The sequence below is a fragment of the Streptomyces hyaluromycini genome (genome assembly GCF_002217755.1).
Lineage (GTDB): Bacteria > Actinomycetota > Actinomycetes > Streptomycetales > Streptomycetaceae > Streptomyces > Streptomyces hyaluromycini.
Genome location: NZ_BCFL01000032.1, coordinates 172,198 through 229,262 on the forward strand (window position 1 = coordinate 172,198; position 57,065 = coordinate 229,262).

Sequence of the window (57,065 nt, forward strand, 5' to 3'; positions counted from 1 at the left end):
GCCGCAGCGGACGGCCGCCGCATCGGCCACGACGCCCCCAGGGGCGTGCAGTTCGAGCTCGGAGCCCTCGTCGTCGACGGTGACGCGCACGGTGTCGCCGTCCCGGACGACCGGCCGGTCCGCCAGTTTGGCGATGCCCGCGTCCAGCCGCTTGCGCAGCCGGGGCGAGAGGCTCGCGACCAGCTCGGCGGTCACGGCCGGGGCGACAGCGGGCAGTTCCCGTTCCGTGCTCATGCGATCTTCTCCCCTACCCAGCGGGCGAGTTCGAGCGGGCTGAGGGCGGCGACCGGCATCCCGGCGGCGACCAACTGCCCCGCGATGCTGGTGGAGTAGCGGGGGCGCCCCGAGTCGTCGAGGCTCGCACAGCCCAGGACCTGACAGCCCGCCCCGACCAGCGCCCTGACCTCGGCGAGCAGTCCGCCGACCGGATAACCCTCCTCGAAGTCACTGACCACGACCACGAGCGTGCGGGACGGCACCTTCACCAGCTCGCGCGCGTGCCGCAGCCCGGCCGCGATATGGGTGCCGCCGCCGACGCTCACCTCCAGCAGCAGCGACAGCGGGTCGTCGACGTGCCCGGTGAGATCGACGACCTCGGTGGAGAACGCCAGGAAGTGAGTGGACAGGGTCGGCACCCCGGCCAGCACCGAGGCGGTGAGCGCCGCCCAGATCGTCGACGCCTCCATGGACCCGGACACGTCCGTGACCAGGATCAGCCGCCAGTCGGCGGCGCGCCGGGCCCGGGTCCGGAAGACCGGGCGCTCCGGGATCACCCGGACCGTGCCGTCGGCTGTCCGGCGCGCGGTGGCCAGGTTGGCCCGCAGCGTACGCGGCAGGTCCAGGCCGCCGCCCGGGCGGCGGCTGGGCCGTGGCAGCGCGGTGCCGTGCAGTGCGGGGCGCAGCCGGGTCGCCAGCTCCCGGGTCAGCGCGTCCACCAGACGCCGTACCAGCGGGCGCAGCGCGGCCAGCCGGGCCTCGGGCAGCCCGCCCGCGTGCCGCAGCACCGAGCGCAGCAGGTCCACGGAGGGCCGCACGCTCTCCGGATCCAGCTCGGCCAGCACGTCCGGCCGGCCCGTCGCGGCGGCCGCCGCCAGCACCTCCTCCCGGACACCCGGCCCGAACAGCGCCGCCAGTTCCTCCGACCACTCCCGCACCCCGGGATACGACGCCTCGCGCCCACCGCCCCTGCCGCCGAGGTCGCCCCGGCTGCCCTCGCCGCGTCCGCTGCCGTACAGCTCGTCCAGTGCGGTGGCCAAGGGCCGTGCCGACTTGGGGAGTTGATCTGTGCGGCGGCCGAGCAGCAGACGCCACCGGTCGGCGGGGGCCAGCCGGTGGTGGTCCGGCACGGCCACGGCGGCGCCGGCCGCCTCGGGCTCCCTGTGTGCCCGCGGCGGGGGCAGCAGTCCGAGCGTGCTCAGGGTTTCGCGGGCGGTGAGGTCCGCGCGGGTCCAGACGGCCAGCGCGGCCGGGTCGATCGCGCCGGTGTCGGCCACCCGGTCGACGCCGAGACGCCCCTCGACCCCGGTCAGCAGCCGCTCGCGGTCGGCCGGGCTCAGCGTGTCGAAACCGCCGCGCAGCGCCGGCAGCCGGTCGAGGAAGTCCCGGTCGGACAGCCCCGACACCCGGTCGACCAGGGGTTCCAACGCCGGTGCGGCCGCCTCCAGCAGCCGTCCGGCGGCCGTCAGCAGGCCCGTCAGCCGGGCGGTGAGCGCGGACCGGGACTCGGCGTCGACCGCCCCGTCCACCCAGGCGGCGACCCGGCCGCCGAACGCCCCCGGTTCCTCCTGGCCGAGCAGTACGCGAACGGCTCCGGCGGCGCCCCGCATCAACGGGGAGCCGTCGACGGCCAGCCGGGCCAGGGCGTCGGCGAGCCGGATACCGCCCGACAGATCGGCGCGGTGCGCGAGTTCGAGCAGGGCGTGGGCGTCGGCCTGGTCCTCGGAACCGGTCAGGCCGTCCACCTGGCGCACCGCGGCCGAGGTCAGCAGCTCGGCTACGGCGACGGCCCTGGCCGTACGGTCCTCGTCCGCGCCGAGACCCGCGATGTGACCGGTCCTGAGCCGGTCCAGCAGGGCCAGCCCGGCGAGGAGTTCGGGGAGGGTGCCGGCGTTCGGGAGTACCTCGGCGGCGTCACCGAGCCGCTCCGCCACGAGGCCGGGCAGACCGCAGTGCGCCGCCTGCTCCAGGCCGTCGAGCACCTGCGCCGCCGTCGGGCCACCGGCGTCCCGCTCCTTGCGGCTCCGCTCGCGCAGCAGGCCCTCGGCCGCCTGGGCGAGGGTGACCCCACGGACCCCGGCCGCCGTCAGCATCGCGGCGGTGGCCGGGGTCCAGCGCACCTCCCAGCGCGAGGTGAGGGCATCGGCACCGCCCGTGCCGGTCACCGGCCTGGGCTCGGCGTACGGTACGGAGCACAACGTCAGGCGGCGCAGCAGCAGTTCGCGACGCCGGTCGAGATCCGAGCGGAGGGGGTCGAGCCGAAGGTCCCGGGCGGCGCCGGGGCCGCTGTCCGCGGGGCCGGGAAGGCCGACGGCCGCGAGCTCCGCCTCGACGGCGGGGGCGAGACCACTGCGGGGCGCCTTCGGCGCGGGGCGGCCGACGCGGTTGCCGACCAGGACGTTCTCCATCGCCCGCGCCACCGCCCGGCCCCGGCCGTAGGGCTCGCCCTGTGTCAGCACGGTCTGGACGGCCTCGACCAACTCGCCGCGGCCCGCGGCGGGGAGGCTGCGGAGGCGGGCGAGGTCTCCGGCCAGGCGGGTGATCTCGCGGGCGTCGGCGGGGCCCGAGGGGTGGCCGAGACTGCGGAGCTCGGCGCAGATGCGGACGGCCGCGCGGGTCAACGCATCTTCCAGAGCTAGGGGATCTCCCGCTGTCTCCAGGACCATGTGCTGCCATTCGGGGTCGCGGATGCCGGCCGGGTAACCGGAGCGCTCGTCCAGGAGGGCATAGGTGTAGGGGATGAGGGAGGTTGTCCATTTGGATGCGGCTGGGTGGGGGCTGGTCGCGCCCACGCGGCGGTAGCCGCACATCGAATGCAGCCCCGCGCCCCTTAGGGGGCGCACCAGTGCCGGGGTGTGGAAGGCGCCGACCACTGCGGCTGCTCGCGCGCCGTTCGTAGTTGAGTCGGCCAGCCGAGATCGCATCCACTCCTCGCGCAGCAGATCCACCTCCGACACGGTCGACTCCTCCCGCAGCGCCCACCCCGTCAGCAGCGCCGCCCGCCGTAGCGCCTCCGGTGTCGAACCGGGCGCGGCGGCCTCGACCAGCCGGTCCCAGAGGTCGTCGCCCGGTCGGCCGGTGAGCCGGGAACGCAGGGCGTCCGACAGCCGACCCGGCCCCTGTGCAGCGCGCTCCCCTTCCCACCACCCCCGGTCCGCCAGCGGCAGATCGCAAGCCACCACCGGCACCCCGTTCCGCGCGGCCCAACGCACCGCGGTAAGTTCCGGGGAGAAGTCGGCGAACGGATAGAACACCGGGCCGCCGCTGCCGTCGGCCGGTGCGGCGGCGAGGGCGACCGGGGCCCGGGTCTCCTCGTGGGCCAGCCACGGCAGCCACTCCTGCAGTTCCGCGGGCAGTTCGACGAGGAGTACGTCCGGGTTCGCCGTGTCCAGGAGTGCCGGGACGGCGGCGGCCAGTGAGGGCGCGTGGTGCCGTACGCCGATCAGGTACGGCCCCGCCGGGTCGGTGAGAGCGGCGAGGGCCGCCTCGGGGGAGTCGGGCACCGCTCACGCCTCCAGGACCGTGCGCAGGTCCCACAGCATGCGCCAGGTCGCCGAGCCCTGTTCCGCGCGCCGCCGTACCGGACCGTCCCAGTAGCCGCGCAGCCGGGCCGCGTCGGCGGGGTCGTCCTTGCGCACGACCCCGAGCAGATGGCCCGGGAGCAACCCGAGGACGTCGCGGTCCCCGGGGAAGTAGGCCGCCGCCAGGGCCAGCGCGCCCGCCACCGCCACCGCCTCCGCCGTGCTCATCACCGTGGACGGGCGCTCCACCTCCCAGCCCTCCGCCGACCGCCCCTCGCGCAGATCACGGAACGCGGTGACCAGGACCTCGAGGACCGCGTCGTCGACCTGGAAGGGCGCTCCGGCCCGCTCCACCGACGCCCGGGCCTGGCCGCGCACCAGCGCCGTCTCGGCGTCCAGGTCCGGAATCGGGCCCACGGTCTCGAAGTTGAAGCGCCGCTTGAGCGCGGCGGACATCTCCGAGACGCCCTTGTCCCGCAGGTTGGCCGTGGCGATGAGGCTGAAACCGGGTGCCGCATGCGCCAACGCGTCGTCCGTGCCCGCCAGTTCGGGCACGGCGATGCGCCGCTCGGACAGCAACGAGACCAGGGAGTCCTGCACCTCGGGGAGACAGCGGGTGACCTCCTCCACCCGTGCGACGGCACCACGGGACATCGCGGTGAGGACCGGGGAGGGCACGAGCGCCTGGCGGCTCGGACCCTGGGCGAGCAACAGGGCGTAGTTCCAGCCGTACTTGAGCTGGTCCTCCGTCGTGCCCGCCGTGCCCTGCACGACCAGGCCGCTGGTGCCGCACACCGCGGCCGACAGCAGCTCGGACAGCATCGACTTGGCGGTGCCGGGCTCCCCGACCAGCAGCAGTCCCCGCTCACCGGCGAGGGTCACCACGCACCGCTCGACGAGGGCCCGGTCGCCGACGAACTTGCCTTCCACGACGAGCCGGCGCGGCACCCCCTCCGGTGCCTCGGCGTCGTCGGGCAGCCGCAGCGCCTGGCCGCCGCTGCCCATGACGAAGGTGACGACGGCCCGGGGCGTGAGCCGCCAGGCGGGCGGGCGCGGACCTGCGTCGTACGCGGCGAGGAAGGCCAGTTCGGTGGCGTAGAGGTCCTCGGGCGGGACGATCTGGCGGAGGGGCGCGGTGCTGGCGGTCATCGGTGGTCGTCCTTAGCGGCGCTACGAGTGGTGGTGCGCGTGGTGGTGCCGGTGATGGTGGCGGCGGTGGCGGTGGCGGTACGGATCGTGGTCATCGGCGGCGGCCGCCGCGGGTGGCTCGCGTGGTCAGCTGCTCGTACGCGGGGGCGTCCCCGGCGCGTATCCGCTCCCAGGCGCGGGTGAACAGCTCCGGCACCGGGACCAGCGGGAGGGTCCGGTTGCCGTCGGAGACCGGGTAGAGGGCCTCCTTCCAGGTCTCCACCGGCAGGGCCGGAGCCTTGAGGTCACGCCAGCCGCCGGGCAGGAAGAGAGTGCGGCCGGCGCGCGGCCGCTTCGCCTCGACGACCAGGTCGGTCGCCGCCAGTTCGGCACGCGCCTTCTTGATCCGGGCGGGATTCCAGCCGGTCCAGCGCGCGCAGTTGCGGTCGGTCGGGTCGGGCAGCGCCAGCAGCTGGAGGTAGAGCGCCGCCGCGTCCGCGCCGAGTCCGTGCGCCTCGGCGACCTCCGCGACCAGCGCGGGCACGCCGACCGTGGGGTCCTGGGCGTACCCGGCGGGCCCGTCGGCCGCGAGGGCACGGGCGAGGTCGTCGCCGAGCAGTGTCCGCACGGCACCGAGCCGGGGCGCACGTCCCGCGCCGAGCAGGCCCTCCAGGAGCCCGAAGACGGGGTCGTCGGCTCCGCCCAGGGCTCCCGGCCGGAGCAGCACATGCTCCGTGTCCGAGTACCAGGGGCGCAGCACCAGGGCGTCACCGGCCCTCGTCAGCCCGTTCGCGTCGGCGCCGCCGGTCTCCGGCAGGCCGAAGACCTTGCGCAGCTGCAGGCAGGTCGGGCCGCCCTTCTCCGTCCAGTCCAGGTGCAGGTCGATCAGCAGCTCGGGGTCGGCCAGCCGGCGGCGCAGTGCGCCCAGCCCGTCCGTCAGTCCGGCCCGCAGCGGATGGCCGTACGGCAGCACGTAAGCCAGTGCGGCCAGGCTCTCCACGGCCCCGGCCAGCACGTGCGGACCGGGCACCGCCGCCGGGTCGGCGGGCGCGAAGTCGCCGTCCTTGCCGGTCCGGAACACCGTGGTGCGCGCCAGCCAGGGCGTGCGCGCGGGGTTGAGCACGGCCTCGGCGTGACCGACGCCCATGCCGGCGAGATCGGTGCTCAGCTCCTCCGGCAGGCGTACCAGGGTGCCGAGGCGCTCGGCCCACAGGCGGCCGGCGGCCGTCGTGTCGGGTCCGGCCGTCCACAGCCCGGCCGGGTCGTCGGGCAGCAGCGCGCCGAGGAGCGCCCGCTGCTCGTCCTGGCCCAGCGAGTCCAGCAGCTGCGCGCCGAAGGTCCGCTGACGGGGCTTGAGGCCGACGGCGGCGAGCCCCTCGGCGGCGGGGGAGTGCGGGTGGCCGGCCAGCAGCACGGTGGCCTGGAGGGGGCCGAGCGCGCCGTCCGTCGCGGTCACCAGTGCTTCCGGGGCCTCGGGCCGCCAGGGTGCGGCGCCCTTCTCCCGGATCAGCCGGGTCAGTTCGGCCAGCCGGTCCGCTGGGATCCCGATGGTGTACCGGGTCTCCCTGACCAGCGTGAAGTGCCCGACGGCACCGAACGCACCGGACGGGTCGTGGTCCAGCGCCAGCCACTCGACGGCTCCCAGCCGGGCGTCGACGCTCTGGCAGCCGAGCACCACCACGGTCCGGCCGTCCCGGCGCAGCACCTGCCCCACCCGCTGCTGCTTGTCGTGCGGCTCGCTCAGCACGACCGCGCGCAGCGTGGTCCCCAGTCCGGGGAGCGGCCCCTCGGTGAGCGCCTCGAACAGCAGGAGCAGCGGCTCGCGCTGCACATCGGTGAGGGCCGGCGAGGCGGCGCGGTAGGCGAGCGGGCGCAGGGCGCCCAGGACGGGCGTCCATTCCGCGCCGATGCCGGGGACGGTGTGCTCCTCGCTCAGCCAGCCGTCGCCGACGGCGGCGAGCAGCTCGCCCTCCGGCAGCGGCTTGCCGTCGGCGGGCCTGCCGGACAGCACGTGGTTGACCGCGCGGATCTGGCGCAGCGCGGCCCACCCGCCGTGCCACGCGTTCTGCAGGGCCACGACTCCGGCCGCGGCGTCGTACAGCGTCCGGTCCCCGCCGTGGAGCGGGGAGTAGTCGGCGAACATCCCCTCGGTCCGCTGCCGGGGCTGCCGCGGCCGCTCCTGCGCGGGCCTGGCCAGCGACGCGGCCGCCTCGGCGACCCGCAGCGCCGCCAGGACGAGGGCGGCGACACCGGCCAGCAGCCGCCGGTCGGTCAGTTCGGGCAGCGCCCGCGCCAGCGCGGCCGAGGCGACCGCGTCGGTGGTCGGAACCGCGGCCCTGGCCCTGTCGTCCTTCCCGGCCGCGGCCAGCGCCTGCTGCCGTTCGTCCAGCGCCGTCGCCGTCACCCGCATCAGCTCACCGGCCGACGCGTCGGTCAGGGCGCGCAGTACGGCCGACCCGCGCTCGTCGCGGGGGCGCAGCGCGTGCCAGAACGGGACCGGCGGCACCAGCCGGGTACCGGCCGCGTACGCTCCGCCCGACTCGCCGAAGGACACCCGCCCGAGCTCCGTGCCGTCGTCCGCGTGCAGGGCGACGCTCTGGTACATCTGCGCGGCGATCGGCGCGGCCCCGCCCGGCAGCCGCAGCGCGCCCAGCGGCACCCCCGGCACCCGGCCGTTGCGGGCCGCCCGCAAGGCCGCCGTCCGCCCGTCCGGGGTACCGGCGGTCGTCCGCGCCTCCACACCCTCGCCCTCCGCGCGCACCCACCGCCCGAGAACTGTGCCGTCGGTGCCGAACGGGCTGTGCTCCAGACCGGGTTGCAGCGGCAGCACCTCGCAGGAGCCGTGCAGCAGTGAGGCGTCCTCGCGGACGGCCGACGCCAGCAGCGCGGGCAGCGAGGCACGCCCGTGCTCGCCGGTCGCCGGGTCGTACTCCAGCCACAGCGACTGCCGCCCCTGCCTGCCCTGACGCCAGTACGTGGTGCCGTCGCCGATGACCGGGCGGCTCGGCGGCAGGACCGTGTCCCCGGCGTGCAGGGTGCGGCCACCGGTGGCCCGGCCGCCACCGGGCAGCGGGATCGACGCGTTGGCCGCGTCCATGCCGGACCACCAGCCGGGAATCTGCTCGCCACCGAGCGGGACCACCTCGGACGGGCGGTTCGACCAGTAGCCGTGCTGCTTCGAACCGTCCCGCCACATCACCAGCAACTCGCCGTCGACGTACCGGAACCGGGGGCGCTGCCAGCGGTCCAGGTCCGTGGGCAGCCGCAGGTCGTGCGTGAGCAGGATCCCCTCGGGGCCGGCGACGACCGCCTTGTGACCCCGTGCGAGGATCAGCGCGGGCCACGCCTCGGTCACCGACAGCGTGTTGTCCCGGTCCTTGCGCACCTCGGTGTCGAGCAGTTCCAGCGCCTCCTCCAGCGCGGGCCAGCCCAGTTCGTCCAGGATCCCGGCGCGCAGCGTACGGCCGAGGACCGGGACGATGTCGTACCCGGTGAGCCGGCGGACGGCCTGGGGGCTCTCCTGCACCACCGCGCGGAACGGGCGCAGCCGTTCCAGCTTCGCGTCGACGCCGGGCAGTCCGGCGCCGGCGGCGAACTCCGCGGTCGCCTCCTGCAGCCACTCGCGCAGTACGTCGCCGAGCACCGGATGCGCGGCCACCTTGGGAAGCTCCGCCGGCCCCTGCCCCCGCCCGAGCCCTTCGACGGCCTCGGACAGCAGCGTCCGGTAACGGGAATCCGCGGCGACGGCCTTCAGGTCCCGCTCTCCGGGCCGCTGGTCGCGCAGCCAGATGGCCAGCGGCAGGTGCACCTGCGTGTCCGCGTCGGGTACGGCCAGCGCGATGCCCTCCGCCACGCACAGGTCCAGCAGATCGAGGTCCGCCCCCGGCTGCCAGCGCCCGCTGAAGAGATCGACGGGCCGTCCGCCCGCACGCAGCCGGGACGCCATCCGCTCGACCAGCGCCAGTGTCGCGGGGGAGCGGTGCGAGTACGCCGCCCCGTGCTTGCGGTGCAGGGCCCAACGGCTGAGCCAGTCCGCCGCGTCGGCCTCGCCGCCCTCCTCGGTGAGCAGCAGGTCCGCCCCGCACTCGGCCAGCAGCGCCAGCCAGAACTCGTCGTCCTCCACCTCCCGGCCCAGGCCGGCCGGCATGATCTCCAGCAGCCGTGCCCGGATCCCGGGCCGCCGCTCGGCGAGGACCGGCAGCACGCCCCGGAAGGCGTTCCAGAAGGAGGCGGGTGCCCGTACGGCGGCCGGGGACGCGAGCAGATCGGCGAGCAGGGCGCACTCCTCGGTGACCCGGTCGAGCCCCGCCGCCCTGATCAGCCCGCGCGCGTCCTGCGGCAGCGAGGCGTACGGCGGCATGCCGGCCGCACAGCGCTCCACCGTCAGCTGCCGGAACTGCGCCCAGGCGGTGGCCGGTTCGAGCCGCCGCGCGAGGTCCTTCACGTACTCCTTCAGCGCCTTGACGGTGAGCGCCCCGGCGAAGGCGAACTCCAGGAACACCGCCCGCTGCCGCTCCTCGTCCACGGCCAGCGCGTGCACCCGCTCGGCCTCGCGGGCCTTGCCGAAGAAGGCGGCCGCGTAGGTCGTGTTCTCGTGCTGGAGGAAGACCCGCGCGGCCTGCTCGTAGAAGGTCGGCAGGAAGTGCGGGACCGCGCGGCCGAGCCGTTCGCCGAGCGCCTCGAAGCCCTCCTTCGCGTTGCCCGGCTTGGACTTGGCCTGCCGGGCCAGCCGCTCGACGTCCTTGACCAGGGCGAGGGCGTGATGGCCGTTGGCGGGGTCGTGCACCAGTGCCCAGGCCGGGAAGCCCAGGGTCTCCCGGCGCACCTGACCGACCTCGGGCGCCGCCGGCTCCCGGGCCAGACCCAGGAACTCCAGCGCCAGGTCCTCGGCCTCGCCGAGGGTGCCCGGCACCAGGCGGACCACCGTCCGCCCGTCCAGGGCGGGGTGCGTGTACGTGCGTGCGGTCAGGACGTCGGCGTCCTCCCGCGCGGTCGTGCCCGAGGGCAGGATCGCGCCGGCGTCGAGCAGCGCGGCCGTGGTGTCGTCGTACGTGGTCATGCCGCCCGCTCCTCGTCCTCGATGTCCCGCCCGGCGTACAGCGCCGCCGCCATCCGCATCCCCTCCGACCAGGCGACCGGGCCGACCTGACCCAGCCTCAGCGTCCGGCCCGCCGGATCGGTCCACGCCAGCGGGCCGGTCTCGGTCTCGAAGTAGCTGTCGTAGTCGCCGATCCAGACCCGGGCCTCGACCCCGCGGCCCTCCTCAAGGACGGAGCACACCGCGTATCCGCCGCGCACGCGGTACCCCAACTGCGTGGCCCTGCCGTGCAGGAACCGCAGCTCCTTGAACACCCCGCCCGCGTACTCCTCGATCTGGGTGCCCTCCGCGTCCAGAGCGGCCGGGCGGTGCCAGACCTCCCGGAAGAGCTGCTGGGCCTTCTGCTCGACGCCGAGTTCGACGGCGAACTCCCGCAGTTCCTCCAGGTCTTCGAGGAGCACCGGGTGCGGCAGGCGGACCAGTTCGGGGGCGATGCGCACGGTGTCGCCGTCGAGGTCGACCAGGCCGAGCCCGCGCCCGGCGTCGGTGTCCCGCAGGAACCCGGCGACCTCGCCGTCGGCGCCGGTCACCACCAGGTCGCGCAGTGCCGCCTGCCAGGCGGGGTCCGGCCAGACCTGCGTCAGCACGGCGAGCGGCACCGGAAGGGACCGGGTCATCCACCGCTCCACGTCGGCCAGACACTGCCGCTCGTGCCGCTCCAGCCACTCGGTGAGCTGCCGCAGCCCCAGGACGGCCGGATCGTCCGCCAACTTCGCGGGCACGGACCTCAGCCGCCGCCCCGCCGCGTTGCGGCAGACCACCTTCCCGTCGTCCAGGGCCACCTCGTAGTCCCCGGCCGTCACCCACCCCATGAGTGCCTCCCCGCACCGCAGTGATCAAGTGATGGCGACTGTAGGCGAGACCACTGACAACGCCTCCCGCGGTCTGCGTCCGGATGGGGAAACCGCAGCTCGGCGAGGGGGAGGAGGCGGTGGGGACGGGGACGAGGCGGAGCCGCAGGGGACCGGTGAAGAGGTTTGGGGGGCGGGGGGAGTTGGGAGCGGGCGGTGGTGGGGATCGGGGACGGAGCGGCGGTGGAAGTGACGGGCCGGCGGGATCGGGGGTGAGGGAGTCGGCAGCGGGCGGTGGAGGGGATCGGGGACGGAGCGGTGGTGGAAGCGAACCGCCGACGGGACGGGGCTGGGTGGAATCGGCAGCGCACCAGGGCGGGGACCGGTGCCGGAGGGCGGTGGGAGAGGCCGGCGGACGGAGGGCGGGGTGGACGGTGACGGGAGCGGACGGCCGGCTGAAAACGCCGTGCGGGCCGTGCGGTCGGCGTCGAGGTCGGCAGGGCGGTGGCCGTCGTGGCCCGGCGGACCGGCAAAGGGGCCGCGGCCGGGACGGCAAAGGGGCGCGGCAGGTACGGCAACGGCCCCGGGGCGCAGGCGGAGGTGCCTGGACCGGGGCCGTCGGAAAGGCGCGGCGGGCGGGTGCTCAGCCCTGACCCGACTCCTTCTCCCGCTTCTGGTTCTTCAGCCGCACGGTCTCCTTGCGGACCTCGGCCTGCGTGGCGCGCTCCTTCTCCAGCCACTCGGGCAGCTCGCGCTTGAGGTCCTCGATCTGCTCGGTGGTGAGCGGCTCCGTCACCCCACCGCGCGCCAGCCCCGCGATGGACACGCCCAGCTTGGCCGCGACCACCGGACGCGGGTGCGGCCCGTTGGCCTGCAGCTCGCGCAGCCACTCGGGCGGATTCGCCTGGAGCTCGGCCAGCTCGGCGCGCGAGACGGCACCCTCCTGGAAGGCGGCGGGCGTGGCGGGCAGGTACACGCCCAGCTTCTTCGCCGCGGTCGCGGGCTTCATCGTCTGGGCGGTCTGGTGCGAACTCATGAGGTCAAGGGTATCGGCCGGGCGCCGGAGCCCCGACCACGACGGACGCCGGGCGGTCGGGCACGACGGACGCGGGGCGGTCGGGCACGACGGACGCGGGGCGGCCGGCCGCGGCCGGTGCCGAGCGGTCGGCCGGGGCCCGTTAACCTGGGCTGGTGACAGGCTCGGAGGAAACACCGTCGTTCCGGCTCGCGTACGTCCCCGGCGTGACGCCCGCCAAATGGGTTCGGATCTGGAACGAGCGCCGGCCCGACATCCCCCTCACCCTCCACCAGGTCCCCGCCGGCGAGGCGTCCGACCTGCTGCGCGCGGGTGACGCGGACGCCGGTCTGGTGCGGCTCCCGGTGGACCGTACGTTCTTCAGCGCGATCCCCCTCTACACCGAGACCACGGTGGTCGTCGTCCCCAAGGACCACCTGATCACGGCGGCCGAGGAGGTCACCGTGGCCGACCTCGTCGAAGAGGTCCTCTTCCACCCCCTCGACGACGTCTTCGACTGGGACGCCCCGCCCGGCGAGCCCGCCTTCGAGCGCCCCGCGACCACCGAGGACGCCGTGGAACTGGTCGCCGCCGGTGTGGGCCTCCTGGTCGTGCCGCAGTCCCTGGCCCGCCTGTACCACCGTCGGGACCTCACCTACCGGCCCCTCACCGACGGCCCCGAGTCGACCGTCGCCCTGTCCTGGCCCGAGGAGGCCACCACGGACATGGTCGACGACTTCATCGGCATCGTCCGCGGCCGCACGGTCAACAGCACGCGTGGCCGCCAGGCCGCACAGGCTTCGAAGCCGGCGAAGGCGGCAGGGGCCTCGCCGGAGAAGGCCAAGCGGGCGAAGAAGCCGGCCGGCGCGGCCAAGGCGACGCCGGCCGCTCGCGGCGCACGCGCCCGTGCCACCGGCGCGAAGCCGGCCAAGCCCGCCAAGCCCGCGAAGCGTGGCAAGCCCCGCCGCAGCTCGTAGACCACGGCCGGCCCCCCACCCGTTCCCACTTGGCTTTCGCCCGCTCCCGATCTGCTCCCGCGCGCCCCGATCGTCTTCCGCGATCCCGGGCCCGCGCAATGTCACGATGCCTCCGGACATCCCGGACATCCACCGCTGGAGGCGCCCGTGTGCCCAGAAGCAGCCCCGGACGAAGCCGTCGACCCCCGTGCCTCGTCCGCGTTCCTCGTCAACGAATCGCTCGGCTACCTGTTCCCGGCCGCCCTGCGCGCCGCCGCGGTCGTCGGCGTCGCCGACCACCTGGCCCACGGCCCCCGCACCCCGGCGCAACTGGCCGAGGCCACCGGCACCGATCCGCAGAACCTCTACCGGGTGCTCCGGCTGCTCGCCACCCGCGGCGTCTTCGAGGAGGACGCCGGCGGCCGCTTCCGGCTCACCGCCGCCGGTGACGCGCTGCGCACCGACGCACCCTGCTCGGCCCGCTCGGCCGTGCTGATGAACACCGACCGCAGCATGTGGCTGCCCACCGCCGATCTGAGCCGCTGCGTGAGCGAGGGGACCTCCGCCTTCGAGAACCTCTTCGGGCTGCCGTTCTTCGACTACTTCGCACAGGACGAGGACACCGCCGACGTCTTCCACTGCGGAATGGCCGCGATGTCCGACGCCGAGAACGAGCCCATCGTCGCCGCCTGCGACTTCCCGCCCAGCGGGACGGTCGTCGACGTCGGCGGCGGCCACGGCGGCCTCCTGCTGGCGGTACTCGACCGCCACCCCGGTCTGCACGGCGTCCTGTACGACCAGTCGCACGTGCTGGCCGGACACCGGCTGGACACACCCGGGACCGCCGGACGCTGGGCCACCGAGACCGGCGACTTCTTCACCGCCGTACCGGAGGGCGACGTCATCGTGCTCAAGCGGATCCTGCACGACTGGGAGGACGAGCAGTGCGTGACCCTCCTCGACCGCTGCCGTGCCGCGCTGGCGCCGGGCGGGCGGATCCTGGTCGTCGACGCCGTCGTCCCGCCGGGCAACGCACCCCATCAGGCCAAGGCGCTCGACCTGCTGCTGATGGCGTGCCTGGTGGGCCGGGAACGCACCGAGGCGGAGTTCGCCACGCTGTTCGAGTCCGCCGGTCTGAAGTTGTCCAGGATCGTGCCGACGCCGACCGTGCTCTCGGTGGTGGAGGCGGTGGCCGCCTAGGACGCCCGCCGCTCGGTCCTCCGCCGCTCAGTTCTCCGGCGCTCCTCGGTCCTCCGGCGCCCCTCAGACCCGGGGCGCCTCTCGGTCGTCCAGCGCTGGCGCCTCCGGCGCGTTCGCCCGTTCCCCCAAATCGGCCACCGCCAGGCCCAGCGCCACCAGGATGAACCCGACCGAGGTGAGCAGGCCCAGCTGGAGCGCCTCGGTGGCCGGGCCGCGGTGCGCGAGGTGGGCGAAGTACACCGAGCCCACCACCGCGATCCCGGCCGCCGAGCCGACCCGCTGGCCTGTCTGCAGGACGCCGCCGGCCGCACCGGCCCGCTTCACGGGGACGCGGGTGAGGGTGAGCGTCGTGTTCGGGGAGACCGTGATGCCGGAGCCGATGCCTCCGACGACCATCGGCACCATCGCGGCCCACCCGAAGCTCTCCATCGGCACCAGCCACACCACCGCGATGATCCCGAGCAGTCCCAGTGCCACCCCGGAGAGACCGATGACGACCAGCTTGCGCCCGTGGCGCATCACCAGCCGGCCGCCCAGGGCGGCACCGACCGCCGAGGCGATCGCGAAGGGCAGCACCGAGACCCCGGCGGCCAGCGCGCTGTATCCGGCCGCGTTCTGCAGGAACAGGGCAAGGACGAAGAAGACCGTCGTGAAGCCGGCGAAGTAGGTCAGGCTGATCAGTGCGCCGAGCGTGAAGGACCGTTGCGAGAACAGGCTCAGATCGACCAGGGGCGCCCGCCCGAGCCGGCCCTGCCGCCGCTCCCACACCCAGAACAGGCCCAGCAGCACCGCGCCCACCGGCAGCAGCGCCCACTTGTCCGGTCCGGTCCACTGCTGCTCCTGCACCAGCGGCAGCATCAGCGCGAGCACACCGGAGCCGAGGAGCAGCACCCCGAGCGGGTCGAACCGCTCCCGCCGGTCCGTCGACGCGGGGTACCGGGGCAGCAGCCGCAGACCCGCGGCGAACGCGGCGATGCCGATGGGCAGGTTGACGAAGAACACCCAGCGCCAGCCGTCGCCGGTGCCCACGGCGTCGATGATCAGACCGCCGGCCAGCGGGCCGACCGCCGTAGAGACCCCGATGACGCTGCCGAGCAGCCCGAAGGCCTTGGCGCGTTCGGTGCCCTGGAACATCTGCTGGATCAGCCCCGAGGTCTGCGGCGCGACCATGCCCGCCGCCGCGCCCTGGATCAGCCGGAACACCACCAGCCGGTCGGCGCTCGCGGCGAGCCCGCAGGCCGTCGAGGCCACCGTGAACAGGGCGAGCCCGACCAGGAAGGCCTGGCGTCGCCCGCGCATGTCGCCGAGCCGGCCCGCCGGGACGAGCGCCAGTCCGAAGGTCAGGGCGTACCCGGAGACCACCCAGGACTGGGCGGCCTCCGTGGCTCCCAGCCCGCGCTCCATCGAAGGCAGCGCCACATTGACGATCGAGGTGTCGAGCAGCGAGATGAAACCGGCCGCGAGACAGACCCCCAGCGCCTTCCACCGGCGGTCGTCGGTAACCGGCCGCTGCGGCTTTGCCCAGGTCGTGGTCATACGGCCACGCTATGCAGCCATTCCGGTCATCGCACGACCGGCGGAGCGAACGGCTGATCGAACTGCTCCTTCCGGGCGATGGCCCGCGTCTCCGCGCCGGCACACGTACGACACCTCCCGCGTCAGGACGCGTACGACGCCTCCCGGGCCGTGCCGGCACCCGGTCTCGCCGTCCGCCTCCGCCGTCGGCCGCCGCAACTCCCCGCGGTGGCAGCGCTGGCGGTCGCTCATGCCGGACGCGAGGTCCAGTGTGTCTGAAATGCCGGACAGCGGTCAGGTCGAAGCGAGCCAGTCGTAGGCAGCGTGGGCCGTGAACTCCGGCTGGCCGCCGCGTAGGAGAAGAGCGGCCGTGGTGAACTGATCGGCCTGCGCGGCGACGTACGGGATCGCTATGCAGCGCATCCCGGCGGCGTGCGCCGCGGTCGCGCCCGGTGCCGCGTCCTCCAGGACCACGCAGTCGGCCGGGTCGGCCCCCAGGCGGCGGGCCGCCTCCAGGAAGACGTCAGGCGCCGGCTTGCCGTGCGGTACCTCGTCGGCCGAGACGACCGTTCGCAGATACGCGCCCAGGCCGGTGCCGGCCAGGACCGCCTCGATCGCCTCGGGGGAGGAACCGGAGGCCACCGCCGTCGGGACTCCTTCGGCCGCCAGCAGCTCCACGAACTTCCGCATCTCCGGATACACGCGCGTGCGGCTCCGGGCCAGCTCCAGATAGCGCCGGTTCGTCTCCGCGAGCAACTCGTCCACCGGGGGCCGCAGTCCGTGGCGGTCGCGCAGCAGGGCCGCCGTCTCCAGCGTGCTGATGCCGACGAACCTCTCGTGCTCCGCCCAGGTGAAGTCCGTGACGCCGTGCCCGGCGAGCATCTGCCGCGTCGCCTCGTAGTAGTTCGGCTCGCTGTCCACGAGTGTTCCGTCGAGGTCGAAGATGACCGAGAGGTTGCCGAGTTCGCTCATGGGACCAGGATGCCGTTACGCGCGGGCGGCCCGGCCGATGGACTCCACCAGCGGCAGCAGCCGGTACGGAACGCGTTCGCGCAGCGCCACCTCGGTGCGGGTGCGCACCACGCCCGGCAGGCTGATCAGCTTCTGGATCACGTCCTCCAGATGCGCGTTGTCCCGCGCCACCACCCGGGTCAGCAGATCCCCGCCGCCCGTGATCGAGAACGCCTCCACGATCTCCGGTACGGCGGCCAGCGCGTCCCCGACGTCGTCCAGATACCCCTGGGTGACCTCGATGTGCACGAAGGCCAGCACCGGGTGGCCCAGCGCGGCGGGGGAGAGGGAGGGGCCGGTACCCGTGATCACGCCGTCCCGGTCCAGCCGGTCCAGCCGGGCCTGCAGCGTGCCCCGGGCCACCCCGAGGATCCGGGCGTACTCGCGCACACTGGTGCGCGGCTGCTCCAGCAGCAGCCGCAGGATGCGGGTGTCCAGCTCGTCCACGCTCATGACATACGACAGTACCAATGGCTCACCGGCTCCCCCCGCCGACCTGCGCCATTGGTATTTTCACAACTGAACGATGCCTGCCCCGACCGGGCCAATGGCCCAGCGGAATCGACGTCACTTGAGCCAGTCGCCCCGCCGATGCTCTCATGGGTGTGTCGATGGCGCTGCGGATCCCCGCGGCGCCATTTCCGTGCCGTCCGCGGGAGGGGAAGCAGTGCTGAAGAGGGTGTTCGTGGCGCCGGACCCGGGGCGGGTGCGGCTGCGCTTCGCCGCGCGGGCCGTGCTGGGCATCGGCCTCGCGGTCGTGGTCTGCGGACTGGCCGGGCACTCCCTCACGGGCGCCGTCACCGGTGGGCTCGCCGCGCTGCTCGCCCTGTTCACCGTCGCGGACGCCACGGTGCGCGGACAGGCCGTCACCACCGCGCTGCTGCCCGCCGTGGGCCTGCCGGTGCTCGCGGCCGCCGCCGAACTGCACGACGTCCCGGTCGCCCGCGACCTGGTCTTCCTCGCCGTGGTCGGCGCGGGCGTCTACGCGCGCCGCTGGGGTCCGCGCGGCCACAGCCTGGGCGTGTTCGCCTTCATGACCTTCTTCGTCGCCCAGTTCCTGCACGCCGCCCCCGGTCAGCTGCCCGGGCTGTACGCCGCCGTCCTGCTCTCCGTGCTCAGCGCCGCAGCCGTGCGTTTCGGCCTCTGGTGCTACGAGCGCCGCCTGCCCCCGCCACCGGTTCCCGCCCCGCCCGCCGGCACCGGCCTGGCCCGGGTGACCACCCGGCAGGCCGTCCAGGCGACCGCGGGCGCGGGCTTCGCGCTGGTCGCGGGCCAGCTGGTGTCCGGTCAGCGGTGGTACTGGGCGGTCGGCGCCACCTGGTGGATCTTCGTCAACACCGCCTCGCGCGGCGAGACCCTGGTACGGGGCTTCCGCCGGGTCCTCGGCACCCTCATCGGCATCGCGCTGGGCCTGCTCGTCGCCGCCCCCGTGCACGGCGCCCCCGCGCCCACCGCCGTCCTGGTCGCGGTCGCCGTCTTCGGCATCTTCTACACGGCCGCCGTCTCCTACACCTGGATGATGCTCTGGGTGACCTTCCTCGCCGAGCTGCTCTACGGCCTCCTCGGTGTCCTCACCCCCGGCCTGCTGGCGCTGCGGCTGGCCGAGACCGCGGTGGGCGCCCTCGGTGCCGTACTCGCCGTGCTGTTCGTGCTGCCGGTCACCACCCACCTCACCACCGACGCCTGGATCGGGCGCGCCCTGCGCTGCGTGCACGCCTGCACGGCCGAGGCCGCCGCCCGGCTGGCCGGTTCCGCCACCGCCGACCCGGCACCCCGGGTGGCCGAACTGGAACAGCTCCTCGGCCGGGTACGGCTCTCGGTCGCCCCTCTCGTGCACCCGCTCACCCCGATGCACGGCCGCAAGCGCCGCGCCCGCCGCGTCCTCGCCCTGCTGGACGACTGCGCCCGGGAGGTCCGCGGCCTGGTCGCGGTCACCGCCGACCCGGAGGCCTCGCACGACGCCCGGCTGGCCGCCGCCTGCTGGCGCGTCGAGGCGGCCGTCGAGGCCCTCACCAGGGGCTCGGAGCACATCGCCGCCCCCGCCGAGCCGCCCGCCGAACCCGCCCTCGCCCACCTGCACGGGCTGGAGCGCGCCCTGTCCGAACTCGCCGAGCCGCTGCGCACCCCCTCGGGCTCGCCCCTGGTCGGCGCCTGAGACGCGCCGCCCCGCACGCCTTGGTCTAGACCGCAAGCTGCTACCGTCGGCCCCGGACCGGCTCGTACGGCTCGTACTCCCTCGTACTGACTCGTACCGGCTGGTGGCGGCTTGTGGCGAGAGGGGACAGCGGTGGCAGACGGCGGCAGGCGGCGGAGGGCGTTCATCGGGTCGTTCACGGCCGCGGGCGGCCCCGGGGTCGTCACGGCGGCGGTCCGTCCGGACAGCGGCGCCCTGGCCCTCCTGGAGAGCGTCGACGGCGTCCCCGACCCCTCGTATCTCGCCCTCGCACCCGGCGGGCGCACCCTGTACGCGGTCAGTGAGACCGCTGACGGCGCGGTGGCCGCGTACCACGTCCACGACGACAAGCCGCGGCTCGCCGGGCCACCGGTCCCGGTCGACGCCAGCGGCCCCACCCACCTCAGCGTCTTCGACGGTCATGTCCTGACCGCCAACTACGGCTCCGGCAGCGTCACCGCCGTCCCTGTCCGTCCCGACGGCACCCTCGCCCCCGCCGCCTCCGGGCAGCTCCGGCACACCGGCTCGGGCCCGCACGAGCGGCGCCAGCGCGGCCCGCACGCCCACCAGGTGCAGCCCGACCCCAGCGGCCGCTGGGCCGTCAGCGTCGACCTGGGCACCGACTCGGTCCGCGTCTGCACCCTGGACGAGGGCGCCCCCGCCCTCCACCGGGAGTTCGCCCTGCGCGCCGGCTCCGGCCCGCGCCACCTGGCCTTCCACCCCGGCGGCCGGTACGCCTACGTCGTCAACGAACTCACCCCGACCGTGACCGTCTGCCGCTGGGACGCCGGCACCGGCACCCTCAAGCCGTTGACCGAGACCCCGGTCCTGCCCGGCGCCCCGGCCGGCGACGCCTACCCGTCCGGCATCGCCGTCTCACCCGACGGCCGCTTCGTCTGGACGGCGACCCGGGGCGAGGACGTCCTGACCACGTTCACGGTCGACGGGGACCAGCTGCACCTGACGGCGACGGTCCCGTGCGGGGGCCACTGGCCCCGGGCGATCACCGAGTCGGGAGGCTTCCTCTACGCCGCCAACGAGCGCTCGGGCAACATCACCTGGTTCACGATCGACCACCAGACGGGCCTGCCCCGCTACGACGGCACGGTGGAGATCCCGGCCCCGTCCTGCATCGTCTTCGACTGACGTCCCCTCCAGCGCCCCGTAAGGGGCGCGGGGCTGAATTCATTTGCGGCTCCGCCGCGTGGGCGCGCCCAGCCCCCACCGGCCCGCAGCCGGACACGGACTCCAGCCCCCCGACACAAAAGGACCCGCTCCCCTCCAGGAACGGGCCCTTGACTCACGTCGGCCGACGCGCGAAGCGCATCACCGCACAGGCGCACCCTGCGGCTGCTGCGGAGCGATCCCCAGCGCCGTCGTGTACTTGGCCAGCGCCAGCTTGCCGATCGCCGGGTACGGCCCCAGCGGGTCGGCGGTGGCGCAGCCGGCCTCCTCCGCCGCCGCGGCCACCAGCGCTGCGTCGATCTCCGGCCCTATCAGGTACGGCGCCAGCGCCAGCTGCTGCGACCCCGAACCCCGCAGCTGCTCCGCGACGGAGGCGATCGAACCCTCCTGGTCCAGCGCGGCGGCCATCACCGGCACGGCCAGGCGCGCGGCGAGCAGCATGCCGGTGATCCCGGCGGCCTGCACGGCCTCGTCGCCGCCCACGGACGCGAGGATGATGCCGTCCGCGGCCGTCGCCACGGTGAACAGCCGGGCCCGGTCGGCACGGGCCAGACCCGCCTCGGAGAGGCGCACGTGCAGTGCCTCGGCGAGCAGCGGGTGCGGGCCGAGGACGTCGGTCAGGTCGGCGGCGACCCGGCTCTCCATGACCGCCTGGCGGACCTGGCGCAGCAGCGCGCTGTCCGGACCGGCCAGCAGCGGTACGACGACTGCGACGGGCCCGTCGGGGGCCTTGATGCCCTCGACGCCGGCGGCCACGGCCTGCTCGTAGCGGGCGGTGCGCTCCTCGGCGGCACGGGCGAGCACGGACTGGAGGGTGGGGAACTCCACGTCGTCCCCGTCCAGGTACCCGATGCGGGCGTCCAGGCCGGGCAGCTCGGAGCGGGCGATGCTCACGACCTCCTCGGCGAGGCTGCGCGTGGCCGCGCTGGGCGTCCCCGGTACCGCGAGGACGAGAGCGGGCGCGTCCTCGGGAGCCACCAGCGGTTCGGGGCGGCGGTGCCGTCCGGGCTGGCGGGGGCGCGGCATTCGTACTGGTAGGCCGGCGGGCCCAGTGGGGGAGCTCATGGCGCCGCATGTTACTGGCTATCTGGGCTCCCTTGTTCGGGGAGGGTGCAGGTGAGCGGTATCCGTCCGGTTTTGTCTGATGAGTTACGCATGATTCGGAGGTGATCCCTTCACCTGTCGGACACTTCGTGTCCCGGTGCGATCAATCCCTTTTTGTGTGCACCACGGAGAACAGCTGATCATCACCCGGCAGAGTGAGCCGTCCGGTGACCAGATCACTCGCGACGCGTACCGCTCCGTGCAGCGGATCGCCCTCCGCCGGCACCTGCCGCGCCCGCGGAAGCGACCGGGCCAACTCCTCGGCCAGCGGTACGAGAAGCGGCTCGCCCAGCTTGAACAGGCCGCCGGTGAGGGAGACCCGGGGCTCACCGGCCGTGGGGCAGACGGCGGCGGCCGACTCGGCCATGTGCCGGGCGGCGGCACGCAGGATCGCGACCGCGACCGGATCGCCCGCACCGGCGCAGGCCGCGACGTGCGGGGCGAAGGAGGCCAGTACGGCGGTCCGGTCGGCGCGCGGATAGAGCTGCCCGGGCAGCCCCGGCAGCGCCCCGAACCGTTCCTCGGCGCGGGCCCGCAGCGCGGCCGAGCCGCCGTCCCGCCCGTCGAAGGCGCGCAGCGCCGCCTCCAGGCCGGCCCGGCCGATCCAGGCGCCGCTGCCGCAGTCGCCCAGCAGATGCCCCCAGCCGTCCGCCCGCCGCCACTCGGTGAGATCGGTGCCGATCGCGATCAGCCCGGTCCCGGCGGCGACCACCGCGCCCGGGCGCGGTCCCAGGGCGCCGACGTACGCGGTCACGGCGTCGGCGGCCAGCGCGACCGTGCGCACACCGAGCTCGCGGGCCAGCGCGCCCGGCAGCTCGGCCCGCAGTGCGTCGCCGAGACTGGCCAGCCCGGCGGCACCGACGACGGCCGTCGTCACCCGCTCCAGCCCGTACGAGTCGGCCAACGCCCGTGCCATGGGCAGGAGTTGCTCCAGCAGATGCCCGGGGTCGATGCCCCGCGTCCCGGTCCGCACCGGCTCCGGGGACGCCCGCGGCGCCGACGGCTCGCGTCCCGGCACGCCGACGACGGCCCGTAACCCGGAGCCGCCGGAGTCGACGGCGAGGAATCCCGCGCCGGACCCGGCGGAGAATTCCGTGCCCCGGGATTCGCCGCCCGCGTCGGTCACGGCAGGCGCCAGTCCACCGGCTGTCCCCCCTGCTGGATCAGCAGGTCGTTGGCGCGGCTGAACGGGCGGGAGCCGAAGAAGCCGCGGTCCGCCGACATGGGCGAGGGGTGCGCGGACTCCACCGCCGGCAACTGGCCGAGCAGCGGGCGCAGATTGCGGGCGTCGCGGCCCCACAGGATGGACACCAGCGGCTTGCCGCGGCCGGCCAGTGCCCGTATCGCCTGCTCGGTGACCTCCTCCCAGCCCTTGCCCCGGTGCGCGGCCGGGCTGCGCGGGGCCGTGGTGAGCGCCCTGTTGAGCAGCAGGACGCCCTGCTGGGTCCAGGGGGTGAGGTCGCCGTTGGACGGCTGGGGCAGGCCCAGGTCGATGGTGAGCTCCCGGTAGATGTTGATCAGACTGCCCGGCAGCGGGCGCACCTCGGGCGCGACCGAGAACGACAGCCCCACCGCGTGCCCCGGGGTCGGATACGGGTCCTGGCCGACGATCAGGACACGGACGTCGTCGAAGGGCTGCTGGAAGGCCCGCAGAACGTTCGGGCCCGCCGGGAGGTAGGTGCGTCCCGCGGCGATCTCCGCGCGCAGGAAGTCGCCCATCTCGGCGATCCTCCCGGCGACTGGTTCCAGGGCCTTCGCCCAGCCCGGTTCGACGATTTCATGCAAGGGTCGTGGTGCCACGGCGTCACCCTACTGCCGTACACGGGTCGGTGATCAAGCCGAGGTCACGGCACGACCGGGGATGACCGGACCGTCGACCCGGATGACAGAAACCCCCCTCCTTCCAGTGGTACGGCCTCAGGCGACGACCGCCGCCCGCACGCACAGCACGTCCGGCAGATGGGAGGCCAACTGGCGCCAGCTGTCGCCGTCGTCGGCCGAGGCGAACACCTCGCCGTTGCGGTTGCCGAAGTACACCCCGGCCGGATCCCCGTCGTCCGTGCAGAGCGCGTCCCGCAGCACCGTGCCGTAGTGGTCCTCCGGCGGCAGCCCCGCCGACAGCGGATCCCAGGTCCGGCCCGCGTCGGCCGTGCGGAAGACCCGGCAGCGGTGCTGGGCGGGCACCCGGTCCGCGTCCGCGTTGATCGGGAAGACGTACGCCGTCTCCGCGCGGTGCGGATGGGCGGCCGCCGCGAAACCGAACGTGGACGGCAGCCCCTCGCCGATGTCGGTCCAGTGCGCCCCCGCGTCGTCGCTCCGGTACACCCCCCAGTGGTTCTGCAGATACAGCCGGTCCGGGCTCCCCGCGTCCTGGGCGATCTTGTGCACGCACTGGCCGAACTCCGGATGGGGGTCCGGCAGGAACACCGCGGAGACACCGGAGTTGGAGGGTGTCCAGCTCGCTCCGCCGTCGCCGGTGCGGAAGACGCCGGCCGTCGAGACGGCGACCGTCACCGCCTTGGGGTCGCGCCGGTCGGTGACGACGGTGTGCAGGCCCTCACCGCCGCCGCCCGGCACCCACCGGTCACGCGTCGGGTGCTCCCACAGCGGCCGGACCAGTTCGAAGCTCTCCCCGCGGTCCTCCGACCGGTACAGCGCGGCCGGTTCGGTGCCCGCGTAGACCACCTCCGGCTCGGCGGCGGCCGGGTGCAGCTGCCAGACCCGCTCCAGCGAGGCACCGGTGTCCTTGGGGAACTTCACGGCGGGCCGGGCCGGTTCGGTCCAGGTGCGGCCCAGGTCGTCGGAGTGGAACACCGAAGGTCCCCAGTGCGCGCTGTCGCCGCCCGCCAGGAGCCGGGGCCGCTCGCCCCGGGTGTCGATGGCGACCGAGTAGATCGCCTGCGCGTTGAAGCAGGGACTCCCGTCGAACTCCCAGCCGCCACCTCGCCGCCTCCCGAGGAACAGACCCTTGCGGGTCCCCACGGCGAGCAGTACCTCGGTCATGCCGACCACCTCCATGACGCCTTTGTCACAGCCTGTTTTCAGGCACCGGCCAGTCTGCACCCCGCCACTGACAGTCACCTTCGGGATCGCGTCGTCGCAGGTCGGAGACGTCGTGTCGGCCGGTCGAACAAGACGGCGGAACGCGTTCCGGAAGACGCCTGCGCGAGCGGGGCCGGTCGTGCGACCGTCGACTCGGAGTTCGCCGTGAGCAACGGGGCGGCCGCTCCCGTATGGGAGGGCGGTCCGGGCTGTCCGTGCGCGCGTGAGGAGGATGCCTTTGAAGGCGTTCCGTGGTCCGAAGGTCTGGCTGTGGCGCTGGCGGCGCAACCCGCTGAAGCGCCGCGCCGACACGATGGAGGCCTGGGTGCTGCTCGGCGCCTGGCTGCTCACCCTGCTGGCCGGGGTGCTCGCCGGGCTCGCGGCGGCGCGGTCGGTCGAGGACGGCCTGGCCCGCGAACGCGTCGAATGGCATCCGGTCGTCGCCCATGTCACGGAGAGGGCCCCCGGATCGGCGGGGCCGGAGTCCGACTCCTCCGACGGGGAACGGGTCTGGGCGAGAGTGGGCTGGACCGTCGCCGACGGCTCCGCGCACACCGGCCAGGCGCGGGTCCCGGCCGGCAGCAGGGCCGGCACCCCGGTCACCGTGTGGACGGACCCCCAGGGGCACCTCGTCACCAGGCCCGTCACCGCCGCGGAGGCCCACTTCCGCTCCGCGCTGATCGGCGGCCTGGTCGGGCTGAGCGCGGCCGCCGTCCCGTTCGTCGCCGGGCTCGTCGCGCGCGGCCGGCTGGAGCGGCGGCGGATGGACCGCTGGGACGCGGAATGGGCACGGCTCGGACCGCAGTGGGGCCGGATGACCGGCTGACGCCCCGCCCGGCGGCCCGGCGGGTGGTTCCAGACCCGGCCCCGCCCGGCGGTACGGCAGGCGGTCCCCGACCCGGTCCCGCCCGGCGGCGGCACGGCTTCCGGTCACTGACCCGCCAGCGTCCTGCGGCAGTTCGCGAGCAGCCGCTCGTCCTGGGCGATGTCGTGGCTGCCGTATCCGCCCGGCCGAGCCATGTGCCGCCGGGCGCCGGCGAGTTCGGCCGTCACCAGGTCGCGCAGCGGGGCGCTCGCCGGGCCCATCCCGGCCAGACACTCGGCGATCGCGCCCCGCGTGTACGGGTTCTCCGACCAGGCGGTCCGGAACACCGGCAGGACGGGCTCCGGATCCCCTTCGATCCGCCACAACGCCTGTGCCGCCGCCGTGCGTTCCCACACCCTGTCGGACCCGGCCAGCCGGCGCAGCGCGGGCAGCGCGTCACGGGCGCCCGCCCCCAGCCGCCCCAGCTGCTCGGCCGCCGTCCGCGCACTGCGGCCACGGCCGTGCGTCAGCTCCCGCAGCAGCACGGGGAGTACGGCGTCCGCGTCCCCCTCCGCCGACCACAGGGCCCCCGCCGCCAGGGCCGCGTGCCGGGTGTCCAGGAGCCCGCGCAGGACCGGCGCCGCCGCCCGGGCCGCCGCGCCCAGAGCGTCCAGCGCACGCACCGCCTGCCCCACGAGGGCTTCCCGGGCCCCCAGCCCCTCGGGCGCCCCGCGCAGCAGCCGCAGCACCTCCGGTACCGCCGCCGGGTCCCTGAGGGCGGTGAGCGCCGCCAGCAGCGGCGCGGCCGACTCGGCGGCCTCGGGCGAGTCCGGGTCGACCTGGCCGAGCCGGTGCCGCAGCGCGGGCGCGAGCGGGACGGCCGCCGGGCCCAGATGCACGATCTCGAAGCCCAGCCCACCGGGCACCACCGGTCTCGCCAGCAACTGGGACAGGGCCGGTACTGCGCGCGGATCGCCGCTTCTGGCCAGCGCCTTCAGCGGACCGCCCAACGAGGGTCTGCCGCGCTCCCAGGTGTGCACCCACAGGTCGGGCCGCACGGTCACCAGCGCGTGCAGCTCGTCCGCCGCGGGCGCGGCCAGCCCGAACAGCTCCGCGAGCACCGAGACGGCCGCGTCCCGCAACTGGTCCTGCTCGCGGCCCAGTTGCCTGCCGATCAGGGAGACGGGCGCCGAGAAGTCCGCGCGCCACCCACGGAACAGCCCGGCCGACATCCACACCGCGTTGCACCGGTCCATCGCGTCCGGGCTGCTCAACTGGCCGACGAGCAGGGCGATCCGGTCCGCCACCCGGTCGTCCAGCGCCCGGTGCAGGGTGCGCAGCAGACAGGAACCCTCCTCGTCGGACGGGCGCAGCCGCCGTATCCGGCCGACCAGGGTGTCCGCGTCCACCCGGTCCGGACCGGCCGTCCGCCGCTCGGACCGCTCCCTGAGCAGCCGGACCGCCGTCGGCACCAGGTCGGCGGGGAGCCGCTCCGGCGCGCCGAGGCCCAGCTGGCCGAGGGCGGCCAGCCGCGCCCCCGGGGCGTACGGCGGCCCGCTCTGCGCGGCCAGCAGGTCCGCCGCGGCGGCCGCCCGGGCGGGACGGCACCGTACGAACAGCCCGAGGGCCTCGGTGAGGGCGAGCAGCACCTGCTCGTCGCGCTCGACCGCCATCCGCCGCCGTAGCAGCGCCAGCACCCGGTCCGGTTCGTCGAGGAACCGGACCAGTGCCCCGGCCGCCGCCCGGCGTACCGCGGGGCACGGGTCGTCGGCCAGTGGCACGAACGCCCCGGCGCCGGCGCGGACGGCGGCCCGGGCCCGCGGACCGGCACTCTCCGCGCCGATGCTGACCAGCAGCTCCACTATGGCGCCCCGGTCCTGCACCTCCGTGCGGGAGGCGAGCGCGAAGAGGAACGGGACGCAGGCGAGCGTCGAGTCGTACACGTTCCCCTGGTGGTGCACCGAGCCGTACATCCCGTCGAGCGCGACCTCCCGTTCGGCCGCGTCCGCCGAGGCCAGTCCGCGCAGCAGACCGGGCACGTCCTTCGCGCTGCCGTACGCGTGCCGCAGCGAGGCCCAGTCGACCTCGTCGATCCCCGTGAACACGTTGTCCTCCCCAGGCGAGTACCACCTGTTCCGGAGTCTGCACCACAGCACTGACAACGATGCGGAATCGGACGACGACTGTGTGCGATCCGTCGGCGGTCACCGGCCGAAGACCCTCCGCGAGGGATCAGTTCCGGCCAGGCAGGGCCCGCTCCAGGATCGCGTCGAACCCGGCGCCGGCGGGCAGGGTGCCGAACGCGTGCCCCCAGTCGCCGCCGAGCCGGGTCGCGCAGAAGGCGTCCGCCACGGCGGCCGGGGCGTACCGCACCAGCAGCGAGGCCTGCAGCGCCAGCGCCATCCGCTCGACCAGCCGGCGCGCCCCCGCCTGGTCGGTCTCGGCCAGTTCGTTCTTCAGCCGGGTCACGGCGGCGTCCAGCCGGGTGTCCGCCCCGCGCGCGTGCGCGAGTTCGCCGAACAGGGCGTCGGCGGCGCCGGGTTCACGGGACAGTGCCCGCAGCACGTCGAGCGCGTTGACGTTCCCCGAGCCCTCCCAGATCGACAGCAGCGGGGCCTCGCGGTAGTGCCGGGGCATGCCGGAGTCCTCGACGTAGCCGTTGCCGCCCAGGCACTCCAGGGCCTCCGCGGTGAAGGCCGGACCGCGCTTGGTCACCCAGTACTTGCCGACGGCGGTCGCGATCCGCCGGAAGGCCCGCTCCTGCTCGTCCCCGCGCACCGCGCGGTCCGCCGCCCCCGCAAGACGCAGGGTGAGCGTGGTCGCGGCCTCCGACTCGACGGCCAGGTCGGCCAGCACGTTGCGCATCAGCGGCTGGTCGACGAGCCGGGCACCGAACGCGCTGCGATGCCGTACATGGTGACCCGCCTCGACGAGCGTCTTGCGCATCAGGGTCGCCGAGTTCATCACACAGTCCAGCCGGGTGCAGTTGACCATCTCGATGATGGTCTTCACCCCCCGTCCCTCGGGCCCGACCAGCCAGGCCACGGTTCCGTCGAACTCCGGCTCGGAGGACGCGTTGGAGCGGTTGCCGAGCTTGTCCTTCAGCCGCTGGATGCGGAACGCGTTGCGGCTGCCGTCCGGCAGCACGCGCGGTACCAGGAAGCACGACAGGCCGCCCGGCGCCTGGGCAAGGACCAGGAAGACGTCGCACATCGGAGCCGAGGTGAACCACTTGTGCCCGCGCAGGGTGTAGACGCCCGGCTCGGCGGTGGGCGTGGCGGCCGTCGTGTTCGTCCGTACGTCCGAACCGCCCTGCTTCTCGGTCATGCCCATCCCGGCGAGCAGTCCCGGCTTCTCGGCCGGCACGCGCAGCCCCGGCTCGTACTCCCGGCTGGTCAGCAGCGGTTCGTACACCTTGGCCAGCTCGGGCTGGGCGCGCAGCGCGGGCACGGCGGCGTACGTCATCGACGTGGGACAGCCGTGGCCGGATTCGGTGTGCCCCCAGACCAGTCCGCCCGCCGTCCGCGCGACATGGGCCCCCGCCCGGTCGTCCGCCCAGGCGGCCCCGGCCAGCCCCTCGGCGACCGCCTCCCGCATCAGGTGGTGCCAGGCGGGGTGGAAGTCGACCTCGTCGACCCGGTTGCCGTACCGGTCGTGGGTGCGCAGCTCCGGCTCGTGCCGGTTGGCCAGCTCACCCCACTCCTGCGCCTCCGCGCTCCCGGCCCGCACCCCGAGCCGCCGGATCCCCTCCTCGGCCCAGCCCGCCCCCTCCCGGCGCAGGCCCTCGATCAGGGCCGGGTCGGCGGAGGCGTCGTACGGGGCGAGCGGCGGCGGCTGGTTGGTGACGTCGTGAGTGGCGTACTGCGGCTGCGGAAGCGCGGCGGTCGAGTCCATGACTCTCATGTTGCAGTAATTCCACGACCGCAGCAATACTGCAATATCGTGCCGCACGTACAGTACGTGACCATGCGCATGAACGACGTGTCCGCCGGGCCCGCCGACGTCGACCTGCGGCCGCTGTCCGCCCGGTCGGTCGTGCTGAGCCTGCTGCTGGGCACGCATCCGCCGGAGCTGCCGGTGAAGGACCTGATCCGGTTCGTCGAGCCCTTCGGGGTCGGCGGCTCGACGCTCCGGGCCGCGCTCAGCCGGATGACGGCGGCCGGCGACCTGCGCCGCACCGACGACGCCGTCTACGGTCTCAGCGACCGGCTGCTGGCCCGCCAGCGCCGCCAGGACGAGGCGGTACGCCCCCGCACGCGCGCGTGGCGCGGCGACTGGGAGATGCTGGTCATCACGGCCACGGGCCGCGGCCCCGCCGCACGAGCCGACCTGCGCACCCGCCTGACCTCCCTCCGCCTGGCCGAACTCCGCGAGGGCGTCTGGCTGCGCCCGGCGAACCTCGCGAGGCCCCTCCCCGCGGACCTGGCGGACACCGCCCAGTCCTACACGGCCCGCCCCGACCGTCCCGCGCCCGAACTGGCCGCCGGCCTGTGGCCGTTGACCACCTGGTCCACCACCGCACGTGCCCTCCTGACCCGAGCGTCCGACTCCCGCCTCCCCGCCGACCGCTTCACGGTCTTCGCGGCAGCGGTACGCCACCTGCTGACCGACCCGGTCCTGCCCCCGGAACTCCTGCCCACCGACTGGCCGGGCGATGAACTGCGCGCCGCGTACGCGGGCTACCGGGCGGAGATGGGAGTGCCGACGGGGCACCCGGCCGACTGACACCGCTCCCGGAACCGGCACGGGTTGTGCCACGCTCACCGCTCCCGGAACCGGCACGGGTTGTGCCACGCTCACCGCTCCCGGAACCGGCACGGGTTGTGCCACGCTGGCTGTCATGGCCCAGGCGAAGGTCCGAGGACTGCCCGTGCCCGCGGCTCTGACGACCCTGCTGGACCAGGGACGCTGGCGTCATCCGGGCGATGCCGAGATGGCGCGACTGATCCCCTGGTTCGGGATTCCGGTCGACTTCCTCTCCAGCGTGCACTCGATGGAGAGGGAGTCCGGGTCGCTCGACACCGCCGACGGCGACGAGCCGTTCGCCGCCTTCCTCCACTTGGCCTGGGGCAGCCGACAGCAGGCGCCGGTCGAACTGCCCTGGCTGGACGTGGAGAAGGCGTTCTTCATCGCCGTGAACCGGGAGATCGGCGACGACGTGGCTCTCGCCCTCGACTTTCGGACCGATCCCGCCGACCCACGGGTGGTGGGAAGCCACGTCTCGACAGACCCCATGGCCCAGAGGTGGCGCGTCGTCACGCCCACCTTCTCGTCCTTCGCCGCGGCCCTGAAGCTCTAGCAGGGACCGACGCTGCCGGGCCCCTCGCTCCTTCCTGCCTCGTGCCTCCTTCGCCGCGTCCTCGCGGACGGGGCCCGGCCGTGTCCCCTGCGTATCCGGTCGACGACGTCCGGCGCCGTGCCCGGGAGACCTGCGTCGAGGGTGCGTCGCGCAGACATGCTGGGGATGTGTGACCGGTGTAGGGTCGAAATACCGTGTGAATGGGCTTCGCGGCCGGCGGACAGGCCAGTGGCCCGGATGCTTCGGGAGTGCCCATGGCTCAGCAGACGAACATCGCCGCACAGACCGCTTTCGGAGAGGCCGTCGTCGCCGGCGACCTGGACGCCCTCGACGAGATCGTCGCGACCAACTCGACCGACCATGATCCCGCCCCGGGACAGACGCCGGGGCCCGGCGGGTACAAGACCATGTTCGGCGAACTGCGAACAGCCTTTCCCGACCTGGACCTCCAGGTGGAGCACCTGGTCGCCACCGACGACGAGTTGGCCTTCGCCTATGTCATCTCCGGGACGCACCTGGGGCCGCTGATGGGGCGACCGGCGACCGGCAGGAAGGTGAGCTACCGAGGCATGCAGATCAGCCGTTTCGACAGCGACGGCAAACTCGTCGAACGCTGGGGCAGCAGCGACGAACTCGGCATGCTGCGCCAACTCGGCCTCGTCGAGGTGTGACCCGGCGGGCGGAGGGGGCTCCACGACCGCGCCGGTGCCGACTTGCGACCGCCCCGTCAGTGCCGTGTCCGGATACGTAGGGCCTGGACGGACCAGTCGAACACCGGGGCCAGACTCTCCGGTGCCGGCCAGTCGTTGACCACTGCGAGCAGTTGGAGGTACCGCTCCCTGCGGGGGTCGTTCACGCTCTCCAGCCGCGTCACCAGCCGCCGGCGAAGCTCGACGTCGTCGGGGTCGGGGCGGCCGAGGAGGTGCGCGTAGTACGCCGTGAACGCCGCGACGACCGGATCGGCCTGGGGCGAGGCCGGGTCGATTCCGGCGGTCAGGGCCGGGCCGGCCTGGTCACGGACAGCCGCGGCGACGTCGCGGCGCGGGCCCGTCGTGCCGCTGCGGGCCTGTTCGGCCGCCTGGTCCTCGGCCAACCGCCGCAGGGCGGCACGGAAAGCCGGGTCCAGGGACATCTCGGCCAGCTCCACCCACGCCTGGACCTGCTCCGCTTCCGGGTCGTCGGGCAACTCCGGGGTCATCGAGCGCATGACTCCCGCGAACGCGGGGGCGGCGTCAAGGCCACCGAAGACGACGTCGAGGAAGTCGCCGATCAGACGCCGGCGTTCGTCGGCGGAGAGCTGGGCCAGCCGGTGCATGAATTCCGTCTCCTCAGGTGTCGACCCGCGCTCGGCCACCACTGCCAGCACCGCGCACCGCAGGCGCAGGACGCGGATCTGCACGGCCAGCGCTTCGGCGTGCACCGCGGCGGCCTCGGCGAGCGACAGCTCGCGGTCCACGACCCTGCGGATCGTGGGAAGGTCCAGTCCCAGCTCACGCAAGGTCCGCACCATATCCAGGCGTGCGACGGCATCGATGCCGTAGCGGCGGTAGCCGGCCGGGCTGCGGTCCGTCGGCGTCACGATTCCGCGATCGGAGTAGAACCGAATGGTCTTGACCGTGAGACCGGTCCGTCGAGCGAGCTCGCCGATCGAGTAGAGCGTGTCACCGTCCATGCCCCCACCCTTACGTCTCCCCCTACGGGAGACTCAAGCCCCCTCACTCGCCTGCAGCCAACGGCTCCTGGGCGGCCGGTCGGTCTGCCGGAGACGGCCGACCGTCCGACTCGATCGACGAGGAACACAGCTGGGTGGTGATGCCCCGCGTTCTCGGTGTTCCTCCGCCGCCGGGTAGCTTCTTGACCCTCACACCGTGTCAGGCGGTCAGCTCGGAGACATCATGTTCACCATCGGAGACTTCGCCCGGCACGGCCGCGTCTCGGTCCGGATGCTGCGTCACTACGACGCGACCGGCCTGCTGCGCCCGGCCCATGTAGATCCTGCCAGCGGCTACCGCTACTACGCTGCAGCTCAGCTCGCCCGCCTCAACCGGATCATCGCGCTCAAGGACCTCGGATTCACCCTTCAGCAGGTCCTGGACATCGTGGACGAGAAGGTCGGCGCCGAGGAACTGCGCGGCATGCTGCGGCTGCGGCGGGCGGAACTGGAGACCGCCATGGCCGCCGCAGGAGCACGGCTGGTCCAGGTCGAAGCGAGGCTCCGAGCGATCGAGAGCGAGGGCCACATGCCCACGAACGACGTTGTCGTCAAGAGCGTCCCCACTGTCCGCGTGGCGGAGCTGACCGCGACCGCCGCGAGTTTCGCGCCCGAGGACATCGGCCCGGTCATCGGGCCGCTCTACGACGAACTGTTCCGGCGCCTGGGATCGGCGGGTGTCACCCCCACGGGCCCCGGTGTCGCCTACTACGAGGACGCCCCGGAGGGCGGCGGCAGGATCAGCGTCCACGCCGCCGTGCAGGTCGCCGCCCCTCTCCAGGACGGCGCCTTCCGCGTCCTCGACCTGCCGTCCCTGGACCAGGCGGCGACCATCGTGCACCGCGGTTCGATGGACACCGTGCTTTCCACCGCCCAGACCCTGGCCCACTGGACCGATGCCAACGGCTACCGGTCGCACGGCTACCCCCGCGAGGTCAATCTGGAGTGCCCCGAGAACCGCGACGACTGGGTGACGGAACTGCAGACACCGGTGACCCGGGTCTGATCAGTCGAGCGAGCCCGACCGTATCAAGCCCCCCTCCGGGTACCGCCCCTTGACCTGGTACGGGAACATGCCGGCCAGGCGCGCCGAGGGTTCGAGTCCGAGTTCCTCGCCGAGCAGCCGCCGGAACGCCTCGTAGTGCCGGATCGCCTCCACGATGTTGTTCTCGGCCAGGTGGACGGCCACCACCGCGCAGTGGGCACTCTCCCGCAGGGGCTCGATCGCGACGCACCTGAGGGCCGCCTCCAGCGCGAGCGCGTAGCAGCCGCGCACGGTGAGCCGGACGCTGAGCGATTCGAGTGCGTGCAGGCGGAGTTGACGCAGCCGCTCCCGCTCGGGGTGGATCCACTCCTCGTCCCATCCGGGCAGCAGTTCGCCGCTTTCGAGGAGGACGAGCGGGGGCGGTGCCTCACCCGGAGCCGGTAGGGAACCGGTCAACCGCAGCGCTGCGCGGGTGAAGTCGTCGACGTCGACGGACACCCCGTCCGCCAGGCAGAGGCTGTCGCCGTCGCTGCGGACCACCGGCTGCCGCATCCGGCGCAGCCGCCAGAGCACCGTACGCAGACTGCCGTGCGCGTGCTCCTCGGTGACGTCGGGCCACAGTGTCCCGGCGACGACCGAACGGGGCGCACGCCTGTGCAGCCCGAGATAGGCCAGCAGCCGTTGTGCGCTCGCCGGAACAGCGACGCTCCCGTTCACTCCCTCCAGCCGGAAGGTGCCGAACAAGCGCAGTCCGACAAGGTCTTGTTCCCGTACCGTCCTACGGTCTCTTCGCGGCTCCGCCGTCACTTCGTTCCGGGCCATCAGTCGTCGCCGTTCCCCCGTGTCGCGGCCGCACGTTGAGCGGCCGGTGCCGTGTGCCATGCCGTCCGCATGTGCCTGAGGCAGCCAGCGTGACCAGGCCGAGGGCGTGTGTCATGCGCCTTTCCGCTCAGCGGACCGCGTGGCCCGGGGGCGTCGGGGACAGGTCGTCACTGCCGGGTGTCGGGGGTGAAGTCCACGCCCTGGTCGTTGAGTCGGTGGCGGATCACGAAGTCCTCGACATCACCGGTCGGCCAGATCGAGCCGTGCCGGCGCAGCGCTTCGAGGTACTGCTCGTTCTGGGGGCGTCCGTGACGATGAGGTTGGCGGGGTCGTCGTACCGCCAGGGGTCGTCGGAGAGCCGGGTGCGGTGCTCGACACCGAGCGCCTCGAACCGGGTGCCGTCGGCGGTCCGCGTGCTGACCCGCAGTGCGGCGCCCCCCTGGGCGGCGTCACCGGCGGCCTGCAGTTGCCTCTCGATCCGCAGGAGATCCGGGTCGGCGCGCAGACGCCGCCAGATCGCCTTCCGTACGTTGTTGAAGTCGGCCCTCGCCAGGTCCCTCGCCTCCCGGAGAACGGCGGTGGCATCGGCCCGCTGGGCCGCGGTCATCGGCCCGTTGCCGACCTGTCGCCTCAACTGGTCGAATTGCTGCCGCAGTTGGGCCAGCCTGGTGCGCGCGGCAGTGGTGCGCCGGCCCCTGAGCACGTCGAGGACCACCGCGGTCATCTTGCTGTTGGCGACGCGCTCGTACTCCGCGAGGAGGTCAGGCCGGGACACCGCCGGAGCGCGGGTCTGCGGCGAGATCACGGTGGCGGCCTGCACGCCGGTGCCGGCGGCGGCGGGGGTGGGCGCGGTCGGGGCGACGGCCGGCGTCTGCGGCGCGGGCGCGGTCTGTGCGGGGGTGGTCGGCGGCTGCGAGGTGGGCGGGGCCGACTGTTCCTGGGCGGTCGGCGACGGCATCGTGGCCGGCGGGCGCCCGGAGAGCGGGCGGGCCGGCTCGGTGACGGCGGGGGAACCGGTGGCCATCCTGGTCGCGGACTCGGCTTCCGACAGGCCGATCATCGCGCGGGCCACCACGTTCCGGGCCGTCCTGCCGACCCAGCCGCCGCCCGCGGGACGCGGCGCGGCGGAGGGCTGCTCCGCAGCCGCGGGCACGCGCGGCGAGGCGGGCGGCCGACCGGCGCCGGCCCCGGTCTCCGCGGACCGGACCGAGGCACCCCCGACGACGCCGAGGAGCAGCGGCTGCACCCAAGTCTGGTTGAAGGCGAGGCCGCGCGCGATGCTCGCCGCGGCCCGGTTCGCCTGCTCGAAGGTGACCGGAGTCCCCTTCTTCTCCTGGACTTCGAGCCAGACGAGGAGTTCCGTCGCCGCGGAGGCCATCCACTGGCAGAAGTCCAGCTCGTCGGCGGCCGCCCGGTACGCGGGGCCGTGCGCGTCCCGGTCGCCGAGCCGGAACTTCCGCTCATGCGAGGTGAACGCGACGACGTCGATGCGCCAGACGCTCCTGCGGACCTCCCGCTCGTGTCGGAGAGCCTCGTTGTGGCGCACCGCCCAGTACCTCATCCAGATGTCGAACAGCTCCCGCGCGGTGAGCCGGTTGTGCGGGTCCGCCGGGTCGCGCCCGTCGCCGGACACCGCTGCCGCGGCACGCCGCGGCTGGTCGGCGACGGGTATGCCGACCTTGTTCCCGGCGTCCCCGTAGCTCGGCACGGGGTAGGCGTCGCCGCCTGCCCCGGCGACCCGTTCGCGCGGCTGCGGCCTCGGAGCCGAGGCCGCCCGCGCCGTCTCGCCGGGGGCCGCGGCGTGCACGGCACGGCCGACCGCGGCGCGGACGACGGCGCCCAGGCGCTGCCTGTCCTGGGCCGGTACACCGTCCGGCACCCCGACGTCGGCGGGCAGGTGATAGCGGCGTCGCATGACCGTGAACCTCCGGGGAGTGACGGGCCCTAGTCGATCTCGATCTTGGGCGCGGTCGGGTTGCCCGCGAGGTACTGCGCGGCGATGTCGACCGGCATGACGTTGAAGTGCAGGTGCAGCACGTAGAGGCCGGGACCGTGGTGGAAGCTGCCCGGGTTGTTCGTGGGGCCGCCACCGCCGGAGAAGGTGATCCGGCTGCGGCCGGCCGCGGCGTTGACCCGGCCGGCGACGACCGCGTCGTTGTAGTACGCGTTCCACGCGATCCGCTCGTGGCGCGCGGCGCGGTCGACCGCGACCAGGAAGCCGACGAGCTTGTCACGCTCGTAGAACCCGTCCTCCGTGATCTTCAGGAAACCGCTGAGGTCCATGTCGAAGGAGTACTCGCCGACGCTCTCCTTGTCCCCGAGCAACGGGTTGCTGTTCGCATGATTCGGATAGTTGTCCGCCTTCACATGCCAGCCGGTTTCCTTCTGGACGGCCTCGATGAACCTCACGACGGTCGGGGACGAGCCGGGCACGTCCTGGCCCTGCGCCAGGACATCGGGCCGGTCGGCCGCCGGGACCGTGCCTTCGAGGTACTCGGGCAGGCCGTAGACCCGGACCTCCGTCTGCGGTTTCTGCAGGATGAACTCCGCCTGGTTGGCGGCGATCACCACGTACTCCCGCGCCGCCCGCTCGGCCACCTGCCGCCACCTGTTCGCGTAGTCGCGGCGCAGGGCGGCCACCCGGGCGAGCACGTTCGCCAGCCTGACCGCGTAGCTCTCCTCCTCGGCTCGGTGCAGTGCGAGGATCTCGTCGACCACGTCCGGGTCCGGCTCGGAACGGAGCCGCCGCGTCTCGGCGTCCCTCTTGTCGGCCGCCGCGTAGGCCTGCGCCCGCAGTCGGCGGTACTCGCCCGCCAGTTTCCTCTCCGCGGCCGCGAGTCCCGCGGCGAGCCTTTTCCGGTGCCCGCCGCCTCGGCGGTGGAGGATGTAGTCCACCGACGCGACGAAGCGCTCCTTCCAGTACTCGATCATGTTGTCCCTGGTGTGGGTGACACTCCGGCCCGAGGCCCGCTCGCGTTCCTCGGTCTCCTCGGCGAGCGCGACGATCCGGTCCTCGACACCGGGCAGCGGCCACAGGTCGGTCGCCGGGTCGATGGGCGCGAAGACCTCCTCCTGCTGCGAGGGGGAGTCCGGCACGACCGGCTCCGGCCCCGGTGGGGCCGGCGGGTGCGCGAGCGTGTTCTCCCGCTCCGCCTCGCGCAGCGCCCCGGCGAACGGGTCGTCCGGTGGCTTCTCGCTCCCGCCCACCGGCACGCCGTGCGCCCGCGCCGCCGAGCGCTGCTCCTCGTGTGCCAGCGCGGCGGCGTCGAGGTGCGCGACCGTCGGCGCCGTCGGCCCGCCGGCGGCCCGGCCGGCACTGCCCGGCTGATACCCGAGCGGACCGGGCGTCGCGGCGGCACCGGCCGTCCCGGTGGCCCGTTCCGGGTGGCGCTCCGCCAGCATGCGCTCGGCCTCGGCGAGACGGGCCGCCACCGCGCGGGTCAGGGCGCGGCCGGCCGCCTCCAGCTGTTCGTCGGTCGGCACCCCGACGATCCGCAGGGTGATCGGGACGTGGCAGTCGATGCGCATGGCGCCGGGCTCAGCTCGCGGTGTAGGCGAGTTGGACGGTCGCCAGGCTGGTGGCGCTGGAGTCCTGGACGAAGCCCGTCGACAGCGCGATGTAGTAGCGGAACGTGTCGGGGTCGACGGCGGCGAACGCGGTGTCGACGGGCACCGTGATGTCGTACGGATTGGTGAAGACGGACGTGCTGTTCCTGATCTCGGCCAGCCGGTCGGGGGCCGCGCTCGCGTCGGACAGGGGAATCCTGAGCAGGAGGATGTTGAGGCTGGTGGCGCCGCCGGCGAAAAGGCCGATGGCCCGGAACGAGACCAGCCGGATGTCCGCCGGCAGGCTGAGGCCCATCACCGCGCTGCCGCCGGCGCTGCCGGCGTCGGGGTGTGCCGCCCCGGTCTCGTCGTAGGTCCAGCCGCCGATGACGGAATTCGGCGTGGAGACGAGGTCGAGGCCGGGCGTGAGCAGCTGCTGGCCGGTCGGGACGCCGACCGGCCGGCCGATCGCGGTGTTGATCTCGGAGACCACGGCGGCCGCCTGCTGCAGGTCGGCCTGGATCGCGTCGAACCGCACGTTGAAGCCGTTCGTGCCGTCTGCCTGGATGCGGTGGACGTTGTCGATCCAGTCGGTGGGCGCGAACGTGGGGGTGTAGCTGAGGTCGCTCATGGGTGTCCCCTCCCGCTCAGGACGGCGGTGCGAAGGTGAGATGGACGGCCTCGATCGACAGCCCGCCGAAGGTGATGGTGGTGAAGTTCGCGGTGAAGACGTAGCGGAAGACGCTGGTGTCGATCAGGGCACGCGACGCGGTGACCGGTATCTGCAGGTCGAAAGGGCCTTTGCCCGGGATGTCGCCGTCGCCGGTCAGCGCCTCGGGGGCCGGTGGCGGCACGACCAGCCGAAGTGGCGTGCGCAGCAACGAGACGCCGCCGCCACCGGCCCCGAAGGAGTTCCTTCCGATGCTGCCCACCACCCGCACCGATGTCAGCCGAAGCCCGTCGGGCAGGGTCAGGTTGGCCACCCCGAGCGCCTCACCGCTGGCCGTGCTGACGACACCGCTCGCGTCGTAGGCCCACTCGCCGGTCGAGGACGAGGTGGTGTGCAGGACCGGCGTGAAGCTGAGCCGCTGCTGCTGCGGCGGCGGAGGGGCGTTCGACGCGTCGATCGCCGTGCCGATACGGGTCACCACGGTCGACAACTGGCGCAGGTCGCCGGCGATCGCGTTGAACTTGCTGTTGAACCCGATCGGCCCGCTCGCCGTCGCCCGGTCCCTGCGGTCCGTCCAGGGGACGTCGCGGAACGTGGGGGTGTAGCCGATGTCGGCCACGATGACTCCTCAGCTGCTGGTGTAGACGATCTGGAAACCGGCGATCGTCACCGGTTGGGGGGCGAACGTGACGGTGGCCCGGATGAGGTACCGGTACGTCGCGGTCGCGGTCGTGGCCACGGATGCGTCGATCACCGTGGTCTTGTCGTACGGGTTCGTGTCACCGGAGATCTCGGCCAGCGTCTCCGGGGTGCCGCCGGGGACGGCGAGACGGGACAGGGTGATGTCCGGCGGCGCCGCCGCCCCGCTGGGGTTCTGGCCCATGGCGCGGAACGAGACCAGCCGGACGTTGTCGGGGAGCGCCACCTCCATCATTCCGTCGACGCCATGGTCCAGGGCCTGGGCCGCACCGCTGGCGGTGGTGGTCCAGTTGGTGCGCGCGGGGATCACCAGCAGCTTCGGCGGCAGGACGAGCACGTGCTCGACCGGCCCCGTGCCGCGTGCGGCGATGGCCGCCCTGATCTGGTCGACGACGGTGGACATCTGGCGCAGGTCGTCCTCGATGGCGCCGAACCGGGCGTTGAAGCCGTTCGGTTCGGCTGCCCTGACCCGGTCGCCGTCGGGACCGTCCACGAACTCCCTGTGGCTGAACGTGGGGTTGAAGCTGATGTCAGCCATCGGCGGGCCTCCTGACTTGACGCGGCAGGGTGCTGCGTACGCGGAACTTCGGGTACGTGTAGTCGGGGTTGGCCTGGGCCAGGTCGCCCTGGACCTCGATCACGTGCGCACGGACCGCCGCCGTGTTGACCTCCACGCCGACCGGATGCAGCACGTTGAGGACGTTCATGATCAGGTCGTGCTGGTCCTTGGTGATCACCGTCGCCGGGGTGTCGAGCTTGGGCCGAAGACGCACCTGGAAGGTGTACGGGACGGGCTCGGCGCCGATCAGGTAGCTCGCCTGCACCCAGGCCATTCCGGCGGCGTCGGCCCGCAGCGTGACGGTCTGCCGGGTGCTGGACCCGACGGTGATCGCGGCGGTGTCGTACGTCCCCGAGGCCCAGCTCAACCGCGGCCCCTCGTCGGGTAGTTGGCCGGTGAGCCCGGCGGCCGCGAGGGTCTCGGCGGTCGGGGTCGCGGTGAGGTCCATGGTGGTGCCCTCGTCGAGCTCGATGACCGCGCCCCCCTCGACGCCGGCGGGTCCGCGGACCTCGACGAGCTGCCCGGGCGTCTGGCGCACCTCCACGTCGTCGCCGTGCCGCGTGAGATGGGCGAAGCCGACCGCGAACGCCACCTCGGCCAGTGCCCCGGCGTCCAGGGAACCGTGCCGCAGGACGAGCCTGCGCCCCTCCTTGACGGCCAGGTCGGGAGGGTCGCCGGCGGCGGCGTACCCGGCGGTGACGGCGAGCCGTCCGGTGACGGAGCGGCGGGCCAGCTCGGCGAGCAGGGCGTCGAGCAGTTCGGCGACGGCCGGCTGCATGAGGTGGGCGTCGTGGCCGCCGTAGTCGACCCGGGGGTCGTCGTGGAACACCAGGAACGCCGCGTCGAAGTACGTCCCCGGGCGGTCCACGCTGGACGCGGGCAGGCCGGGCGTGCCGTCGGCGGTGACCGTGGCGCCCTCGTCGAGGCCGGGCAGACCCACCCGCAGCGCGCGGGTCGCCGACACCGGGACGGCGTGTCCGCCCCGTGTCACGTCGGCCTTGACGATCAGCTGTCCGGGCGCGGTGGGCAGCAGCGAGGCGGTCCGGTGCCGTGATCCGGGGCCGCTCTCAGGTGTCAGCGTGCCGCGTCCGGCACCACCGGGCACGACGAGCCAGCGCAGGAAGGCGTCCGCCGGGGGCGCGGGTCGCAGCGACAGCGTCACGGCGATGCCCGGGGTCAGGTCGGCGGGGTCGGGGGCGTCCGGGGCGAGGTCGTTCGGGCCGGCGTCGGCCTGGGCGAGGTCGTTCGGGCCGGCGTCGGTCTGGGCGGTGACGGTCGGGTCGGCGTCGGTCTGGGCGGTGACGGTCGGGTCGGGGTCGGCCAGGGCCAGGTCGATCCTGAAGTAGTCCTCCAGCGCCGCGGCCGCGTAGACCTGCCCCGGGCCGCCCGTCGGGCGGTGGCTGACGTAGTCGAAACCCGCCCGGTGGGCCAGCGCCGCGAGGCGGCCCGGTGCCACCGAGCTGTGCCCGAGCAGGACCGCCCGGCCGGTCGCTCGCAGGTCGTCCGCCCCGGGGTCGTAGGCGGCGTCGACCAGCAGCCGGCCCGGCGGCACGGTCTCGGCGCCGGCCAGTGTGACCAGAGCGTCGAGCCGCTCGGCCACTCCGATCTGCACCAGGTGCGGGTCGGCCGGCCCGCTCCCGGCCGGTGCCGGGGTGAAGTCCACGTCGGCGCGGTCGTAGCGCAGCAGGTAGGCCGGGTCGAACGCGCTCTCCTGGCCCGTGGTGCCGACCACGCCCGCCTCGGGCGAACGCCGCCGTCCCGCCGCGTCGATGCTCTCCCCGGGGAGCAGGGTCCGCGGCCGGACGTGCACGAGACGGGTGCCGCGGACCAGCGGGGCGTTCCTGTCGTCGACCACCAGCGCGTCGGAGTCCTCGGTGTCGCCGATCGGGCCTGCCAGCCGGTTGAGGAGCGTGGTGAGGTTGGCCGGGGTCGGCAGCGTCCAGCGGTGGAACAGTTCGAGCCGCTTGCGGTAGTGGTCGTCGTCCTCGCCGAGGGTCGGCGCGAAGTCGGCCCTCGCCACGGAGCTGATCCGCACCTCGTCGACGATCCCGCGGAAGGAGCCGCCGGCCGCGCCGATGCGCAGCGGGGCCGTGTTGGCGACCGCGCCGAGCGGGTAGAGGAACCGCCAGTCGCGCAACTGCCCGTCGAGGTAGAGCGAGACCCGGCCGGTGATCCGGTCGACCACCGCGGCGACATGGGTGAACGCGTCGGTCGGCAGTGTGGTGTCCGCGAACAGGCGGACCGTGGTGTCCCCGTCGCTGATCCTGAACGACAGGCTGCGCGCTATTCCCCGCCCGAACGTGCCGACCGCGAGCACCCAGCCGGGCCCTTCGCCGCTCACGGGATCGGGATGCCGGCTCAGCACCGGCCCGTCCGGGGTGTGCGGGGGCTCCTGGTCGGGGCGGACGAAGCACTCGATCGTGGCACCGTCGTGCTCGCCGATGTCGAACGCGGTGCTGGTCGTGACGGAGACGGCGGCCTCGGCGGCCCGGAAGCCCATCGCCTGGCCGTAGCGGCCCGGGACGCCGAGCTGCACCGGACCCTTGAGCGTGCCCGGGTGCCCGGTCCGGCCCGGGTAGGCGGCGGTCACCTCGGCCGCCGACACGGACCCGGCCGCGTCGTCGAGGTGGTACAGCGCCACGGTGCCGGCGTCGAACCCGTGCGGCAACGGCGGGAAGCGCGGCACCCCGAGGTCGGCGCCGATGAGGTCGAGGCTGAGCCCGACGGCGGACGGCAGGTGCCGCTGGGCGAGTGTGAACGCCGCGTGCCTGCGCAGCTGTTCGCGCTCGGCGCCGGTGACCCACAGCAGCTTGGCCAGGTTGCCGAGCAGCACCGTGAGCGTCCACCAGTTCTGCGGGTCGTTGCCGGGCGGCGTGGGCACCATCGTCAGCATGAAGACCCGGGCGGTCGCCGTGACCGGCTCTTCGAGCAGGAACGACGTACCGGCCACCGTGCCGCCCGGTACATCGACGTACAGCAGCTGCTCCTCGCCGCCCGTGTCCGGCTCCTCGTAGCTCACCGTCACCTTCGTGTCGACGGGGATGTCCTGGGCGGCGGTGAGCACGTACCGCGGCTCGGGCGGCGCGCCGAAGCGGGCGACATGGTCGGCGAAGTCGTAGGCGGCGACCGCCACCTGGCTGCTGCCGTACAGGGCGAGGGGCAGTTCCGTCGTCCCGGCGCCGCGCTCGAACGGGACGGTCAGCCTGCGGCCCATCCGGGTCGCGGCGGTCGCGGGCGCGGTCACCTCGGCGGTCATCCGGTCACCACCGTCACGTCGAAGGCGTCGCCGCCCGCCGCGAACCTGGCCAGCTCCGTCGGGCCCATGGCCAGGTTCTCGCCCACCGCGGCCTCCGCGAGCACCTCCTGGAACGGCACGTCGCCGAACGTGATCCGGCCGAACGCCGCGGGGGAGCGGCGCAGGTGCAGTCCCTGCACGTCGAGCACGCCCGGCTGCTCCACGAACGCGCGGACCACCTGCGAGTACAGGACGTCGCCGCCCAGGCGCAGACCGGCGATGTCGGCGGCGAGGCGCTGGCGTACCGAGGAGAGCAGCGCCACGCCGTCGGAGCCGGGCGCGATCACGAGCGTGGCCCGCACGCCGACCTCGATGTGGTCGGCCTCGACGATGTTCGCGTGGATGCCGATCGGCCGTACCGCGTCGACGGCCGCGCCGACCCGTTCGAAGACGCCGGGCACCGGGCCCGTCGTCTGCCACGGCCAGCGGAAGTCGTGTGCCACCACGACGCTGAAGAAGTACGGCTCGCCGGCCCTGCGTTCGCTGCTGAACGCCCGCTGGTCGAAGTTGAACAGGTCGAAGTAGCTCTGCGACACGTCCACGCCGCCGAGCGGGTCGGACAGCACCACGTCGATGACACCGCTGACCCCGAGGGCCGCCTGGGCGACCGATTCGACCGTCCACAGGTTGCGGGCGAAGCCGAGCAGGCGGCCGCGGTAGGACTCGTCCGCCTCCATGTCGGTGCCGCCGGCCAGCGGTGCGTCGTTGGTCACCTTGAGGCTCGCGGCGCCCAGGTCGGCCAGGTAGATCGACGCGTACGTCGGGTCGATGCCGTCGATCGCGCGTATGCCGACGTCGCCGTCGGGCCCCGGCTCGAACGCCACCACGCCGACGTCGGCGGTCGGCACCCGGTTGTCGAGCGTGACGGGCGCCACCGTGCCGAACGCCCGGGGGGAACTTCCCGCGGTCACCAGGACGGCGCCCTCGGGCAGCACGTACGTCCGTCCCTCCGCCGGATTCACCACGGTGACGCTGACCGTGCCGCTGCTGAACAACTGCGCGCGTTCCAGGCCGATGTCCTCGCCGAGCAGGCCGAGGGCGTCCCCGACGGCAGTGGAGACGAAGTTCTGGTAGTACAGGTCCTCCAGGCGCTTCCACACCTCGCCGTCCTCGGCGGCGGCCGTCTCCAGGATCTTGCGCAGCGCGCTGGTACTGGTCAGGTCCGCGCCGGGGAAGACCTGCCTGGCCCGGTCGAAGGACTCGGCGAGAATCGCATCGACGGGCTTGAGCACGAACCCGCCGGGAGTCACCCCGAAATCGGTCACGATCGTCACACCTCCACGTTCACGCGCAGCGTCACAGGGACGTCGGCCACCGTCTCCAGGTCGGCCTCGACGGCCCACACCCGGCGCGCCCGGGCGAGCTGCGCCCGCGCCACCGCGTCGGGACCGGCGGCGAGCCGGTCGGGGTCGTCGTCGAAGGTCACCTGCCTGACCTCGCTGACCCGCGGGTCCGTGCCCAGCGTGCCGACCAGGTTCAGCTTCAGTACTTCCTTGACCACGCGGGCACCGTTCGGCAGGGTGAACGCCTGCGTGACGTCCAGCCCGTAGCCGGTGTTGAACCGGTCGGAGCCCGACGGCGTCAGGACCCGCAGGGTCAGCGCCTGGGTGAGGTTGGCGATCCCCGCCACCACTGCCAGGTCCCCGCCGTCGAACACCAGGTCCCCGTCGTCCACGAGCAGGCCGTTCCCGAACAGGTCGGCGGATGTCGGCTTCGTCATGCTGTCTCCAGTTTCGTCTGACCTGCTGACACGACCCGCCACGGCGCCCCCGCCAGCGTCGAACCCTGCGCGGTCTCCAGCAGCACCTGCTGGCCGTCGACCCACAACGCCGTGGACAGGCCGGTGTCGACGGAGGCGACCGCGCCGCACGGCGGCTTGTTCTGACAGGCCGGCATGGTCGCCGTGAACAGGTCCGCCCGGACGAGCACGGGTTGGCCGTCCACGGCGAGCAGCTGCTGGCTCGGCGTGATCACCAGGGGCGCGCCGTGCGGGCACACCAGGCTCGACGCGGCCGTGAGGACGGCGGGCATCACGACACCGCCACTTTCGAGCCGTCGAGTTTCAGGCTGACCTCGCCGTTGGTCAGCGTGATCGGCTTGTCGCCCGTGCTGATGGTGACGGCGCCGCCGGCGTCCACGGTGATCGTCGTGCCGCTGTGGTGCTCGATCGTGATCGTGTCGTCGTCGGGCGGGTCGGGCCGCGTGCCCACCTCGGGCAGCGCGCCCGCGCCGACCAGGAGGTGCAGGCCGGTGGCCTGGATCACCCGGCGGCCGCCGGCGTCGGTGAGGTCGTTGGCGCCCGGGCCCGTGGGCAGGCCGTCGTCGCCGAGCGCGGTGGGCAGTGCCAGCCAGTAGTCACCCGGCTCGTTGGCGGGGCGGCGCAGCACGGGGTTGTCCGGCCAGAGGAACCCGGCGAGCACGGCGTCGTTGACCGCGCCCCGGTTGTGGGCGAGCAGTGCGCGCATCCCCGGGTACACCGGCACGACCAGGCCGGTCCTGTCGAACGCGAACACCGACGCGATCGGTTTCTCGTGCAGGTCCACCGTCGGATCGACGGGGCTGGCCACGCTGGGTGCGAGCACGTCCGGGTCCGGCGCCTGGGCGTAGTGCAGCGAGGCCAGGTGCTTGCCGCCGGCACCGTCGGCGTACCCGGTGACCTCGCCCACGTCGATGGCCGGATGGTCGTCGAGGGCCCGGTGCGTCATGTCCCGCCAGCGGTCCACCACCACCTGCACGCCCGCGGCGACCTGGGCACGCTCGCCGGCGCCCGCCGCGATCAGGCCGACTTCCGCGGTGTACCCGCCGCTCGTCGTGAAGCTGTGCACCACCCGCGACAGTCGCAGCGGCCCGGCGGGCACGCGGGCCAGCCCGGTGATCCTCCCGACCTGCCCGACCCGCAGGCGCGGGTGACCGAGAACGGTGAGGTTGAGCGCGGCGCGCACCGGCGGCGCCTGGCTGCCCGCGGTGTCCTCGCCGTTGACGGTGTCGAGCGACACGATGTTGGTGCCGGGGTCGAAGGCCACCGGCGCCGCGTCGCTCGCCGCACCGACCGCCGCGCCGAGGTAGACCGTGCCGTCGCGGACGACCAGCGGTGCGTCGCCCCGGTCGGCCAGCGCGCGCAGGGCGTCCAGCGTGGACCCGCTGCGTACGGTGAAGCCGGCCAGGTCCCCCGGCAGCGTCGAGCCGGGAGCAACCGGCACCTGCGCCTTGCCGGCCAGCTCGCCCGCGAACACCGCCGCGCTCGTCACGCCGGCCCGGGCGGCCGCGGCCCGCGTGCTGCGCAGCAGATAGCCGGCCGTCTCCTGGCCGTACAGCACGGTACGGGCGTACCCGTCGGCCCCGACGCAGCCGGAGACCCTGGTCAGCCGCCCGGTCAGCAGGAGGCCGCCGTCGCCCGTCCGCGTCGTCGGCTCGTCGAAGTACCCGAGATGGATCGTGACGTCCACCGGTGTCGTGGCCCGGACCGCGCGAATGAGTTCGGTGAGGTCGAGCGGCAGGTTGATCAGGGTGATCTCGAACGTGTCGGTGGCGGCGCCCTCGGTCATCGTGACCGTGATCTCGGCGTCGAGCACGAACGCGCCGGCCAGCACGTCGTTGGACACGGTCACCGGCAGCCCGAGTCCGGGCGGCGCCCCGGCGGCCGAGATCTCGACCCTGTACCAGATGGAGAAGCTCATGCCGCACGCCCCCGCCGGGCGCTCGTCCGCGCGCTCATCGCAGGGCCACCCCGCCCGTGACCCGGGAGCCGAACGAGCCGGAACCGTTGAGGTTGCGCGGGTCCAGCCGCATGGCGGGGAACGTCAACGCCAGCTCGGCCGCGTGGTACTCCACGCCGGGGACCAGCTTGCGGCGCAGGAGCGTGACCAGGCCGGCCGGCTCCTCGCGGTCCACCGACAACACCAGGAACGCCCCGTCGGCAGGCAGGTCGAGCAGGCCGTCCGGCACGCTGTCGAGGAGCTCCTCCCGCACGTTCGCGTACAGACGGAACTGGTACGAGCGACCGGCCAGGGACAGCCGGAACGCCTGCGGAAACCCCTCGGCGGGGTCGATCGGCAGCGCGAGGAAATTCGGGGCCGCCATCTCCTGCCTCCTTGTTCTTGACGACGTTCGCGGCGACGCACGCAGCGACTCGTGGCGGGCTCGGGACCGCGCTCGCCCGGCGGCTCACGACACGGTTCCCAGCGCGGCGCCCGGGACGCGGGCGATGGGATTGACGGCCGGTCCGGTGCGCACGCTCGCACTGCCGACGGCGAGGCTCAGGTCGGCGACCTCGCCCAGCACCGCGGCCAGGCTGGGCCGCGGGACCTGCTGGAGCGTGATCGACACATCCAGGGCGTCCCGCTTGGTCACTCCCTGGGTGAAGCGCAGATCGGTGACCTGCATGTCCAGGCTGATGGTCAGTCCGGACACGACCGGGATGCCGATGGCGGACCCGCCCTGAGGCGCGGCGGCGACGAGCAGCCGCGCCGTGAGTGCCAGTGCCTCCAGGGCCTTCTTCTGCTCCAGGCGTTGCGGGCCGAGCAGTACGGCCTCGATCGCGATCGTCTTGTTGGTGGGCTGGGTGGCCTGGGAGAACCGGCTGCCCATGATGCGCTCGACCCGGTACCCCTCGTTGACGGTCATGCTCTGCACGTACAGCAACTGCACCGGGCCCACGAGCACGGGCAGGTTCACCGCGCCGGCCATCGCAATCCCCCTTCCGAGCGCGTCAGTTACGGGCCGAGAGTTCGCGGTCGAGCTGGTCGAAGACGTAACCGGCCACCCGCTGGACCTCGGCGTCCGGCAGCGTCCCGACCACCTCCACCCGGACGGGGAAGTGGTAGCTGACCACGGTTTCCTCGCTCGTCGGCGAGACGACGGCCTCGCTGCCCGCCTGCGGGACGATGTACTCGCCCTCGTGGACCAGCGCGATCCCGGTCCGCTCGACCCGGCCGCCGGTCGCGAATCCCGGCACCGCGAAGGTGTCCGCGCCCCCTGCGCCGTCACCGCCCGCTTCGTCGATGTCTATGTCGATGTCGATGTCGATGTCGCCGTCCACGGCTCACGCCTCCACGCCGACGGACAGCGCGAGGCAGGTGAAGCTCGCCTGCGGGACACCGTCGACGACGACGTTGCTGGGGCTCGCCGAGGTGACGATGCAGCGGGCGAACTTGAGCGAACCGAAGGCCCAGTCCGTGCCCTTCTTCTCGGCCACGACCACCTGGAACTCGGCCCCGGTCGTGGCCAGTTGGGTCAGCTCGGCGACGGCTGTCGCGACCGCGGGCACGCCCATCGTGAACGTGAACGTGGCCGGCTGGCGGACGAATCCGACGTTGTCGGCCTCGATGCTGTGCAGCACCGTGTGCGGCACGTTGAAGGTGGGCGTGAAGGTGGTGATCGGTGTGATCGTGGCGTCCCCGAGCTTCACCTCGAGCCGCGTGTTCCAGTCGGCCATCAGGTACCCCTTCCTAGTCGAACTTCAAGGTGATCGAGATCCGGTGAACGGCGCCGGCGTACTCGACCGCGGCCAGCACCTGGACGAGCCGCTGGACCTCGGCGGCGTGGATCGCGGCCGCCTCGGCGGCGCTGAGCGTGGCGGGATCCTTGTCCAGGAGCGTGAGGACCGGGACGACCACCTCGAAGCTGTTGAGCACGTCCGCGTCGAGCAGCGGCGTGAGGATCGCCTCCATCTGGGCGACCAGTGCGCGCAGTCCCGACCTGCTGATCCGCACGTTCCCGATCGAGTGGATGAGCTGCGCCTTGAGCCTGAACGAGAGGTCGTCCACCATCCGGACGATGTCCATGTACCTCTTACCGCCACCGGGATCTCCGGTGTAGCCCTCGCCCATGTAGACGCCGTTGCCGGGGATGAGCGCCGGGCTGGTCAGCCAGTTGACGCCCTTGCCCGCCGGTCCCGAGTCGTCCGTCTCGGTGCCGTTCAGCGTCTCGATCTCGGCCGGCGTGAACGGCGGGCTGACGATGTTCACCGGCTTGAGCAGCAGTGACACGGACGGTTCGTATCCGGCGATGGTGCCGGCGACGGCGGCCGCCGCGTCCTGTGTGCTCTTGTGCGCGATGTAGACCATGCGCTCGTTGGTCAGGATGTCGTCCGCCTTGGCGACGCCGCTCTCCAGCATCGCGACGCCCATCCGCTCCAGGCCGTCGGCCCCCGTGTTGGACACGGCCGTGACATGGGCGGACAGCAGGTCGATCGGGCCGCCCGCGACCTTCGTGTCCTTGTTGAGCGGGGTGTTCGCCAGCATGACGAGTTGCACGTTCAGGCCCGCTACGACCTCCAGTGCGCCCGCCCAGTCGGGTGCGTCCGCGGTGACGGGGACGCCGTAGACGAGCGTCGGGCCGGGCGTCTGACGGAACGCGAGGTCGATCGAGTCGGCCAGTTCGCCGGGGAAGGTCTTGTGCGCATCGTCCGGGCCGGTGAACGGCACGGGCACGGGCGGCTTGGTGACCGCGGTGGTCACCCGGCCGATGACAGCGATGTTGCCGAACGCGCGGACGGCCGGTGCGAAGAGATTGACGAGCGGCTTAACCCGGACATACCGAACGGCCATCAGGGTCCTCCTCCATGTCGGGCTCGGTCGAGCCGGATCAGTGGTACTTGCGAACGAGCCGGTCGCGCAGGCGCTGCCATGCCTCGGGCGTGAGCGGTTCGGGCGTGAGCGGTTCGAAGACCGGCTGGTCCCCGACCGGGTCCCCGGCCGTGTTCGGGATCCCGGCCGTGGCCTCCGGTGCCAGGCCGGGTTCGGCCGCACCTGACCGGACGGGCTTGCGTGCTGTCATCGCGCGCTCCTCATGTCACGGGTACGAAAAGGCAGACGACACCCTCGGCGGCGTAGAGGCGCTCGACGTCGGCGGCGGCAAGGCCGTCGGGCAGGCCGTCCGCCGGGACGACGACGGCCGTCGCGTACGCCTCGGTGACCTCGGTCGGGATACCGGCGGGGGCTGATCCGGTCAGCCGCCGCGCGGCCTCCCGCACCAGCCGGGTGGCGCGCAGCCCCGCCGTCAGGTCGAAGGGATCGACGATCACGGCGGCGAGAGTGACCGGCAGCAGGTGGGTGTTGGCCGGGTCGTCGGGGTCGAAGGCGGCGGGCGTGCGCAGGCGTACCTCGGTCACCACGTAGTCGAACGCGTCCCGCAGTTCGTCCACCGTGCTGATGTCGTGCTCGGCGAGAAACGCGTCGAGATCGAAGAAGGCGAACCGCGCCCTGAACTCGTCGAACGACGTGAAGTCGTCGAAACCCCGGGACAGCACCGCCTCCGCGCCGGCCGGGTCCACCTCCGCGACCACCGTGACGTCGATCCCGGCGAGCAGGTCGGTCCAGACCGGCTCGGCCGGGGCGGGCACGGTCAGGCTCACCTCGGTGCGGGAGTAAGAGGGCACGAGCTGCGACCACGCCCCGTCCTGCCGCCCGGTGAGGAACAGCGGCCGCTGCAGGGCGACCTCGCGCACCCGCGCGGAGCTGACCGTGTCGACCCGGGCGGCCGACAGGTCGTAGGTCGCGGCCAGCATGGTGCGGACCCGCTGCTCGCCCGAGGCATCGGTGGGCGACAACAACGCACCCAGAGCGGCGGGATCGCTCAACGCGAGCAACGCCCTGTCCCTGAACGCCGTCATGCTTCCCCCAGACCTTCGGTGACCGCTGTCGCCCGAGCCCGGCGAGATACCCGCGCCCAGCCGGCGACGGTTACGTTCGCAGGAGCGCCGTTACGGGGGCGTCACCTCTGTGTCAGCGGAACGGTCCCGCGCTCCGACGGAGCGGAACCGGACGGCGCCGCCCGTGGGCAGGGAACGCCCCCGGGTTCTGGAGCGGTGATCACTCAGCCGGTCTCGGCAGATGGCGACACCCGCCCGGCGACTTCACGACTGCGGATCCGGGTTGCTGTCACCTGGTGTCGCGTGCGCGGAAGTAGCGACGTCCCGTGCGGAGGGTGAAGACCAGCACCGTGGCCGCGAGCACGAAGTTGAGCGCGTCAATGATCTCGACGACGGAGTGGGGTGCGTGCAACATTCCTGGCACCTTGGTGCCGATCATCCCAAGCCCCATGAGAAGGGGGAACCATGCCCAGAGGAAGCGCAGCCCCTGGTCGAGGCCCTCTGTCTGCCGGACCCGGGTACGGTCCCACCACCGGCTGACGAGGCTTCCGAGAACGAGCAGGCACCCCATCGCGACTACGGACCAGTCCATGAACCGCAGCATCACAGCTCCCTTGACCGGCAGGATCTTCCTCCTGTGGATGACGTCGCACAAGGGCTCGTCCGAGGTGATCCAGGGCCGGTCGAGCCCGCCCCGCACATCCGGCACAGGTCTGCATGAGCGGGCAGTGGGCGCATGGTGCGGCCCCTCGAAGAGTGGCTCGGACGGCGGAACAGCAGAACCCGCGCGCAGATCGGCCTGTTGGGAACCGTGAGCATGCGGGTTCGGGCTTGGGGATGCGGCGTCAGGCGCCGGTGAGATCGCGGGAGGCGTCCATGAGGTGCTGGGTGGTCATGGCGTTCAGGGCGATCGGGGTGCGCTGTTCGAAGCGGCCCGGCTTGTCCCAGTAGGAGGGGGTGTGCCAGTCGTCGTGCTGGACGGCTTCGACGACGTTGTGTGCGGAGGTGTCGACGGAGTCGAGGACGAGCGGTCCGAGGATCTTCATGCCGGCCCGCATGTACCAGGGGGCGATGCGCATGATGTCGGTCTTGGCGGAGCCCGCGTTGACGACGCCGGCGGCGAGGCCGGGTTCGGCGCGGGTGAGGTGGCCGGCGTAGTGGTGGTTGGCGAGCTGGATCGGCTTGCGGTCGCGACCGAAGGCGAAGGGGGTGAACTCGGGGAACCGGGCGAAGTCGGTCTCGTCGGCCGGTGGGATCGCGGCGGTCATCATCAGGACGACCGGCCGTCCGGCCTGGCGCAGGGCGGGCAGGAGGAGCTGGGTGAGGTGGTAGCGGCTGAGGTAGTTGACCGCGAAGAACGGGTGGAGCCCGTCGGCCGTACGGCTCTCCTCGAAGGTGAACACGCCGGTGGTGTGGACGAGGGCGTCGATGTGGTCGTGCTGGGCGAGGACGCGTCGGGCGGCGTCGCGGACACCGCCGTGGGTGGACAGGTCTGCGGCGAGGAAGCAGGCCCGGTCGGCGGCGGTGCCGAAGGAGGCGAGGGCGGCCTCGCCCTTGCGCGGGTCGCGGCCCAGCAGGACGAGCCGGTGGCCATGGACCAGGAGGTCGCGGGCGGCCTGGAGGCCGATGCCGCTGTTGCCGCCGGCGATGAGGATGGTCTTCATGATGCTCCGGGAGAGAAGAGGGAGAGGACGGGCGGCCGTCGACCGGTGGCATCGCGCCTGTGGGCCGCCCGTCGTCGGTGTGCTGAGCTCAGGCGCCGATCATGAGGTTGATGGCCACGTTGGCCGCGTAGATGCCGTCGTCGGCGAGGGTGTGGTGCAGGTTGATCGCGAAGTTGCGCCGGCCTGCCTGGGCGATGTTGACGGTGGCGAGCATCGGGTACGGGTCGATCGCGCCGGCGCCGGTGGTGAACAGCAGGGTGCGGGATTCGGCCTTGAGTATCCCGGGCAGCACCGTCTGGACGGCGGCGACCGCACCGTAGAGGAGGCCTCGGTGAGATCGGCGACCAGGGCGTCGAGCCTGTCCTTGGTGCGGGAGATCAGGGCGACGTCGAAGCCATGGCCTCCGGAGGTCTTGGCGATGGACAGGCCCAGGCCCGGTCCGGCTCCGGCAATGGCGATGGTGGGCATGCGAAAACTCCTCGGGAGCGTGGTCCCGGCCGGTCGTCCGGGTACATGCGCGGGGTATGCGGGGGTCAGTCCCGGTCGGCCGACGGGGTGGTGCCGGGCCAGTCGGCGGGCAGCGGTGCTTGGAGGGCGGCGAGCATGCGCTGGGAGATGGCACCGAGCTGACGCTGCTGCGCTTTGGTCAGCGGGTCGAAGATCAGCTGACGCACCGCATCGACATGGCCGGGGGCTGCGGCGACAACCTTGTCCATGCCGTCGTCGGTGAGGGTGGCCAGGGTGACGCGACCGTCCGCGGGGTCGGGGTGCCGCCGCATCCAGCCGCGCTTCTCCAGCCGGATCACCACGTTGGACAGCCGGGAGAGCGTGCACCCGGCGTACTGGGCCAGATCACTCATCCGCAGGGTGCGGTCCGGCGCCATCGACAGCGAGGACATCACCACGTAGTCGAACTGCGCGATGCCCGCGTCCCGCTGCATCCGCGCCTCCAGCGCGGCCGGCAGTTGGGTCAGTACGTAGGCGAATGCGTACCACTGCTGTTGCTGGTCGGCATCGAGCCAGCGCGGATCAGCGGTCTCCCGTTCCTCTTCCATGCCCCCAACATACTCCAAGCTTGGAGTGTATCGCCAGGCCATTTACTTTTAGCTTGAAGTGACCGGACGCTGAATTCACTACAACCTTGAAGTTGCCGACCGCGGTCGCCCGGGGCCGCTTCGGCCGGCACCCCTTCCTCGGTGCCACCTCGTGTCAGTGGCGGCTGGCAACATGCACGGTGTGACCACAGCCACTGCAGCCGACTACGGCTGGATACGCTCCTCCTCATCACCGTTCCGCTATCCGCTGGAGATCGGGTACACCCTGGCTCTGGTGCGGGGAGTCTCCCCTGCGGAGCTGCTCACCTTGGCGGGAGCCGAGCCGAGGGGCGTGTGTGAAGGGCTCGACGAACTGATCGAGCGACACCAGACGCTCCTCGACGAATCCGATGCCTGGGACGACTGTGTCCTTGCGGGAGCGTGCACTGTCCCGAGTGAGGAAGGGGATTGGACCCTCGCCCTGGCCCTCGGCGGGGATCTGGGGTCGCCCGGCTTCATGGGAACCCTTTCTGCCGGGAGCCGTGTTGTCTCTCATTCGAGTAACGGAGGGAAGCCCATGGACTTCTTCCACTGGTACGAGAACGGGGAGTTGCGCACCAGCTTCGAATGGCCCACGGTCAGAACCGGCAGCACTCCGGACGAGCTCAATGCCGTGATGCGGGAGGTCGGTCTGGGCCTCACGGACGAAGACGCCTCCAACGTCGATCGTAAGGCTGCAGTGTTCGCACTGACCGAGCGCCTGACAGGAGTCCGGGTCACCGAGGAGCTGCTGATGCTGGCCGAGTATCGGGCAGCCGAGGTGCCCGAGGAGCCTGCCGAGGAGTGGGAGGGCATCATCATCGACATCACGGATGCCTACGGTGAGCGGACTTACGTGCATGTCCGAAAGGATCAACTGTGACAGGTTGCGCTGAGCGCCGGCGGTAGTGGGCGTTGGCCCCGAGCCGGCGGAGCAAGGCGAGTATCTGCTTGCCCAGAGCGAGAGCGACGCGGGCCTCTCGGTGGGCGCGGCCGCCCACGCGGCCCGCGATGAACGCGTCCAGGGCTGCGGGACAGCACCCGCGCAGCAGCCGGCGGAACTGGTTGGCGACCTGCCGCCGGTCCCGGATCGCGTCTGCTGAGCGCGCGCGGGGAGTACGGCGACGGCACGCACGGCGGGCGCGGACCGGGGTGGGCGCTGGGCGAGCATGATCTGGCTCGGCTCGACGGCGAGTGCCGTCTGCGGTGGCTCGTAGCCGACCCCCGGCTGGTCGTCGTAGTCGGCCGGCCTCTGCCTGGCACAGCCCGCCTGCACAACCTCGCGCTCGCCGGATGAGACCGCCAAGGTGGGCATCCCCGATGCCGACCGCGTCGAGTCAGTTGCCCAGTGCCGGACAGCCTTCAGGGGACTGCGTTGCCAACGCGAGTCGGTCTCGCCGGTGGCTCCGAAGTCTGCCTCTGCGGCGAGAGCCACTGGTGCCGTTGCAGTGGTTGGGACAAGCTGCCGCACATGGACTGGATGTCGCTTCTCTCCACACTGACCGGTGCTGTGATCGGGATCGCGGCCACTCTGATTGCCGATCGCAACCGGTGGCGGCGTGAGGGGCTCAGGCATGCGCTGGAAGTACGGCGTGAGGCATACACGGAGTTCGCGTCCGCCCTCAAAGCGGCGGGTGAAGAGATGCGCGCCGTCGCCCTGGGCGATCACATGTCCGATTCGGTGCGTGATGCGGCCGTGCGGGAGGCCGTCCGTGGCTCCGGCCTCTATACGGCAAGTGAACGCCTTTGGCTCGTGGGCCTGCCGCAGGTCGTAGCGGCGGGGAACGAGGCGTTTCATGGCCTGCGCGCGATACGCGACGCTTACGCTCGGGGCGTGGCAGTGGGCTCCGCCGAGGAAGCACGCCTCATAGGAGTGCGGCGCTCGGCCATGGCGCAGATGCGTCGCCTCATGCGTGAGGATCTGGGCATCGGGCCGCTCGGGATCGAGTGATCGTCGCTGTCCCGGTGAACGGCACTGCCAAGTTAGCCCCGATGCCAAGCTTCCGCCGGCCGCGGCGGGAACCTCTCGACAGCGACCGGCGGTTACGGCATCCATGAGAGCGTGAACGACAGATTCCACTCGTGCCCCCGGCAGGATGCGAACCTGCGCACACGGCTCCGGAACCCGTATCCGCACCCATCGGGACGACCCCGCCCGCGAGTTGCGCGTGGCCGGGGGAGCCGGTGGGGCCGCCGTCGCCCGGTGGAAGGCGGCGGCCCCACGGCCTCTGCTCACTTGTACGTGATGTCCGAGCTCGCGTACTTGCAGTACGTCCCGTCGGGCCCGCTCCCGTTCGTCGGCGGCTCCGCGCCCGTGTTGTTGCCGATGTACTTCTGGCAGGGCACGATCTTCTTGCTGCTGTCCCCGACGATCGTGATGTTCTTCAGCGTCGCGCTGTCGCCGTAGTTGGTGTTGATTCCGACCAGCGCGCTGCCCTTGTACGTCGCCTCGATGGTGTTCAGGTTGATGGTGCGCTTGTACTGCGTGGAGCAGTTGCCGCACGAGCGGACCAGCTTGCCGAAGTTCTGCACCGCGAAGTTGGACACGTTCAGCGTCCCGGCACCGTTGAACTGGAACACCTTGTCGCTGGCTTCCTTCGCACCGCCGCCGGAGACGGTGTACACGTTGGACGAGGAGGAGCCGCGGAAGGTGGCCGCGTCCTCGCCCACGTCCTCCCACCACACGTTCTGCAGGGTGCAACTGCCCTCGCAGTGGATGCCGTCCGCGGCGGGCGCGCCGATGATGACGTTCTTCAGGACGGTGCCGGCCGCCAGATCGAGGATCGGGTCCTGGTCCTCGCTCTGGCCGCCGGTGCCCAGGTCGCCGCTGCCGTACAGGCGCAGCATCCCGTAGTCCTTGGTGCCGGACAGCTTGATCGTCGCGGTGACGGCCTGGCTGCCGCTCGCGGTCGGCCAGGTGGCGGCGTTCGCCGAGGTTCCGGCGGTCATGATCATGCCAAATGAGAGTCCCAGGGCGGCCGTCCCGCCCAGCAGTGCGCGCACACTGCTCCGTGCTCGTGAAGTCATGTCCCGTATGCCTTCTTTCGAGTGGGGGGTCCTGCGGCGGCGCTCCGGTGATCGTGCAAGTAGATGGGAGGTGTCCATCATGCGGAACGCCGTGTGGGGGCACCCGTACGAATGTGGGCCCATCGAGGGCTGTCGGTCAGGGTGCTGAACGGAACGTAGGATGTAAGCGCTTTCTAGTCAACGCTTCGCGCAGCATCCGTTCCGGTCGCCCCGCCGTCTCGCAAAGTGGTGTGGGAGCGCTTCCATGAGTGGTCGTGTGCATGCCACCATGCCGGGAGTTCCCCGCACGACGCCGCACCGAGCCGCGCTCGGAAACACCACGACCCCCACCGCATACACGCTCAACGGCACGCCCTGCACGGTCAGTTGACGACGGTTCTGCCGCCGCCCCCTCGCCAGGAAGGTCCCCGTGAAGCCGCAGCCCAGCAGAGCGCCGCTCGCCGCGCTCCTCAGCACCTGTGTCCTCGCCCTGGCCCTGGTGGTGACCGCCACGGCCGTCACCGCGCTGGTCCGGGGTCCCGGCCAGGTCGCCTCGGCCACCCGCCAGGGCAGCCACTGGGTGAACACCTGGACCGCGATGCCCCAGCTCACCGAGCCCGGCAATCTGCCGCCCGCGCCCTACACGGGGGAGAAGTCGGTCCTGGCCGACACCACCCTGCGCCAGACCGTGCGGGTGACCGTCGGCGCCCACCGGCTTCGGTTGCGCTTCTCCAACGCCTACGGCGACACCCCGCTCCCGCTCACCTCGGTGACCGTGGCGCTTCCGGCGGGCGGCAAGGCGGGGGCCGGCGCGATCGTGCCCGGCAGCCTGCACCGGGTGACGTTCTCCGGGCGCGCCGCCACCGTCGTACCCGTCGGGGCCCAGGTCGTCTCCGATCCCGTGGACTTCGGGCTGACCGCGGGGTCCGATCTCACGGTCACCGCGTACACCGCGCAGGGCCAGCCCGATCTGGCGCTCACCTCGCACCCGGGGTCGCGCACCACGTCGTACCTCGTCGTCGGCGACCACACCCAGGACCCGGATCTGACGGGCGCCACCGCGGTCGACCACTGGTACCTGCTGAGCGACGTCGAGGTCCTGGCGCCCGCCGCGACCCGGGCCGTGGCCGTCCTCGGCGACTCCCTCACCGACGGCCGGGGGTCCACGACCAACGGCAACGACCGCTGGCCCGACCAGTTCTTCGACCGTCTGCAGTCCCGGGCCGGCACCTCGGGCATCGCCGTGCTCAACCAGGCGGCCGGCGGCAACCGTGTCCTCGCGGACGGCCTCGGCCCCAATGTCCTGGCCCGGCTCGACCGTGACATCCTCTCCCGCAGCGGGGTCTCGTGGCTGATCGTCTTCGAGGGCGTCAACGATATCGGCA

At 73.1% G+C, this 57,065-nt stretch carries 51 protein-coding genes (2 of these 51 only partly in view); 12 read left to right on the forward strand and 39 right to left on the reverse strand.

Annotation, left to right across the window (positions count from 1 at the left end):
• The 6 genes from SSP29_RS43430 to SSP29_RS43455 all read right to left on the reverse strand — a co-directional run.
• Positions 1–234 carry the 5' end (the start) of a hypothetical protein gene (locus SSP29_RS43430; RefSeq protein WP_089106471.1) on the reverse strand. The gene continues 1,665 nt to the left of window position 1, outside the view, so 234 of the gene's 1,899 nt are visible here — the first part of the coding sequence; the start codon lies at positions 232–234; its stop codon lies off the left edge, out of view.
• Positions 231–3,719, reverse strand: a complete 3,489-nt coding sequence (locus SSP29_RS43435; protein ID WP_089106472.1) for a vWA domain-containing protein — start codon at positions 3,717–3,719, stop codon at positions 231–233. The genes SSP29_RS43430 and SSP29_RS43435 overlap by 4 nt, the downstream gene beginning before the upstream one ends.
• 3 nt (positions 3,720–3,722) lie before the next feature.
• Positions 3,723–4,886 (reverse strand): ATP-binding protein, encoded by a 1,164-nt coding sequence (locus tag SSP29_RS43440; RefSeq protein WP_089106473.1) that lies wholly within the window; start codon positions 4,884–4,886, stop codon positions 3,723–3,725.
• Between the two features lie 91 nt (positions 4,887–4,977).
• Positions 4,978–9,924, reverse strand: coding sequence for a hypothetical protein (locus tag SSP29_RS43445; RefSeq protein ID WP_089106474.1), 4,947 nt, complete (start codon positions 9,922–9,924; stop codon positions 4,978–4,980).
• The gene (locus SSP29_RS43450; protein WP_089106475.1) at positions 9,921–10,775 is read right to left on the reverse strand and encodes a DUF4132 domain-containing protein; all 855 of its coding nucleotides are present in this window, start codon (positions 10,773–10,775) and stop codon (positions 9,921–9,923) included. The genes SSP29_RS43445 and SSP29_RS43450 overlap by 4 nt, the downstream gene beginning before the upstream one ends.
• Positions 10,776–11,397: 622 nt before the next feature.
• Entirely contained in the window at positions 11,398–11,790 is a 393-nt protein-coding gene (locus SSP29_RS43455; RefSeq protein WP_089106476.1) for a DUF5997 family protein, read from the reverse strand.
• A 155-nt stretch (positions 11,791–11,945) separates the two neighbouring features.
• Between SSP29_RS43455 and SSP29_RS43460 the strand changes: the two genes are divergently transcribed.
• Both SSP29_RS43460 and SSP29_RS43465 read left to right on the forward strand, forming a co-directional pair.
• The gene (locus tag SSP29_RS43460; protein WP_089106477.1) at positions 11,946–12,746 is read left to right on the forward strand and encodes a LysR family substrate-binding domain-containing protein; all 801 of its coding nucleotides are present in this window, start codon (positions 11,946–11,948) and stop codon (positions 12,744–12,746) included.
• Positions 12,747–12,893: 147 nt separating this feature from the next.
• A complete protein-coding gene (locus SSP29_RS43465) occupies positions 12,894–13,925 on the forward strand; it encodes a methyltransferase (protein WP_089106478.1) in 1,032 nt (343 codons plus the stop codon).
• A gap of 63 nt (positions 13,926–13,988) precedes the next feature.
• Here SSP29_RS43465 and SSP29_RS43470 read toward each other — a convergent pair whose 3' ends face one another.
• The 3 genes from SSP29_RS43470 to SSP29_RS43480 all read right to left on the reverse strand — a co-directional run bounded on the left by SSP29_RS43470 (position 13,989) and on the right by SSP29_RS43480 (position 16,904).
• Positions 13,989–15,461, reverse strand: a complete 1,473-nt coding sequence (locus tag SSP29_RS43470) for an MFS transporter (RefSeq protein ID WP_089106479.1) — start codon at positions 15,459–15,461, stop codon at positions 13,989–13,991.
• A 273-nt stretch (positions 15,462–15,734) separates the two neighbouring features.
• Positions 15,735–16,412: an HAD family hydrolase gene (locus SSP29_RS43475; protein ID WP_089106480.1), complete on the reverse strand. Its 678-nt coding sequence runs from the start codon at positions 16,410–16,412 to the stop codon at positions 15,735–15,737.
• Positions 16,413–16,427: 15 nt separating this feature from the next.
• Complete coding sequence (locus tag SSP29_RS43480; protein WP_089106481.1) at positions 16,428–16,904, reverse strand: Lrp/AsnC family transcriptional regulator; 477 nt, start codon at positions 16,902–16,904, stop codon at positions 16,428–16,430.
• 214 nt (positions 16,905–17,118) lie between these two features.
• On the opposite strand from SSP29_RS43480, the gene SSP29_RS43485 reads away from it, so the two are divergent.
• Both SSP29_RS43485 and SSP29_RS43490 read left to right on the forward strand, forming a co-directional pair.
• Positions 17,119–18,606, forward strand: a complete 1,488-nt coding sequence (locus tag SSP29_RS43485; protein ID WP_089106482.1) for an FUSC family protein — start codon at positions 17,119–17,121, stop codon at positions 18,604–18,606.
• A 132-nt stretch (positions 18,607–18,738) separates the two neighbouring features.
• Complete coding sequence (locus tag SSP29_RS43490; protein WP_089106483.1) at positions 18,739–19,770, forward strand: lactonase family protein; 1,032 nt, start codon at positions 18,739–18,741, stop codon at positions 19,768–19,770.
• A 180-nt stretch (positions 19,771–19,950) separates the two neighbouring features.
• Here SSP29_RS43490 and SSP29_RS43495 read toward each other — a convergent pair whose 3' ends face one another.
• From SSP29_RS43495 to SSP29_RS43510, 4 genes are all read right to left on the reverse strand, one after another.
• Positions 19,951–20,874 carry a sirohydrochlorin chelatase gene (locus SSP29_RS43495; RefSeq protein WP_089106484.1) on the reverse strand — a complete coding sequence of 308 codons (924 nt, stop codon included), beginning with the start codon at positions 20,872–20,874 and terminating at the stop codon, positions 19,951–19,953.
• A 142-nt stretch (positions 20,875–21,016) separates the two neighbouring features.
• On the reverse strand, positions 21,017–22,039 hold the full coding sequence (locus SSP29_RS43500) for an N-acetylglucosamine kinase (protein WP_089106485.1): 1,023 nt from the start codon (positions 22,037–22,039) through the stop codon (positions 21,017–21,019).
• A complete protein-coding gene (locus SSP29_RS43505; RefSeq protein WP_089106486.1) occupies positions 22,036–22,713 on the reverse strand; it encodes a uracil-DNA glycosylase in 678 nt (225 codons plus the stop codon). The genes SSP29_RS43500 and SSP29_RS43505 overlap by 4 nt, the downstream gene beginning before the upstream one ends.
• Positions 22,714–22,830: 117 nt before the next feature.
• Entirely contained in the window at positions 22,831–23,916 is a 1,086-nt protein-coding gene (locus SSP29_RS43510) for a WD40/YVTN/BNR-like repeat-containing protein (protein ID WP_150136074.1), read from the reverse strand.
• Positions 23,917–24,187: 271 nt separating this feature from the next.
• Between SSP29_RS43510 and SSP29_RS43515 the strand changes: the two genes are divergently transcribed.
• A complete protein-coding gene (locus tag SSP29_RS43515; protein WP_167450145.1) occupies positions 24,188–24,781 on the forward strand; it encodes an Rv1733c family protein in 594 nt (197 codons plus the stop codon).
• 104 nt (positions 24,782–24,885) lie between these two features.
• Here SSP29_RS43515 and SSP29_RS43520 read toward each other — a convergent pair whose 3' ends face one another.
• Positions 24,886–26,865 (reverse strand): PBS lyase, encoded by a 1,980-nt coding sequence (locus SSP29_RS43520; RefSeq protein ID WP_089106489.1) that lies wholly within the window; start codon positions 26,863–26,865, stop codon positions 24,886–24,888.
• Positions 26,866–26,992: 127 nt separating this feature from the next.
• Positions 26,993–28,654, reverse strand: coding sequence for an acyl-CoA dehydrogenase family protein (locus SSP29_RS43525; protein ID WP_089106490.1), 1,662 nt, complete (start codon positions 28,652–28,654; stop codon positions 26,993–26,995).
• 72 nt (positions 28,655–28,726) lie between these two features.
• Between SSP29_RS43525 and SSP29_RS43530 the strand changes: the two genes are divergently transcribed.
• The 3 genes from SSP29_RS43530 (at position 28,727) to SSP29_RS43540 (ending at position 30,730) form a co-directional block, all read left to right on the forward strand.
• Positions 28,727–29,485, forward strand: coding sequence for a PaaX family transcriptional regulator C-terminal domain-containing protein (locus tag SSP29_RS43530; protein ID WP_089106550.1), 759 nt, complete (start codon positions 28,727–28,729; stop codon positions 29,483–29,485).
• A 115-nt stretch (positions 29,486–29,600) separates the two neighbouring features.
• Positions 29,601–30,059, forward strand: coding sequence for a hypothetical protein (locus SSP29_RS43535; protein ID WP_089106491.1), 459 nt, complete (start codon positions 29,601–29,603; stop codon positions 30,057–30,059).
• Positions 30,060–30,313: 254 nt separating this feature from the next.
• Positions 30,314–30,730: an ester cyclase gene (locus tag SSP29_RS43540; RefSeq protein WP_089106492.1), complete on the forward strand. Its 417-nt coding sequence runs from the start codon at positions 30,314–30,316 to the stop codon at positions 30,728–30,730.
• A 56-nt stretch (positions 30,731–30,786) separates the two neighbouring features.
• Here the strand turns inward: SSP29_RS43540 and SSP29_RS43545 are convergent, their stop codons facing one another.
• Positions 30,787–31,731, reverse strand: a complete 945-nt coding sequence (locus SSP29_RS43545) for a MerR family transcriptional regulator (protein WP_089106493.1) — start codon at positions 31,729–31,731, stop codon at positions 30,787–30,789.
• Positions 31,732–31,954: 223 nt separating this feature from the next.
• Between SSP29_RS43545 and SSP29_RS43550 the strand changes: the two genes are divergently transcribed.
• A complete protein-coding gene (locus tag SSP29_RS43550) occupies positions 31,955–32,776 on the forward strand; it encodes a MerR family transcriptional regulator (protein ID WP_089106494.1) in 822 nt (273 codons plus the stop codon).
• Here SSP29_RS43550 and SSP29_RS43555 read toward each other — a convergent pair whose 3' ends face one another.
• From SSP29_RS43555 to SSP29_RS43660, 22 genes are all read right to left on the reverse strand, one after another.
• A complete protein-coding gene (locus SSP29_RS43555) occupies positions 32,777–33,499 on the reverse strand; it encodes an AfsR/SARP family transcriptional regulator (protein WP_245883526.1) in 723 nt (240 codons plus the stop codon).
• A 301-nt stretch (positions 33,500–33,800) separates the two neighbouring features.
• A complete protein-coding gene (locus SSP29_RS43560) occupies positions 33,801–35,492 on the reverse strand; it encodes a hypothetical protein (protein ID WP_089106496.1) in 1,692 nt (563 codons plus the stop codon).
• 29 nt (positions 35,493–35,521) lie between these two features.
• Positions 35,522–37,105: a hypothetical protein gene (locus SSP29_RS43565; protein ID WP_089106497.1), complete on the reverse strand. Its 1,584-nt coding sequence runs from the start codon at positions 37,103–37,105 to the stop codon at positions 35,522–35,524.
• 10 nt (positions 37,106–37,115) lie between these two features.
• Positions 37,116–37,754 (reverse strand): hypothetical protein, encoded by a 639-nt coding sequence (locus SSP29_RS43570; RefSeq protein ID WP_089106498.1) that lies wholly within the window; start codon positions 37,752–37,754, stop codon positions 37,116–37,118.
• A 16-nt stretch (positions 37,755–37,770) separates the two neighbouring features.
• Entirely contained in the window at positions 37,771–38,412 is a 642-nt protein-coding gene (locus SSP29_RS43575; protein WP_089106499.1) for a hypothetical protein, read from the reverse strand.
• Between the two features lie 9 nt (positions 38,413–38,421).
• Positions 38,422–39,030, reverse strand: a complete 609-nt coding sequence (locus SSP29_RS43580; protein ID WP_089106500.1) for a hypothetical protein — start codon at positions 39,028–39,030, stop codon at positions 38,422–38,424.
• Positions 39,023–42,307 (reverse strand): LamG domain-containing protein, encoded by a 3,285-nt coding sequence (locus SSP29_RS43585; RefSeq protein ID WP_089106501.1) that lies wholly within the window; start codon positions 42,305–42,307, stop codon positions 39,023–39,025. The genes SSP29_RS43580 and SSP29_RS43585 overlap by 8 nt, the downstream gene beginning before the upstream one ends.
• Positions 42,304–43,611, reverse strand: a complete 1,308-nt coding sequence (locus SSP29_RS43590) for a baseplate J/gp47 family protein (RefSeq protein ID WP_089106551.1) — start codon at positions 43,609–43,611, stop codon at positions 42,304–42,306. The genes SSP29_RS43585 and SSP29_RS43590 overlap by 4 nt, the downstream gene beginning before the upstream one ends.
• Before the next feature lie 5 nt (positions 43,612–43,616).
• Positions 43,617–44,066, reverse strand: coding sequence for a hypothetical protein (locus SSP29_RS57580; RefSeq protein ID WP_089106502.1), 450 nt, complete (start codon positions 44,064–44,066; stop codon positions 43,617–43,619).
• Complete coding sequence (locus SSP29_RS43600; protein WP_089106503.1) at positions 44,063–44,377, reverse strand: hypothetical protein; 315 nt, start codon at positions 44,375–44,377, stop codon at positions 44,063–44,065. Before SSP29_RS43600 ends, SSP29_RS57580 begins: the two co-directional genes overlap by 4 nt.
• On the reverse strand, positions 44,377–46,023 hold the full coding sequence (locus SSP29_RS43605; protein WP_089106504.1) for a hypothetical protein: 1,647 nt from the start codon (positions 46,021–46,023) through the stop codon (positions 44,377–44,379). Before SSP29_RS43605 ends, SSP29_RS43600 begins: the two co-directional genes overlap by 1 nt.
• A gap of 34 nt (positions 46,024–46,057) precedes the next feature.
• A complete protein-coding gene (locus SSP29_RS43610) occupies positions 46,058–46,426 on the reverse strand; it encodes a hypothetical protein (RefSeq protein ID WP_089106505.1) in 369 nt (122 codons plus the stop codon).
• A gap of 84 nt (positions 46,427–46,510) precedes the next feature.
• Positions 46,511–47,032 (reverse strand): hypothetical protein, encoded by a 522-nt coding sequence (locus SSP29_RS43615; RefSeq protein ID WP_089106506.1) that lies wholly within the window; start codon positions 47,030–47,032, stop codon positions 46,511–46,513.
• A 22-nt stretch (positions 47,033–47,054) separates the two neighbouring features.
• The gene (locus tag SSP29_RS43620; protein WP_089106507.1) at positions 47,055–47,384 is read right to left on the reverse strand and encodes a hypothetical protein; all 330 of its coding nucleotides are present in this window, start codon (positions 47,382–47,384) and stop codon (positions 47,055–47,057) included.
• 3 nt (positions 47,385–47,387) lie between these two features.
• Positions 47,388–47,780: a hypothetical protein gene (locus tag SSP29_RS43625; protein WP_089106508.1), complete on the reverse strand. Its 393-nt coding sequence runs from the start codon at positions 47,778–47,780 to the stop codon at positions 47,388–47,390.
• Between the two features lie 13 nt (positions 47,781–47,793).
• On the reverse strand, positions 47,794–48,894 hold the full coding sequence (locus tag SSP29_RS43630) for a hypothetical protein (RefSeq protein ID WP_089106509.1): 1,101 nt from the start codon (positions 48,892–48,894) through the stop codon (positions 47,794–47,796).
• A gap of 37 nt (positions 48,895–48,931) precedes the next feature.
• The gene (locus SSP29_RS43635; RefSeq protein ID WP_089106510.1) at positions 48,932–49,123 is read right to left on the reverse strand and encodes a hypothetical protein; all 192 of its coding nucleotides are present in this window, start codon (positions 49,121–49,123) and stop codon (positions 48,932–48,934) included.
• A 10-nt stretch (positions 49,124–49,133) separates the two neighbouring features.
• Positions 49,134–49,958, reverse strand: coding sequence for a hypothetical protein (locus SSP29_RS43640; protein ID WP_145969024.1), 825 nt, complete (start codon positions 49,956–49,958; stop codon positions 49,134–49,136).
• 268 nt (positions 49,959–50,226) lie between these two features.
• Complete coding sequence (locus tag SSP29_RS43645; RefSeq protein ID WP_145969025.1) at positions 50,227–50,529, reverse strand: hypothetical protein; 303 nt, start codon at positions 50,527–50,529, stop codon at positions 50,227–50,229.
• Between the two features lie 253 nt (positions 50,530–50,782).
• Positions 50,783–51,601, reverse strand: coding sequence for an SDR family NAD(P)-dependent oxidoreductase (locus tag SSP29_RS43650; RefSeq protein WP_089106513.1), 819 nt, complete (start codon positions 51,599–51,601; stop codon positions 50,783–50,785).
• Positions 51,602–51,689: 88 nt separating this feature from the next.
• Complete coding sequence (locus SSP29_RS43655) at positions 51,690–51,893, reverse strand: hypothetical protein (protein WP_089106514.1); 204 nt, start codon at positions 51,891–51,893, stop codon at positions 51,690–51,692.
• Positions 51,894–52,134: 241 nt separating this feature from the next.
• Positions 52,135–52,656 (reverse strand): MarR family winged helix-turn-helix transcriptional regulator, encoded by a 522-nt coding sequence (locus SSP29_RS43660; protein WP_089106515.1) that lies wholly within the window; start codon positions 52,654–52,656, stop codon positions 52,135–52,137.
• 181 nt (positions 52,657–52,837) lie between these two features.
• Here SSP29_RS43660 and SSP29_RS59235 point away from each other — a divergent pair, with 181 nt between their 5' ends.
• On the forward strand, positions 52,838–53,557 hold the full coding sequence (locus SSP29_RS59235) for a DUF6461 domain-containing protein (protein ID WP_150136080.1): 720 nt from the start codon (positions 52,838–52,840) through the stop codon (positions 53,555–53,557).
• A 588-nt stretch (positions 53,558–54,145) separates the two neighbouring features.
• Positions 54,146–54,625, forward strand: coding sequence for a hypothetical protein (locus SSP29_RS43675; protein ID WP_150136081.1), 480 nt, complete (start codon positions 54,146–54,148; stop codon positions 54,623–54,625).
• Between the two features lie 281 nt (positions 54,626–54,906).
• On the opposite strand, the gene SSP29_RS43680 is transcribed toward SSP29_RS43675, so the two are convergent.
• Complete coding sequence (locus SSP29_RS43680; protein WP_089106517.1) at positions 54,907–55,701, reverse strand: pectate lyase; 795 nt, start codon at positions 55,699–55,701, stop codon at positions 54,907–54,909.
• Positions 55,702–56,110: 409 nt separating this feature from the next.
• Between SSP29_RS43680 and SSP29_RS43685 the strand changes: the two genes are divergently transcribed.
• Positions 56,111–57,065, forward strand: partial view of an SGNH/GDSL hydrolase family protein gene (locus tag SSP29_RS43685; RefSeq protein ID WP_089106518.1) — the 5' portion only. Its footprint extends 368 nt past the window's final position; 955 of the gene's 1,323 nt are visible here — the first part of the coding sequence; it begins with the start codon at positions 56,111–56,113; its stop codon lies beyond the right edge, outside the window.

Excerpts from the sequence above, each read along its gene's own strand:
- SSP29_RS57580 (WP_089106502.1), bottom strand. The coding sequence starts at position 44,066 with ATGACGAAGCCGACATCCGCCGACCTGTTCGGGAACGGCCTGCTCGTG.
- SSP29_RS43455 (WP_089106476.1), bottom strand. The coding sequence starts at position 11,790 with ATGAGTTCGCACCAGACCGCCCAGACGATGAAGCCCGCGACCGCGGCG.
- SSP29_RS43625 (WP_089106508.1), bottom strand. The coding sequence starts at position 47,780 with ATGGCCGACTGGAACACGCGGCTCGAGGTGAAGCTCGGGGACGCCACG.
- SSP29_RS43680 (WP_089106517.1), bottom strand. The coding sequence starts at position 55,701 with ATGACTTCACGAGCACGGAGCAGTGTGCGCGCACTGCTGGGCGGGACG.
- SSP29_RS43585 (WP_089106501.1), bottom strand. The coding sequence starts at position 42,307 with ATGACCGCCGAGGTGACCGCGCCCGCGACCGCCGCGACCCGGATGGGC.
- SSP29_RS43640 (WP_145969024.1), bottom strand. The coding sequence starts at position 49,958 with ATGACGGCGTTCAGGGACAGGGCGTTGCTCGCGTTGAGCGATCCCGCC.
- SSP29_RS43495 (WP_089106484.1), bottom strand. The coding sequence starts at position 20,874 with ATGAGCTCCCCCACTGGGCCCGCCGGCCTACCAGTACGAATGCCGCGC.
- SSP29_RS43660 (WP_089106515.1), bottom strand. The coding sequence starts at position 52,656 with ATGGAAGAGGAACGGGAGACCGCTGATCCGCGCTGGCTCGATGCCGAC.
- SSP29_RS43615 (WP_089106506.1), bottom strand. The coding sequence starts at position 47,032 with ATGGCCGGCGCGGTGAACCTGCCCGTGCTCGTGGGCCCGGTGCAGTTG.
- SSP29_RS43650 (WP_089106513.1), bottom strand. The coding sequence starts at position 51,601 with ATGAAGACCATCCTCATCGCCGGCGGCAACAGCGGCATCGGCCTCCAG.
- SSP29_RS43645 (WP_145969025.1), bottom strand. The coding sequence starts at position 50,529 with ATGGACTGGTCCGTAGTCGCGATGGGGTGCCTGCTCGTTCTCGGAAGC.
- SSP29_RS43530 (WP_089106550.1), top strand. The coding sequence starts at position 28,727 with ATGCGCATGAACGACGTGTCCGCCGGGCCCGCCGACGTCGACCTGCGG.
- SSP29_RS43630 (WP_089106509.1), bottom strand. The coding sequence starts at position 48,894 with ATGGCCGTTCGGTATGTCCGGGTTAAGCCGCTCGTCAATCTCTTCGCA.
- SSP29_RS43550 (WP_089106494.1), top strand. The coding sequence starts at position 31,955 with ATGTTCACCATCGGAGACTTCGCCCGGCACGGCCGCGTCTCGGTCCGG.
- SSP29_RS43600 (WP_089106503.1), bottom strand. The coding sequence starts at position 44,377 with ATGCCCGCCGTCCTCACGGCCGCGTCGAGCCTGGTGTGCCCGCACGGC.
- SSP29_RS43565 (WP_089106497.1), bottom strand. The coding sequence starts at position 37,105 with ATGCGCATCGACTGCCACGTCCCGATCACCCTGCGGATCGTCGGGGTG.
- SSP29_RS43470 (WP_089106479.1), bottom strand. The coding sequence starts at position 15,461 with ATGACCACGACCTGGGCAAAGCCGCAGCGGCCGGTTACCGACGACCGC.
- SSP29_RS43610 (WP_089106505.1), bottom strand. The coding sequence starts at position 46,426 with ATGGCGGCCCCGAATTTCCTCGCGCTGCCGATCGACCCCGCCGAGGGG.
- SSP29_RS43545 (WP_089106493.1), bottom strand. The coding sequence starts at position 31,731 with ATGGACGGTGACACGCTCTACTCGATCGGCGAGCTCGCTCGACGGACC.
- SSP29_RS43605 (WP_089106504.1), bottom strand. The coding sequence starts at position 46,023 with ATGAGCTTCTCCATCTGGTACAGGGTCGAGATCTCGGCCGCCGGGGCG.
- SSP29_RS43510 (WP_150136074.1), bottom strand. The coding sequence starts at position 23,916 with ATGACCGAGGTACTGCTCGCCGTGGGGACCCGCAAGGGTCTGTTCCTC.
- SSP29_RS43475 (WP_089106480.1), bottom strand. The coding sequence starts at position 16,412 with ATGAGCGAACTCGGCAACCTCTCGGTCATCTTCGACCTCGACGGAACA.
- SSP29_RS43570 (WP_089106498.1), bottom strand. The coding sequence starts at position 37,754 with ATGAGCGACCTCAGCTACACCCCCACGTTCGCGCCCACCGACTGGATC.
- SSP29_RS43635 (WP_089106510.1), bottom strand. The coding sequence starts at position 49,123 with ATGACAGCACGCAAGCCCGTCCGGTCAGGTGCGGCCGAACCCGGCCTG.
- SSP29_RS43580 (WP_089106500.1), bottom strand. The coding sequence starts at position 39,030 with ATGGCTGACATCAGCTTCAACCCCACGTTCAGCCACAGGGAGTTCGTG.
- SSP29_RS43675 (WP_150136081.1), top strand. The coding sequence starts at position 54,146 with ATGGACTGGATGTCGCTTCTCTCCACACTGACCGGTGCTGTGATCGGG.
- SSP29_RS43515 (WP_167450145.1), top strand. The coding sequence starts at position 24,188 with ATGCCTTTGAAGGCGTTCCGTGGTCCGAAGGTCTGGCTGTGGCGCTGG.
- SSP29_RS43525 (WP_089106490.1), bottom strand. The coding sequence starts at position 28,654 with ATGGACTCGACCGCCGCGCTTCCGCAGCCGCAGTACGCCACTCACGAC.
- SSP29_RS43540 (WP_089106492.1), top strand. The coding sequence starts at position 30,314 with ATGGCTCAGCAGACGAACATCGCCGCACAGACCGCTTTCGGAGAGGCC.
- SSP29_RS43440 (WP_089106473.1), bottom strand. The coding sequence starts at position 4,886 with ATGACCGCCAGCACCGCGCCCCTCCGCCAGATCGTCCCGCCCGAGGAC.
- SSP29_RS43480 (WP_089106481.1), bottom strand. The coding sequence starts at position 16,904 with ATGAGCGTGGACGAGCTGGACACCCGCATCCTGCGGCTGCTGCTGGAG.
- SSP29_RS43445 (WP_089106474.1), bottom strand. The coding sequence starts at position 9,924 with ATGACCACGTACGACGACACCACGGCCGCGCTGCTCGACGCCGGCGCG.
- SSP29_RS43535 (WP_089106491.1), top strand. The coding sequence starts at position 29,601 with ATGGCCCAGGCGAAGGTCCGAGGACTGCCCGTGCCCGCGGCTCTGACG.
- SSP29_RS43450 (WP_089106475.1), bottom strand. The coding sequence starts at position 10,775 with ATGGGGTGGGTGACGGCCGGGGACTACGAGGTGGCCCTGGACGACGGG.
- SSP29_RS43560 (WP_089106496.1), bottom strand. The coding sequence starts at position 35,492 with ATGCGACGCCGCTATCACCTGCCCGCCGACGTCGGGGTGCCGGACGGT.